The sequence below is a fragment of the Bacteroidetes bacterium GWF2_43_63 genome, assembly GCA_001769275.1.
Taxonomy (GTDB): domain Bacteria; phylum Bacteroidota; class Bacteroidia; order Bacteroidales; family DTU049; genus GWF2-43-63.
This window is the reverse complement of the sequence record MEOQ01000029.1, coordinates 1-57,671: the sequence shown is the minus strand read 5'-3', so window position 1 is coordinate 57,671 and position 57,671 is coordinate 1. Positions and strand designations below refer to the sequence as shown.

Here is a 57,671-nt window from a genome sequence, read left to right as displayed (position 1 = left end):
TATTGTTTTGTGATCTCAGCAATGTCGTTTCCTGTTGTACTTTCAATTTCGGCAATGGTCTTGCTGACAATTTTTTCAGGATTTTCAATGCTGTTCTGCTCCATCGATTTTTCCTGCGAATCAATGGCAGCCGCCTCTTTCTTCTGTGCCTGCGCCAAAATTTCGCGTTGTTTCGCAAAATCACTTTCACCATAAGCTTCGCTTCGGAGTTGTCGTGCCTCAATCATCAGCATGCGTGCATTGTCAGTGTCCTGGGTGCGATTGACATTGCTTTCAGTGAATGCTATATTGTTGCTTTCGAATTCGCTGTTATTCCAAATCCCGTAAATATCCGAAGCCATCAGATAGTGGCGCTTTGCGGATTCCTTAAAATCATCGGCCTGTTTCTGAAGTTTGTTTTTGACAACCGCGTCGGTGCTAGCATCAGCGAGTCGTTGCACACTGTCGGCTTTTTGCATTTCTACATCGGACAGCTGCTCATGAAAGTCGATCATCGATTTTTCGGAATACTCCGGAATCTTCTCCGGGAGCTGCTTTCCGACAAGTTTCAAATTGTTCTCCGCATTGTTTTCATATGCATCTGCTTCATTATTGTAGGCCTGCATAGTCTTTGTCAATACTGCAATTTCATTTTTTATCTGATTCGAATCGGCTGGATTCGTAGCCAGCTTTTTCTTCAGCGAAGCAATGCGAACCATGAAAGTCTGCGCACCCGATTCATAGAACGATGACTGTATCAGATCCTGCTCTTCGTCGCTGACAGCAACCTTTTCAGTCAGATTGTTATTATCCTGGACATTCTGATTGTTGTTGTCCTGAACAACCTGATTATTATTATCGGCTATGTTCTGATTATTGTCTGTAATATTTTGAGTAGTGTCAGCCGGAATGTTTTGCTGATCGTATGCATTGAAATCAGGCAACATTTCAACATTTTTCACATCTGGTTTTAGCACTGTGCTGTTCCACTTTTCCGACATGGTTTTCAGCTCGCTGTCAGGAATCTGTAAATAGGAAGACCTTACTTCACCCAGCAGCTGATGATGTCTTTCGAGATATCCGATTGAATCATTCAGTGCGATAATCATCTCATTCAGCTCTGACAGCCGTTCTTTAAGGGCGTCTGCTTTTTCTTTGTTGACTGCAATGTCCGTTTCAATCTGCGTGCGCTTTTTCGGATTATCCGTATTTTCAAGCTTTTCGTTCAGAATCTGAATCTTTTTCTCGATATCGTTCAACTCCGGTTGCAAAGCATTTCTGTCTTTCTCGATCTTGCTAATTTCCGATTTGATCTCAGTTGTATTGATTGCAAGTATTTGTTCCGAATCATCAGTCGCAGGTTGCATAGCATCAATAATGGCTTTACTTCTGGCCTGCAGCGTTTTCAATTCATTTGTATCAGCGGTTGATTTCTCCGAAAGATCCTGCATGAGTTTATCAAAATCGCTGCCCGCCTGCATCAACGGAGCATTGTGTTTATCAAGCTCATCGTGATAATCACTCAGTACATTCATTTGCAGATTCAGCTCAGTCAGGTCTGCTTCAAGCTCCGATTTTTTTACTACCTGACTTTGCGAAAGATTAGGCAGGTCGCGGAGTTTGACCCATTCGGACAACTTGAAATCATAATCACTTTTCTTTTTGGCAAAGGCAAGACTGATGGCATCCGATTCACGATTGTTATGCTCAATCAGCTTCTCAACAGAATCCGCTGCTGCCGTTATTTCCTGCGATATTTGAATAGCGACTTTCTCTGATTGATTATCAGAATTCTGAGCATTGACTGTATCCACTACAATGTTGTTTGCATTCTGATTGTTGTTAGCAATAATCTGGTTGTTATTCGTCACATCCTGATTGTTATTGTTCAAAACTGCATTGTTGTCTGCAATAATCTGAATATTGTCCGTTGAATCCTGATTGTTCGTATCTGCAATAATAATGTTGTTGTTATTCTGATTGTTGTCAACATTATTCTGATTATTGTTGTTAACCAGATTTTGATTGATGGTATCAGAAGCGATTTGATTGTTGTTGTCGGCAACTACCTGGTTATTATTCGAAGCTTTTTGAAGCGAGTCGACGTAAGCTATTGCGTCTGCAACAAGATCATCGCGCTTATCTGATTTTGATTTCAATTCAACCAGCTCAGTCTGTTGTTGGCGGGCGTCATTCTTAAGTTGCTGCGCCTTTTCGCGATTGTCGGCGGCTTCTTTCAAAAGATTATTTGCTTCTGAAAGATATTCGTCTTTCATTTCCTGATCAGTTGCAAGTGCAGCTTCATTTTTATACTGGCTCGCTTCCTTATCCAGCTTTAGGGCCTGGCTTTCAAGATTAGCCGCTTCGGAAAGATCGTCGGCTATATTTTTTTCGAGCGCTGATACATACTCACTGTCGCCGCGAATTTTCTTGTCGAGCTGAACCAGATTGACTTTGAATGTATCGATTCCATCAATCAGTTCTTTAAGTAAAACCACCGAATTGTCAATTTGCCTCGAAAGAGCCAGTTTCTGAACATTCCCGGCCTTATCCTGAATCTGGTCAAAGTTCTTTGCCTGCTCATCAGCTGCTGAAACATACTGGTTATACATCTGTTTCGCCAGATCAGATTCATCGGTAAGGAGCAACGACTTTTTCGAAAGATCGTTGGCCTGCGCCATTAAATCCTTTCTCTTTTTCGCATCCGTTTCGCCTACTGCTTTTTCGTGTAAATCCAGACTTTGCTTATTGAGTGCTGCAGCCAGATCTTTTTTCTGTTCCGAAATTTTCAGCGATGCATCGCGCATGTTGCGAAAATTATCGAGCTGGTCTTCGGCTGAAGCAACGTGGTTAAATGCAATATCAACAATCTGATCACCTGTAGGATTTGCAGGAATATTGTATTTTGCATTATTACCCGAAGCAATTATTTTGGTAGTGTCAATTGCGATTTCTTCATTGCTGTTTACATCCAGACTGGCCTTTTCGCGCAGCTTCGCAATGGTTTCAAGATATTCCGGACTGTTTATATCGATATTGCCTCCTGCAATTAGCTCCGGATTGTAGTTGTCGTAAACAGGAATTTTGCGGTCGATGCGAACAAGAAATACCAGAATGCGCCCATCGCTGCTGTTTCTCAACGACGAAAACCAGGCGTAGCGCTGGCTTGGATCTGTAATAAAAAGAATGTCGTCAAAGGGTGTATTGATGGCAAAATCGACATTTACAGGTACAGACCATTCTTTGTTGATCGTGTCAAACTCCGTTCTGAAAATATCATAGCCGCCCATTGAATTGTGGCCTTTCGAACTGAAATAAAGTGTTCGGCCATCGGGCAACAGATAGGGATAATTTTCGTCGTAAGGCGTATTAACTGCATCGCTGAGTTTTTCCGGCGTTGAGAATTTCCCGTCAGGGAGTTTGTACACTCTGTAAATATCGCGCCCGGTCGCATTCTTTTTGCCATAGCTGCTGTAGTAAACAACATTATGCGTATCGCTGATGAAAATAAGCTCCGGATCCGATGATTGGCGGTCGGGTTTGGTTTTCAGAAAATCCGGCTTGGGACCAATGCGGCCTCCAAATTTTGAAATATCGTACGAGCGAAAAAAGCTTTCGGTACCAACCTCGTATTTTTTCATCACCGACAAATCACTTAGATTCTGAAGCAGAGAAATGCCGTTGCTGCACATCTGATTGCGAATCAGCGCCTCTTTCGCATAAGGGCTTTTGGCCGGGACTTTCCCCTTGAAAGCTTCGAATGCCCGCAAAGCCTCACCAAACCTATAAGCCTGATGATAGGCTACGCCCAGATGAAAATAAATCATATACGCATCTTCACCGGAAAGCTCGCCCACAGAAGGTTCCATGTATTTCATCGGAGCTTCGGGATCGCGGCGGTCGGTATACAGCAGACATACACCGAAGCGGTATGAATAATACGCGTCTTTGCGATGAATACTCAGCAACTGCGAATAAAGCGGAAATGCCTCTCCATACTTCTGCTGAGAAAACAACAGATCTGCTTCTGTTTTTACCTGCTGGTCATCGCCGACGGGTTGAGCCACAGCCACAACGACTGAGATCATGAATAAGCATGAAATCAGACAACGGAAAAATATTTTTTTTGCAGTGGGCAATGCTTTTTATTAATCGCGCGTGATTGAATTCTTTTTACGGATTCCGGACAGTTTTGTTTCTTTACAAAGATAAGAGATGTATTTGAATGCTGATTTTCACATTTGCGGCTTATCCCTCGAAGGGTTTGGAACCCTTCGAGGGATTTGGCAAAATTGCGTACCTTCGTAATAGCAATGAAAATCACAATCGACAATAAATCCGGATTTTGCTCGGGCGTTACTTCGGCCATTCAGGCTGCTGAGAAAGAACTCAGGCAGAGCAAAAGACTATATTGTCTTGGCGATCTGGTGCACAATAGTTCCGAAATGGATCGTTTGCGCAACCTTGGTCTGGAAGTAATTACTTATGACCAATTTAAATCGCTAAAAAACGAGCGGGTTCTCATAAGAGCGCACGGAGAGCCACCCTCGACTTATGAAATTGCCCGTCAAAACAATCTGACGCTGCTCGATTATTCCTGTCCGGTTGTACTCAAGTTGCAGAAAAGAATCATTACCGGATTTGATCAAATGTCGGCTCAGAATGGTCAGGTTGTGATTTACGGCAAACACGGGCATGCTGAAGTCATTGGGCTCAATGGTCAGATCAGCGATAAAGCAATTATAATCAGCTCGCCGGACAATCTCACTGGCATTGATTTTACAAAGCCCATCGTATTATTTTCTCAAACGACCAAGGATGAAAACGGATTTTATCAGGTAGCTGAAGCAATCAAACAGACAATGATTAAATCCGGAATCGATCCGGACAAAAGTCTCACCATCAACAATACCATTTGCCGCCTTGTTTCGAAAAGGGTTCCGCAATTACGGAAATTTGCATCTGAACACGATATCGTGATTTTTGTCAGCGGGATTAAAAGCTCAAACGGTCAGTTTCTGTTCAGCATTTGCCAGGAGGTAAATCACCGTTGTTACATGATTTCCGATGTTACGCAACTTAAAAAGGAATGGTTTCGGGCCACCGACAGTGTTGGAATTTGTGGCGCGACTTCAACTCCAATGTGGCTAATGGAAGAAGTTTCGAAAAATATTGAAAAAATGAACATTTTATAATCTTGTTAATCAGGCAATTAAATTTCGCTAAAACGCAAGCAACATACCCCAAAACACTTCAATAAATGCGCTGTAAGCCAATTGGCATATTTAAGCAGGGTTTAAGCCAGTTTCAGAATAAATGTTTACCTTTGCGCTGAAAAGAGGTATGATTATCCCCAAACAGACGAAAAAATCATATCTTTCTAATCTGTTCATGGCCGAACATTAAAAGGCCAAAAAAAAAGTATTTCAAATGAACACTTCCCCAACTCACACTCCAGAAATAAAAGCACACTCCTTTCACATCCCTGTCATGGGAATTGGTTTCACCATTGATGCAGCAACCCGTGTTGCGCCTTATGGCATTGACACAGTTGCTTCGCTGCTTGATGACGGATTGATGGAAAGACTACGCAAGAAATTATGCGCTGTTCACAGTCAGCCCTACGAAGAAATCAGCCGTACGGATGATGATTGCAGGGCAAAAAGAACTACAGCATATCTCAATCTTTTAAAATTTATTGTTGAAAAACGTTTTGATCAGCTGATTAACAGCCCGGTTTCTGTTGAAAAATATTTCAGCTTACTTCCACCAGATTCAGAACTGGACAAACGTTTCAAAGCTTTCCGGCAGACAAATCCTTCGCAGGATGCAACACGTCAGTGGTTGAAAGACAATCTCACCCTTGGAAGCATTGATGTAAACATCATGACCAAGCTTGATAAAATCAATTACAAAAACGGAGAACGGCTGCCCTCAGATCGAAACGATGCACATTCAGCTTTGCGCGGATTTGCCAACAGTGATCTGGAATCATCAATCGTATTTTCGGCTGGAATGAATCCTTCGCTTTATGGATATATTCAGCAATTCAGTGACTTTTTTCCCGATGAAAAAGGACATATCCGCAAGAAAGTAACCATCAAGGTCAGCGACTATCGCTCGGCAATTATTCAGGGAAAATTTCTGGCAAAAAAAGGAATCTGGGTGTCGGAATACCGCATGGAATCAGGATTGAACTGCGGCGGACATGCTTTTGCAACTGATGGATTTCTGATGGGGCCCATCCTTGAAGAGTTTAAGAATAATCGTGGAGAGCTGTATCAAACTGTTTTTTCAATTCTTCAGGAAGCGCTTGCTTCGAAAAATCTTCCGGTTCCTGAAAGCCTGCCCATGCGTATTACCGCACAGGGTGGCGTTGGTACATCTGAAGAACATGATTTTTTACTCGAATACTACCAGCTTGATTCCATCGGCTGGGGTACTCCCTTTCTGCTCGTACCCGAAGTGACCAATGTCGATGATTTCACTTTGCAGAAAATGATGGAAGCTAAAGAAAAAGATCTTTACCTGAGCACCGTCTCCCCTTTAGGTGTTCTTTTCAATAATCTGAGAGGTAACAGCAAGGAAATTGAACAAGAGGAACGCATTAAAAGCGGTAAGCCCGGAAGTCCATGCCATAAGAAAAATCTGGCTCTCAATGTTGACAAAACCGGCAATAATATTTGCGCCGGATCAAATACTTATCAGGCTGCAAAAATCAAGGAACTCGACGATAAGAATCTGTCTCCTGAAGAATATGCAGTTGAATACAGGAAGATTGTCGAAAAAGCATGTATTTGCGTAGGATTGGGGACTTCGGCTTTGCTTGTAAATGACCTTGACACAAAGCTCGAAGGCGATGGCGTTTCTGTTTGCCCCGGTCCGAATCTGGCCTATTTCTCAAAGGAAATGACATTGCAGGAAATGACCGATCATATTTATGGTCGCACCAATGTTATTACAAGGACAGACCGGCCTCACATGTTCATCAATGAACTGCGCATGTATCTCGACACACTCCAGCAAAAATTCGAGTCGTTAAAGAATCAAAATAATCAGATTCAGCCAAAATCAATTCAGTCGTTCTCTCAGAATATGATTGATGGGATTGAGTATTACTCAGGTCTTCTCAAAAATATGAAAGGCCGTTTCAATATCCTGATCTCTCAGTTTGAAATTGAACTCGAAAATACCAAACAGACAATTCTTGCATTATTAAAAGAATTGGAGAAATTGAGAGTGGTACTGGTTGTGATCTGATTTTCAGATCTTACATCTTTCATTTATTTCGACTCATTGTAGTCGCCCTTCAACTTACAATTGTTTCGAACATGAAATTTTCTTATGTTTGTACATGCGATTTTCGAATGCGATAAAGTCATATTTTTATTTTACGCTGATCGTGATTGCAATTCACGCCTGCGACAGGACCCCTGTTGCTGATTTTTCAAAAATTAATATTCGCAGATATTACTCTGGCACTTTTGATAGCAGAAAACTTTTTTTAAAATTTGAGGAAGTCGATAAGCAAACAGCGTCAGGCACTGCATTTGCGGATGAAAACACATTAAGCGTAACTCCCGGTAAAATTGAAATTTCAAATAACTCGATTCATGTTCGTTTGCCCCAATTTGAGATCTCTCAAAATGGAAAATGGATTATTGAATCGGATAAACTGGTTTTTATAAACAACTCAAATAAAAAAGAAAAGAGCACCTTCTTTTTGCAACCCGAATATACAATTCCAGCCTTTGGCAACAGATATGTTGAAGCCGTTTTCGACACCATTCAGCGCAGCGAGGTCACATACGGCAAAGCATCGGGCTTTTATCAGTCGAAGCCGATTTCTAAAATGAATTACGAATCCTATCCTGATATTATTTCGGAGGTTTTGAATGAACTCGGCAATAATTTGTTTACCGACGACCTTTCATTAAAAATGGACATCTATCAGCCAAAAGGCGACACGGTTTCATCAAGACCGCTGCTGATGCTGATTCATGGTGGTGCATTTATTGTTGGCGACAAGCGCGATAAACTACAGCAAAAACTCGCAATTCATTATGCAAAGCTTGGATACGTAGTGGCGAGCATCAATTACAGACTCGGATATTTGTTTATTCCCGGCGCATATTCAAATCTCGAACGATGCATCTACAGAGCTATTCAGGATACCCGTGCCGCATTCCGGTGGCTTGTAAAAAACAATAAAAAATACAGGATCGACACAAATCACATCTTTGTTGCCGGAAACAGTGCGGGCGGATTCATTGCGATGAAAACAGCATTCATGGCTGATTCTGAATCATTTGAAAGTGTTGATGGAAACCTGCTGATGCTGCAGGACGACCTGGGATGTCTCGATTGCTCTGGAAACAATTACAAGGACAAATTCCGCCTGAAAGGAGTAATAAATATGTGGGGAGCCCTTACTGATATAGAAATGATTGATGAATTTGAAAAGACTCCCATGCTGCTTATTCACGGTGATTCAGATAATATCGTTCCATACGGATATGATTATCCTTTCAAAAATGTCGGTGAAGAATACTCCTCTTTTTTCTCTAAAAAAGTCTATGGTTCAGGACCCATATTTGAGAAAACTTCATCTATTGGATTCCCTGTCACCCTGCTTAAAATCTCAGGTGGAAATCATGAACCTCAGATTGATGAAAATAATAAATATACTTCCGATTTAAAATTAATTCATCATGCCATCGATAGTTTCCTGAATGCGCAGATTTTAAGAGATACTTTCAATTTGGAAAAAACTACAAATAATGAATATTCAATCACGCCAAGCACCGGAATTGAAAAAGTGTTTTGGAGTATCGAGGGAGGCTGCATCACGGCTACTCCACAGCTAAATGAAGTAAGAGTTGTCAGGTTTTCAAACTCCAGTAATTGTGTGCTGAAAGCAGCTGTTTTAAACAAAAATGGAATTGTTTTTTCAACTAAAATAATTATTGAATAACGTCACGTACAGGATTGTTTGAATCCAATTTTTTTTCGGGGAACCTCTGGCTGTGTAAGCAATTGCTTCAATGCAGAAAAGATCAGTTGTATGTCGTCGCTGCTTCGCAAAACCTGAGTTTCGAGCTGCTCAAGTTTAAGAAGGATATCTTTGTTAGTCATTATCATTTCACGCATGCGTGTAAAAACGCGAATAATCCTGATATTTACGTCGATTGCTCTCTTACTATTTAGGATACAAGCCAACATGGTGACCCCCTGCTCTGTAAAACAGCACGGAGCATAGCGTAGACCCATGTTGTCGGAATTGGAGGTCGCAAATTGCGACCTCCAATTTTTAAATTCCCTTTTATTCATTTCAAACATAAAGTCCTTTGGAAAGCGTTCAATATTTCGTTTAACCGCCTCCTTTAATCTTTTTGTCTCTACATCGTACATTTCAGCCAGGTCACGGTCGATCATCACTTTTTTGCCCCGGATAAGAAATATTTTATTCAGGATAATTTCGTCCGGGAATACTGAGATGGTTTCTGTCTTCATGGCGTTTTTATTGCAAAATAACTACCTGTTTACATAATTATTCGGTTATTAAGTATTTACTGTCGGATATAAATATTTGTAATCATTTGTTGTCGCTTTTCAATTCAACTAAAATACGCAAATCGCTCTAAATTGGAGGACGCAATTTGCGACCTCCAATTTTCAATAAGTGCTCCTATTATCTATTATTCACGTAGTTACACGACAAAATTGAAATCGATATTATTCCCCAAAAAGGTTGTATTTTTGTTTTTCATGAAAAATATTTTTACAATAATATTGCTTATTGTCTGGACATCACTTACTGTCGATGCTCAGGAAAATATATCCGCTGCCGACTCTCTGAACGTACTGGCTGTCGAATTTAGGCAATCAGACATGCAAACGAGTTTAAGCATTGCGGAAGCTGCATATAAAGTTTCAGAAAAGCAATCGGATACGCTGACAATGGCCGAAAGTCTCATCAACATTGGCTTAGCTCAGTACTACCTTAGTCAATACGACATTGCTATTGCTTCTTTCAAAAAAAGTTACCGGTTTTATAAATTGCTCAATAATGCAGCCGGAATGTCAGCCGCAGCCAATAATACCGGAATGGTATATTATCAGTTGAGCAATTTTAAGCAAGCTGAAAAGTATTACACCGTCAGTCTGAATATTGATCGATCGCTAAAAGATACTTCAGGAATGGCCTATGGATTAAACAACCTCGGTCAGATTTTTCAGATTAACGGTGATTATCCAAAAGCCATTGAATACTACAGACTTTCAGGCGATTTCGAACGCACCACCGGCAATGCATTTGGCGAAGCGCAAACCTGGATCAATATCGGCAGTGCCTATTCCGAAGCCGGCAATAAGCTTAAAGGCAATGAGTTTTATCAAAAAGCGCTCGGATATTTCACCCTGGTCAACGACAGTCAGCACCTATCAATGGTTCTTTCAAATCTGGGCGACAATTACCGGATTAGCAGCGATTTTGCACAGGCCCGAAAATTTATTGTGAAAGCCATTGACTTAAGCAAACAGAACAAAAATGATATTGAACTTATAAATGCACAAATATTTTACTCCAAACTCCTGAGCGATGAGAATAAACCGGATAGCGCGGAGTTTTATCTTTTTGAAGCCCTGAACCGATGTGTGGAAACCGATAATAATTTGTTGGCCTGCGACGCGCTCATGCAACAAGGTTTTATTCTTTCAAAAAACAAAAAATATGAAGAAGCGAATCAGTACTTGCTGAATGCATACGAATTTGCGGCGGATATGAATTATTTGTCGGGACTTAGAACAATTTTGCAACAACTGAGTGAAAACTATTCGGCCCTTGGGGAATTTGAAGAAGCGCTGAAATATCAGAAAATGGCTGCATCAGTCGGACTTCCAGCTCAAATATCCAGCAAAGCGATTAATGAAAACAGTGCAACGGAATTGAAACAATCAGCTGGAAAAACACTTTTCACAGGACTGCTGCTGGGATTTTTTATGATTTTGATACTTACTATTGTGTACTTATACACAAGAATGAAATATTATAAGAAGCTTGCTGAATCACATTCTACGGCGGGCGAAGAACGGAAGTAGAACACCTTCCAGTCCGGCATTCAAATCAGCCTCAACATAATCGACTCCGTACTGAGGCGATTTTGTGCGAATTTCACTCATGAGTTTTGCGAAATTCTTCTGATACATTTCTCTGACTTCGGCCGGCCTGATTTTAATCACAGAGCGGTTTTCCAGATCAATAAATTTATGCGGCATATTCCCGAATTCAAAATCTTCTTCGAACTTTTTATCGAGCGTGTGAAAAACAATCACTTCGTTGCCATTATGCCGGAGATGTTGCAGTGCATCAAGCAAGGCATCGGGATCGTGCGCAGCATCGAACAGATCGCTGAAAATGATGACCATGGAGCGACGATGAATTCGTTCGGCAATCTCATGCAATGCCGGTACCAGCTGCGTTTCGGGAGCCGGTTCCTTTTTAATTTTCTCAAGATGCTTTTCCAGAATACTCATCAGATACTGATGATGAATAAACGTGGATTTCGCAGCAGTGTGTGTTTCGAGCTCCTTGTTGATCAATGACAATCCAACAGCATCGCGCTGCTGACGGAAAATGATCATGAAAACAGCTGCCAGAAATACCGAAAAATGATATTTGCTTTGCAGTTCCTGCGGTTTGCTGCTGTCGCCGGGAAAGAGCATCGATGCAGAGCCGTCAATGATAATACGACAGCGCAGGTTGGTCTCTTCTTCGAAACGTTTGATAAAAAGTTTTTCGCTTCTGGCAAAAAGTTTCCAGTCGATAAAGCGCGTGCTCTCTCCCGAATTGTATTGCCGATGTTCGGAAAATTCAACCGAAAAACCATGAAAGGGGCTCTTGTGAAGCCCCGTTATAAATCCTTCTACTACCTGACGTGCGCGCAATCCGAGATACCCGAACTGCTGCAGCCTGTTGTCATTCCAATCTATCAAAGCAGCTTCTGTAGTTTTTCTTCAAATGTTCTTTTCGATGCAGCGCCAACATGTTTGTCAACAAGCTGTCCGCCTTTGAAAAATAAAACAGTGGGAATATTCCGGATGCCGAATTGCGAAGTGATTTGCGGATTTTCATCCACATTCACTTTGCCGACTTTTGCTTTGCCGGCATAATCATTTCCAAGCTCTTCGATGATAGGCCCAATCATGCGACATGGACCGCACCACTCTGCCCAAAAATCAACAATAACAGGAACGTCGCTCTGCAGGACGTCTTTTTCAAAATCAGCATCGGTGAATTGATGTGCCATAAATACTATATTTTAAAGTTAGAACAATTACAAAATTACGCAATTTAACCGTAAATCCAAACCAGTTTTAGTTTGCTATTCCTGATATTCATCAGTATTTACTTCTTCCGGGATTTCTGCAACAACCACTTCGGTCATCTTTTTTCGGAATGGAATCTCAGAACTCAGAATAATGCTTCTTACATCATACCCATTCACAAACTCAAGATCGGCAATCAATGAAATTCCTGCAATATCTGTTTTCAAATACGGATTGCTGAGCTTGACCACCTCTTTATTTTCGGGGTCCATCAGGAGAAATCTGATGGCTATATTTCCGGCATGGGCGTTCAAAATTTCATCGATTCTCCGCGTACTTTCTGCTGATATTTCAGCCATTGGAACGTGAAATAAAACAGCTGCAATTTTCTGATCGAAATAGCCAGCCAGCTTTGATATACTTTGCAGTCGTAATTCACGCGAATCCGGGTCACGGCCGAACCTTCCGGCATCGACCTTGGCATGCACAAAAACTTTCTGTCCGTTTTCGAGCACCGATTTATATTTGATATAATCATCCTTAAATGCACGCAGTGTAATTTCGCCGGAATAATCAAACAGCGTGAAAGCCGAATACATATTTTCGTTTTTATCTCGCTTTTCCTGCAGATCTTTTACAACACCAGAAAACAGAAGGTCAGTTCCAACTTTCATCACATCGAGCCCGTCAGAAATTTCCTGAATTTGATGTGTGCTAAAATGTGTTACTTCATCAACGAATTCATCCAGCGGGTGTCCACTGATATAAAAGCCCGCTACATCAAGTTCTTTTGCAAGTTTGTCATCGAGATTCCAACGTAAACATTCAGGCATTTCCATAGCCGGGAAGGTAGCTTCTTCCATTTCTCCAAACAACGAAGCCTGCTGTGAATTAAGTTTTTCCTGCATCTGCGAGGCATGCTTTGTCATTTTTTCGAGAAAAACAACACCATCCTGGTCTGTATGGAAAAACTGAGCGCGGTGCGTATTCATATTGTCGAAACTTCCAGCCATAGCCAATGATTCAAGCGCACGCTTGTTTACATTACGAAAATTATTGCGCTTGAAAAAATCATTAATTTCAGTATAGTTTCCGTTGGTATTCCTTTCGTCGATGATGGATTGTGCGGCCGATTCACCCACGTTTTTCAATGCAGCCAATCCGAAACGAATCTGATTTTCCTTGTTTACAGAGAATTTCAGCAAGCTTTCGTTCACATCGGGACCGAGCACTGCAATTCCCATGCGGCGACATTCGTTGATGTAGAATGTGACTTTTTTCAGATCGTTCAGGTTATGTCCGAGCACCGCAGCCATATATTCGGGAGGATAATTGGCTTTCAGCCATGCGGTCTGATAGGCCAGTACAGTGTAGGCAGCCGAGTGGGATTTATTAAAGCCATACTCACCAAACTTCGCCATGGTGTCGTAAATGTCGTTGGCAAGCGCCTTTTCAATACCATTGGCTTTGGCTCCTTCAATAAATTCGCTGCGAAGCTTGTCAATAAGGTCCATCTTCTTTTTACCCATGGCTTTGCGAAGTTCATCAGCTTTGCCTTTGGTGAAGTTGGCCAATCGCTGCGAAAGGAGCATGATTTGCTCCTGATAGATCATAATGCCATAAGTGTCCTGCAGCACAGTTTCAGCCAGGCTGTGCGGATATTCAACCTTTTCAGCTCCATGTTTACGGGCAATAAAATTCGGTATAAATCCCATCGGCCCCGGGCGGAACAAAGCATTCATGGCAATCAAATCCTCAATGTGCGTTGGTTTGAGCTTTTTAAGCCATGATCGCATACCTTCTGATTCAAACTGAAAGGTGCCAATCGTCTCTCCCTTCTGATAGAGCTTGTATGTTTTCTCTTCTTCAAGTGAAATATTATCAATGTCTATCTTTTTTTTATGCCTTGCCTCTATAAGTTCCAGTGCGTCTTTGATGATTGAGAGTGTTTTCAGTCCAAGGAAGTCCATCTTCAGCAATCCGGCCTTCTCGACCAGTGAACCATCATACTGAACCAATGGCAGGATTGAATCCTTGGCACGAGCCATCGGAACATAATTCGAAAGATCCTCTCTGCCGATGATAACACCGCATGCATGCACGCCGGTGCTGCGCACATTTCCATCCAGCGTGCGGGCAATGTCAACTACTTTTTTAACATCCTGATTTGAATTATACAGATCCTCAAAATCCTTGTTTCGCATCGCATCGTCAAGCGTGACTTTGGGGCCATCAGGGATGAGTTTTGCTATTCGGTTCGACAAAGAAAGTTCAACACCCATAACACGGGCAACATCGCGAATCGAAGATTTAGCGCCGAGTTTGCCGAATGTGATGATCTGACTCACCTTGTCGGCACCATATTGATTAATCACATAATCAATCACCGAATCGCGCCCGTAATCATCAAAGTCGACATCAATATCGGGCATTGATATTCGGTCGGGATTGAGAAAACGTTCAAACAGTAAATTGTATTTTATGGGGTCAATATTCGTAATTCCAAGACCATATGCAACGATAGAACCTGCAGCACTTCCACGGCCTGGACCGACCAAAACGCCCATTTCGCGCGCTTTTCGGATATAGTCCTGCACAATAAGAAAATATCCTGCGAAGCCCATTTTTTCAATGGTAGCCAATTCGAAATCAAGCCGGTCTTTTATTTCGTCGTTGAAATCAGCGTATCTGCCTTTCACTCCTTCCAGCGCCAGATGCGCCATGTACTCAAAATCGCTGCTGAATTCCTTCGGCGTTGGGTAAGCTGGCAGCATCACATCATGCTCGATACTAAACTCTTCAACTTTGTCAGAAATTTCAACCGTATTCGCCAATGCCTCCGGATGATCGCCGAAAAGCGCGAGCATCTCGTCATAAGATTTCAGATATTCATTTCCGGTATAATACAAATCATCATTATCATCCTTGTTGGTATTGATGCGGATAAGAATTTTGTGTGCCTCGAAATCTTCTTTATTTACATAATGAACATCGTTTGTGGCGATTAATTTTACACCCGATTTTTGTGAAAGCCGCACCAGAACTTCATTCACCTGCTTCTGTTCCGGCAGACCATGATCCATCATTTCAAGATAATAATCGTCACCGAAAAGACTTTTGTACCATTCTATCGATTTCAATGCTTCTTCCTCGCTGCGATTCATGATCAGCTGCGGAATTTCGCCGCCCAGACAGGCAGAGCATGCAATCAGCCCTTCGTGATATTTCGAAAGTAAATCCTTGTCGATCCGGGGTGTATAGAAAAACCCTTTCAGGTTGGCCTGAGAAATAAGTTTCACCAGATTGCGGTAACCCTGCATGTTTTTAGCGAGCAAAATAAGGTGATGGCCGCTGCGGTCTTCCTTTGCAGTCGTCTGATCCATGCTGTTGCGGGCCACATAGGTCTCGCATCCGATAATGGGTTTTATGCCTGCTTTCTTTGCTTCGGTGACAAACTCCAAAATCCCAAACATTTGTCCGTGATCGGTCACGGCAACAGAATTCATATTCAATGCTGCAGCTCGCTTCAACAGTTTTTTTATGTTGGCTGCTCCATCGAGAACTGAATAAATGGTATGCAAGTGTAAATGAACAAACTGAGACATGAATTCCTTTCCTTTGCTTTTAAAAATTTCGTTTCGATAAAAATATATATTTTTACTCCTTCAAAAAGTGTTGTTGATAACTTTTCTTCTATGCGCATCAAATCAAAATTTCAAAGAATTATTTCTTACAGTTTCGTGTTAATAATTGCCTTGCTGGCATCATGCACTTCGGACAACTCAGCAAAATTGCTGAAAAACGCAGGATCTGTCCTGACTTCGGTGCAACGTCCGCCCGATACTACATTGAATATTCCGTGGGTTGATAGCGACCGTAAAGTATATCTGATTCCGGCCAATACTTTTTTCAGCCGCGGCAATATTCTGTTGCTTCATGGCTGGAATCTCAACCCACTCGGATGGTGCGAACAGACTACACTCTGCAATAAACTGCGCGATGCTGGTTTCAATATCATCATACCAGACATGGGTAAAAGCATGTATGCATCACAAACTTTCGATGAGACGCTGCCAACCATGGCCGAACAACCGCTCCGCTCCTGGCTTACAGACACAGTAATAGTGTATTTACGCGACTCATTCAAATTGTTTACAAATGAAGCGAACAATTTTATTGTTGGTCTGTCAACCGGTGCGCGCGGTGCTTTTGCATTAGGCATTGATATGCCGGAGGTGTTTGATGGTGCTGTTGTCCTTTCAGGCGATTATGATCAGACCATGATGACCGATGACAATCTTATGACTTATTTCTATGGCAGCTACGAAGAGTATCCGGAGCGCTGGGAAGGTGATGATAATCTTTTACGCAATGCTGATAAATGGACCCTGCCCATCTATATCGGGCATGCACAGCAAGACCGCGTTGTTACCTGGAATCAGTCCGATACGTTGAATAAAACATTACTGAAGATAGGTAAAGTTGAGCCGGTGTCGCATTTCCCAAAAGGCTATGGTCATGATTATACTTACTGGGAAAGCGAATCTGACAATATTATAGCTTTCATCCGCAAAATTTGCGACCGGGAAATGACGAGCGAAAAATAGAGTGTTACTCGCTGTCTCCTTCGATACTTTTCTACGCTTCGCTTCGAAAAACTCAGGATGACAGCGGGGTTAATGCTGCTTTCACGCAGAGCCCCGCCGCTGTCATGCTGAGCGGAGTCGAAGCACGAACAGCGGGGCTAAGGCTGCTGTCACACTGAGTAACGAAGAGAAGTCATGATATAATTGATTGCTCCGTTGTATCGAAGTGCGACAGCAGCCTTCGATTGATTTTGCGAAGTAATTTGAAGTTCAATAGAAGAAGTCCATCGCGTCAGTGAGGTTTCATCACTGGTTTTATATATTCATTTTCCCAATTCGTATAAAGTTTTAACACACTGTCCCTCAATAAATGAAATATTTCTACATTGCACTCAAAAAAGAATATGAAAAGGGGGCTTTTATTTTTCTTTTGTGTCTGGTCGCTTACCGGCTTTGCTCAACACATTTCGATGCAAAAAGCACAATTAGTTGCTATTGAATTTCTTCAACAGAACAATCTTACATGCTCAGTGCAATCAGTCACTCCGCGTACAAATTTTTCCGGAGACACACTTTATTATGTCGTCAATGCAGCGCCTCATCATTATATAATTGTTGCTGCCAATGAACATGTGTCGCCGGTGATTGCGTGGTCATCAACTTCTCAGTTCGATGTATCAATGCCGTTTGCACAAATTCTCGACAAAGACATTTCAAACAGAATTGCAAAAGCAACTTTGCTGAATAGTTCGCAAAAAACAGATATTCACAATCAATGGGAATTGCTGAGTAATCAAATCCTACAATCGCCCAAACTCCAGTACTGGCCTGACTCGGGAACAACTACTACCGGCGGTTGGGTTGAAACTCACTGGACACAGAGTGCGCCATACAATCAAATGTGTCCGATGGATCCTGTCTCCGGAAGCCGCAGCTATGCCGGATGTCCGGCCATTGCCATGGGGCAAATCGTCAACTATCTGAAAACAACGCAGAACACACGCTTTGATGATGGAGACGATTATCATCACAACTATGCAGGCCGCAATTATTACATCGACGATGATGCTGACTCGCTTGGATTTCCAACATTTCCGGTACTAAACGATTGGCTTGATTCGGTGGACATATTGTTTCAATCGGGTCTCGACGCAACTTCATCAACAGCAGCGGCTATCGTTTTCGCCTGCGGCACAGCTTGTACACAGGTGTACACATCAGCGGGCTCCGGCACTTTCAGTGTAAGTCAGGCATACGCAGCTTTTCAGCGTTTCGGTTTTGTGAGTTGTGAACTGCACACAAACACCGATTCAGTCATGTATGAAACACTCATCAGCAATATGAAAAACGGCTGGCCGGCTCACCTGGCGGTGGTCGACGCTGCCTGGAGTACCGGACACAACGTGGTCGTTGACGGTTACCGCGCCGATGGCTATTTTCATATCAATTTCGGGTGGGGTGGCTCAACCGATGGCTGGTGGCTCGTTCCCGATCCGTCGTTCCCCTACTCCATGGGCGTGCTTGAAGGAATCGTACTCAACATTATTCCTGTCAGCACCGATATAGCGGGACACGAAAACAGTTCAGAGATTGTTTTTTATCCAAATCCGGCAAACGACATCATCTATCTCAACATCGCTTCGGGAGCCAATCTTCAGTACTCCATTTTTTCATCAACCGGACAGTTGATGCAATCGGGATTCACAAGTGGAGACATTTGTATCGGTAGTCTTGATGCTGGAATTTATTTTCTGCAACTGAAAACGGCAGATGGAATGCGGGTTGCGAAGCTGGTGATGGAATAACAGTTTTCTCAATAATGTAGAGAGACGCACAAAATATGTTACAATAAATCAGAAAAAAATGAAAAGTATTTGTTTTGCGTTTATTCTGTTTTCTATTATTGGATCTGCCCAGAACAATAACCTCAACCTGCAGTTCAATGGCGGTACATCGGGTTTTCAGCTGATTGATAAGGGAGGACCGCTGATTGACATTTACAATGCCATTGTTCAGGAGCAGGAAAACGGCTTCTTTTACAATGCTGCTTTCGGATATTCGCATAATTTCGGACGATTCTCGGTCGGCGCAACCCTTTCGATGAACCGGCTTCAGGAAAAATCATCCAACAGGTGTGATTCAATGTACATAAATACAGATTATGAATATGTTGGTCTCACCGTAAATGATGATTACCGCTACCGGTTTCTGAATGCTTCTGCACAGGTGCAGTACAGTGTCATCAGCCACGATAAATTCAGCTTCGGACCTTCCATTCAGTTTGGGATATCGCATATTTTTACAACGCGCCATTTGTGTGATTTTGACTTTCAGGCAGTATACGAAGACCACCATTCAGATCAGGTGATTGACATCGGTGACCGCCCCTTCATAATGACAGCCGGCGCCGGATTATTTGCGCAATACAAACTTGCTGACAGCTGGAGTCTGCGTGCAGACCTGAATTACACAACTTTTCTGCAACACCTTGTTAAACTAAGTTTCCCTGAGAAGAGCTGGTACCGCTATTATTCGGCGAGTGGTGGAGTTGGGGTTGTGTATTCATTCTGAATCAACGAGAAAAATCCAGTTGCTTCTGGTCACACGTCAACAGAAAACAACTTGCCTCGTTCCACGTGGCTGCAAGAAGGAGACGCGCGCCCACAGTTGAATAAATTTATAGCAGTCAGTTGTGAGGATAATCCAACTGACTACTGACTATTGGCTACTGACTACTGGTTCATCTCGCAACAACAAGCTTCTTTCGTGTTACGTTGCTATCCGTATTCAAAACAACAACATATTGTCCGGGAGCCAGCAGAGCGGTTTCGAAAATCGTGCTTGCTTCACCTGAAACTTTCCATCGGCGAAGTTTTCTGCCGTTCATGTCAGTGATTTGTATTACTCCTTTTTCGCCGTTGATGATATTCCACGAAATGACACATTCTCCGTCAGCCGGATTGGGACTTATCTGCAGAATATTCAAGTTTGCTTCATCTATGGAAACAATATCGGGAAACTTGACTTCAAAAGTCATTGTTGTGTCACATCCAGTTGACGATGAAATTGTAACAGTGTAAATACCAGGGGTGAGTGAAACGCCGTCCTGCACGGTCGGACCATGGCTCCACGAATACGTGAATGCATTTGTATATCCCGGAACGCCAGTCACTGTCAAATCAATCATTCCATCGTTGCATGTTGAACAGCTGGCATCAGCCAAAATTGCCGAAGCATGAAATGTTCTGATGTCAGGAATTTCAATGAATTCCGTTGTGGAACAGTCATCATTCATATCGATTGCGGTGAATGTATAATCACCCGCCACAAGATTATTCAATGAAAGCAATACCGGGCCATGGCCCCAGTAATAATCATACATGCCCGATCCACCTGTCAGCAATATCTGACAACTGCCGATTCCTAGCGAACATGAATCAGATTCGATCAAAGCAGCAATTTCAAGTCCGCTTGAAACAGAAAAAACAGTATCACTCACTATTCTTGAACAGCCGCTTGAAACGCGGGTTACAGTGCAGTAATAAACTCCGGCGCTGATTCCGTTCAGATCCTGTGTTGTGGCTCCGTTGCTCCATAAATAGCTGTATGTACTGGTGACGTATGGATTAACTGAAAGATCAATACTGCCAGTGCCATCGCCACAACTTTCATTAATTACAGAGATACTGGTTGCAAAATCAAATTCATTTCCGATTGTGACAGCATAGTCATCCGAGCAGCTACCATCGGTAACTGTCACTGAATACGTTCCTGCTGAAAGTCCATTCAGGTCTTCTGTAATTGCACCATTGCTCCACCAATAGGAATAGGGACCTGCACCATCAACACTCAGGTCAATGGCTCCGTCATTTCCGCCGCAGAGCTCATCGCTGGCAATTCCGGAAATATTAAAAGTCGCGAGATTGTCAACATAAACAGTACTGTCGAGCCGGCAACCAAATTCATCCACAATTGAAGCTTCGTACCAGCCAGTTGTAAGAGAAGGTGCATATCCGTTTGCATTGGGCACATCATTGATGAGATAGGTGAAAAAAGAAGCGCCCAAACCGTCCCAGTAAACATAACCCTGGCTCTGCCAGCAATTATCGTTCTCAGTCCAGACATAGTAGAATTCGAGGTTTTCATTAAAATCCTGATCAACCACATATGTGTTTGTATCACTGCAACCAGCAGCATCGGAAATTATCACTGAATAAGATCCGTCATCTACTGAAAAAATATCCTGACTTGTTGAGCCATTGTTCCAGAGAAAAGTTAATGGCTGCAATCCCCCGGTTACAGAAAGGTCAATTGAACCTGTAGTTGAAATGCATATTGTGTTTTCAACAACGGCACTTGCTAAAATGCCAGATCCGGTTAAGTTTACAATTGAAAAAGAACTATTCATGCTGCACCCGTTATTGTCAGTGACAGTAACGACATAGGTTCCGTGGGAAAGTAAAATAATGTCCTGTGTTGTATCTCCATTTGACCAATCATAGGAATAAGGCGCAAACCCACCTGTAACCTCAATGTCGATAAAACCATCCGAATGCCCGCAGAATTCGTCCTGTGTGTTTGAATATGACAAAACCATTCCTCCAGCATTGTTGATGATTTGCACATTCATTAACTGCGAACATGAAGTTGCATCTGTCACTGTAAGCGAATAGTTTCCGGCACTCAGCCCGGCTATATCATCCGTAATGGCGCCTGTATTCCACAGGATACTGTATGGCGCTGCTCCACCCTGAATGGTAACATACACGGCTCCATCACTCTGGCCGCAGCTTTCATTGAACAACGAATCTTGCACAATGCTGATTCCGCTTGTGATATTAACAACCGTATCAAACAAAATGATTTCACATCCAAAGTAATCGGTTACCGTTAATGAGTAATTCCCGGCATGAAGACTTGATAGATCCTCGACTGTGGAGCCATTGTTCCATTCGAAATTATAAGGAGTTGCACCACCTGAAGTACTAACCATAATGCTGCCTGAACTATTTCCACAATATTCATCAGCAGAAATACTTGCAGAAACGAGCGTTCCTGGCTGATTTCCGACAGTCCATGTTCCGGTTGTCATACAGCCAAACGCATCGGTTATTGTAACTGAATAATTTCCGGCATTCACATTGCTCAGATTCTGCAGGTGGCTTCCATTGCTCCAGTTGAACATATACGGAGCTATTCCTCCCGAAAAAGAAATATCAATTCTACCATTACTTGCATTACAAATAGTCTGAGTAATGATTGCATTGGTTAGCGCAAGGTCAGAACCTTGATTCAGTACGATGAAATTCTGATTATCGGAACAACCCGACGCATCGGTGACATACACCTGATAATTTCCTTCGCTGATGGCCGAAATATCCTGTGTTGATGCGCTGTTGCTCCACAGGTAGGTATATGGAATTGTTCCACCACTCACTGAAATATCGATGGCCCCGGTCTGATCATTACAATGTTCATCAGTAATTGCAGATGCCGTAATTCCGAAGGATCCGTTATCGTCATAAACAACGGCCTGTGAAACCGCACTGCATCCAGAAGCATCTATTACTGTAACAGAATACAAACCAGCGGTGAGATTGTTCAGGTCTTCTGTGTGAATTCCGTTGCTCCAATTAAAAGTATAAGGAGTTGTTCCACCTACTACAGTCAGATTAATGCGACCATTATTATGATTGCAGATTTCATTTGTCACTGCAATGCCTGTAATGCCAAGTGTTCCGGGATTATCAGCCACAGTGAACGGTTGACTTACCAACATACAGCCGGTATTATCTGTCACCGTACATGTGTATTGACCCGCTGTTAGACCACTCAAATCCTCACTTGATTGTGCATTGCTCCATAAAAATGAGTATGGAGAAACGCCGCCATTCACTGAAAGATTAACTGCTCCGGTATTACTGTTGCAGGTCTCGTCAGTAATAACCGCACTCAGAGCCATATTGCCGGACGTTGAATCCACTATTGCATTTCCGCTCACCGAACAACCGTTAATGTCCGTTACAGTGAATGAATAGGTGCCACCTGAAAGACCGCTTAAATCCTGCGTTGCAGCAGCATTGCTCCAGATGTAGATAAAAGGAGAAACTCCGCCGCTAACAGTTATGTCAATCGCACCATTGGACTGGTTGCAGGTCTCATCAGTAACTACAGAGGTTGCTGTCATGCCTGCCGAAAAATTATTAACAGCAATGGGACCTGTATGAATTTTACAACCAGCGTTGTCCGTTACCGTGCATGAATAGTTCCCTGCGGCCAAAGCTGATAAATCCTCAGTAGTTGAAGAATTACTCCACAAAAATGTATAAGGAACGGTGCCTCCGGAAACAGTGAGATCAACCGCACCTGAAGCGTTGGTACAAATCTCGTTGGTAACTTGCCATACTGCTGTCATACTGTTTGCAATGTTGCTGACCGTCTCCTGATATAACAATTCGCAACCGTTAACATCATGAACGGTGACAGAATAAGTACCTGCCGAAATACCGCTCAAATCCTGCGATGTAGCATTATTACTCCATAAATATGCGTATGGTGTTGTACCACCACTAATGGAAATATTGATAGCTCCATTTGTATTTCCGCAGGTTTCATCTGTGATTACAACACTCTGCAGTGCAATTGTTCCCTGAATATTGTCGACTGATTCAGAATATACAAAAGCGCATCCGATGCTGTCTGTAGCAGTGATCGTGTAGTTTGATGCATGAAGCAAGTAAATATCCTGCGATGTGGAACCATTGGACCAGAGATAGGTCATGGGGCCTGTACCGCCACTTACATTTACATTGATTGAACCGTTTCCATTTCCGCATACTTCGTGAACTATAGTCTGGGTGCTTACTTCAATTGTTCCGGGAGCGTCAAAAACATGGATGGAATTTGAAACTAAAGTACATCCGCTCGAATTTGTGATTGTGCAGATGTACGTGCCTGCCTGAAGCCCGCTTAGGTCCTCAGTTGTAGCATTGGTGTTCCATAGATATGTCAATCCGGTACCAGAGACCGTTAGATTTATAGCGCCCTGCGAATTTCCGCATTGTTCATTTGTAACAGTAGTGTTTGTGATTGCTAGCGGTCCCGCAAGATTAATGATATTATAAACCCGCTGCATGGAACAACCTCCTGCATCGGTGATTGTACATGAATAAGTACCAGCTGAAAGACCAGTTATATCCTGCATTGCAGAACTGTTGGACCATGTATAGGTGCTGGTTCCAAAGCCGCCCGTAACAGTTTGATTTATGGCTCCATTCACTGCTCCGCAGGATTCATGAGTCAGCGCAGCAGTGACCTGAAGTGTGCCGACATCATTCAAAACATTATATGTTTTCACTACCTGACACAGGTTTGCATCAGTAATTGTCAGGGAATAATTACCAGCCGAAATGCCAGATAGGTCTTCTGTCAATGTACCATTGCTCCAAACAAAAGAGTAAGGCAGTGCGCCGCCTGAAACCGAAATATCAACAGAACCGTTACTGCTGCCGCAGGTTTCGTTCTGAATAGTATTTACTGATGCTGCCAGTGAACCAGTGTTGTTGCCAACATTTACTGCAATAGAAGCCACACATTGATTGGCATCGGTAACTGTAATTGAATAATTTCCCTGTGTCAGACCAGAAAGATCTTCAGTCGAAGCCCCGTTTGACCATTGAACAAGATAGGGCTGTACCGCATCGTTAATCGAAACATCAATGCTGCCAACCGACTGACCACACTGATCGTCGATTACGGAATTCTCTGTTACAGTTAGATAACAGTAAGCTGCGCAGTTCGAAACATCGTTAGGAATAAACCATGAATTGGTGGCTGAGCATCCATAGGCGTCTGTTACAGTGACTGAATAGGTTCCAGTATGCAATGCAGAGATAGATGATCCGTTAGAACCATTGTTCCACAAATAGCCATAAGAGCCGCTTCCACCCGATGCACTTATATTAATTAAACCATTGCCCAACGAACACATTTCACTTTGCTGATTAATCAGTGTAATCTGTACAGGTGGCATTGTGGTAACCTGAAAAAGGCGAATAATCTGGCAACCGATTGCATCGGTAATTGTCACAGAATAACTACCGGCAGCAAGATTTACAACGTCTTCCGAAGTGGCTCCGTTACTCCAGTTGTAACTATAGGTTGGAATACCCCCAAACACAGAAATATTAATAGAACCGTTATTTCCACCGGTGCAAAGAACCGGTGAAACAACCGATGTAAGCGACAATGAACTGGTATTACTTACTGCAAAAAATGCCGAGTCATGGCAGTTGTGCGTATCAGTAACAGTTACAGAATATGCTCCGGCAGTCACTGCACTGAGGTCTTCGGTTATAGCACCTGTGTTCCATAAATAGGTATATGGCGAAAAGTCACCATTGGCAGAAATGTTGATTGAACCGTTGGCAGCACCACAAGTGGCATTGGTTATAAAACTGCTGATTCCTATAGAGTCTGGTTGAGAAAGAATAACAATTGTATCGGGCAAATCACTAACAAAACTGATGGTCCAATTGAAAATATAACCATTATCAAGTCCCATCTGATCAGTTACAAAAACAGTCCAGGTGCCGTTTAGCGGGGTTCCAATAAGATTACTCAGGCTTTGTTCAGGTGTATAACTGCCGGCAGGCAAATAATTGTCAGTATAATTATGTCCCTGAGCATCGGTGTAATTTCTTGTAAAATTATTGCTTTCAGACACCATGGTTCCATACATTGGGGAAACGTTGAAACAATAATCATAACCTATACCTGGATCCGTCAGATAACTGCTTGCTGATCCATCAATTGGCCCGGTTGCGATTGGTTCTCCTAAATCACAAGAGCCACCACCACCACTGCTTAATTGTACAGATTGTCCTCCGGGAGCCTGCATGGTGATTAATAAATCTCCAAGATAACTGTGCTCCATGTTCAGACAGATATTTTGCAACATGCTCAGCGATGTAAGTGTAGCGCCGGTATTAAAACCGGTAATATTAAGAGTGGATGAATAGGTGACTCCCGATCCGTCCGGAAGAAAAGTAGTGCCTGCATTGAATAATCCGCCTATCACCAAAGCTTCAGCTTTGCAGCCGTAGGAGTCATATACGTAGACCTTATACTGACCGGCCTCAAGCCCTGTTACTGGATTTGCAGTATATTGATTTATCTGTCCAAAAGGGTTTGTGAGATGATAGGTGTATGGCGGAAATCCACCACTGGAATTGATGAGAATCTCGCCTGAATGGTCGCCATAACAATCCAAATTCGTACCAGCCAATGAATAAATAATCGGTTGGGCATCGTCGATGAACAGATACGCAGTGTCCCAATCAGAACACACTTCAGGCTTATAGATGATGAGAATGGATTCCTGCCCTTCGGGAATTCCGTCGGAGATGGCATGAATGAAAACCGATGCCTGTGTTTGACCGGCAGGAATAGTGAGACTTGACGCGATGGGCGAATAATCAACCCCGTTTGTTGCCGTACCTGCAATCTGAAAATTAATGGTTTTATCCGTTGCAGAAACCTGATCGAGCGAAAAGGAAAAACTGGCTTCAATACAGCCTTCCAGCGCTATTGAGTCAGCATTTATGGTTTCAGTGTTTACTTCGACAACACCCTGCACCAGACTATTTTCCTGCAGCAATACAGCTGAATTGTACTTTCGGTCACCTGCATCGGCAATCACCAGCTTTAGGTGATAGGTTGAACAAGGCGTCAGACCATCCCGGCGTGCGGTAAGCATGGTAGTGAATGCATCAAACGAAACATCTGTTCCGCCGGCATTATCCACATAATACTGCGTGTTTGTGATGGCGTTGATATTATTGATAGCAACAGCCGTTGAAGTATTAGGAATAAGTGCAATATTTTCTTCGCCAGTGATGCCCGGGCCTGAAATGAAGAAAGCAAAAACATCGTTATAGCTGGAGCTTACGGGTGGTGCATATTCCGGATATTCTTCCGAAGCAAAAATGTAATTGAACTGTATGAAGTCGGACTGCACATTAAAATCAAATTCAAGCGTAATCGCGTCATAGGTTGTAGCTCCCGCCAGGGCTGTCATTTGAGTTGTTCCAGCAGTACCAAGTTCATTGGATGTGTTTCCCACGGTATTCGGCCCCGGCGCGGTTGTTACATTTCCTGTGGATAAAAGCACCCCCGATGTCATTCCAACCTGCGATCCGCCATTACTGAAACTGCCATGCGCCGACGCAGCGCCGGTCAGTGAGGCATTACTTACAACGAGATTGCTGCCTGCAAGTAATTCAGCCAATTGCTGCGCAGTTGGAGTAGTGTTTACAACAATCTGCCCTTGAAGAGCATAAATAGTGAAGCTTACCGATAAAAACAGGAAGAATTTCTTCATTTTGAAGGAATTTGTGTACAAGTGAATTTGACCCGACAATTTACGCAGAGTTATGATAAGTCAGACCGCTAAAGAAAATATTAACATTATATTTAATTTCGTTATCGGAAACAATAATGATAAAACAAAAAAAACAGCACCGATGAAGATGCTGTTTCGGAAATATTAAAATTGCTTATGCAGCTTTGAAAGCGCTGATGCGTGATGTGGCAAACTGATACATGCCGAAGAAAACAAGGGTGAAGCCAAGTGTTCCGGCCAGTTCATAACGGAAGAATGGAATGGCCATGGCAAAACATTCAGTAAGACCGGTCACGTTCATTGGATACCAGATTCCTTCAGCCCAAACACCCAGATTGGATACAATAAAGAATAACACTGATGAGGCAATGGATGCCAGCATTACATTGTGGAATTTCATGTGATTGCGAAGCCAGAGGCCAACAACTGCGATCAATGCAAACGATCCATAAACAAAAGCCATGAGAAATGGGCTGTAGAAGCCGAGAATAGCATCACTGGCGAAAAGAATGGCCAGCGGCAAAACCACAGCCAGGCCTTTGCGGCTAATAAATGTACCTCCGAAAAGAGCTATAGCTGCAACCGGTGATATATTCGGCAGTTCGATAAAAATACGCAGAAACGCGAACAGAGCCATAATGGCTATTACCAGAAAAATACGGGAGAGAGTCTTATTGTCTTTCATGAACCATTGATTTTGTGCAAAAGTAAAATTTTTTTCATGTAGTCGCGAAAAAATATCTCCTGGTCATTGGTGCAAATTTCAACAAAAGCGCTCCAAATAATGACTTTGGGTTGTTCAAAGAAAACTGCGCCTGATTTTCACGCTGATGTTTTTGGAGGCAATGGCGTCGATAAACTGATTGTACATCTGATTGACCTGAGCCGGAACAAACTTCACAACCTTTTTCTCTCCGCTTTCTGTATTATAATAAAACTTAACGGCCTCAAGCGCAGAAACAAAGCGGATTACGGGTTTGCTTCCGGCATAAATCTGCTCAAAGGAGATTTTTTCCTCATAACTTCCGGAGCGAATATACATGAAGTTTTCATCGGCATAAACCTTTCGCATCTTGCTGACAGAACGAAATGTGAGGTAACCGAACAATGCAAAGAAGAGCCCCATAATCAGAAAAACCAGATAGAATGAGGTAATGCACATATATACCATTAATCCGAACAACGCAATCCACATGAGCAGAAATGCAAACACAGGGATTTTCTGCCCTACAGCAGATATCCGTGTTTTATGGTCCAGATATATCCGCTTTAATTCCCTGACATCACTCATAATATTTTGGATTAAATGACACTGTATCAGCCGACAGCTCCCGCCAAACGAAAAAGCACACCAGTACTTGTTGTAATACGCAACACAACGAGATTGATTTTAATTTTCTGTCCGTCGTAAGTATCAATCCTGTAATTCACCGATGCATAGGCAGGGCTTTTTGTGTCACTGTCGAATTTGCCCAGCTTCATAAATGAACATTTTTTAATATCGCTGAGTTTCACACACATGAAAGTCTTATTATCAACAGTACTGTAGCCACAAAACAATTCACTGATAAATTTAGTGGTGTCATTTTTATTGGTTCCAATTAGCTGAACCTGTTTATATGAACCATCGAGTAAGGTAAGAATGCCTTTGACATCATGAGATTCGACGCGCGCTGCAAACTTTTTCAACAGCTTAGTCGGCTTCTTACCTGTTGTTTCAGCATGTGCAGCCATCGAAATACTGCATAGCAGCAATGCTGCAAATAAAACCTGAAATACTTTTTTCATATCGGAATTTTTTTCAAAGTAAAGAAATTTTTTGAACATTGCGGCACATGACATAAATCAGCGAAGCGAAAAATCTGTTTTCCAATCGGCAGGATTAAAATTTTTATCTTTGCTTCATGAAACACGACACGGCTGAAATTCGCAAACAGTTTCCAATCCTGTCACGCAGCGTTAACGGAAAACCACTGGTCTATTTCGACAATGCAGCCACCAATCAACGACACAAGTCTGTGATTGATGCTGAATCTGTTTATTATTCTGAACTCAACAGCAATGTCCACCGCGGAGTTCATTATCTGTCAACCCAGTCCACCATTGCTTTTGAAGAAGCCAGACAAGAAGTTGCAGCATTCATTAATGCATCATCGGTCTCTGAAATTATTTTTACAAAAGGAACAACAGAGAGCATAAATCTGGTGGCTTCTTCATTTACTACGCTGTTCAATTCCGGCGACAATATTATTGTTTCCACACTCGAGCATCACTCCAACATCGTTCCCTGGCAGCTTGCCTGCAAACTACACGGGCTTGAGCTTCGCGTAGCAAAACTTACTGAAGCCGAAACCCTCGACATTGAACATTTGAAATCGCTTGCTGATGATCGCACTAAACTCATCAGCATTGCTCATATCAGCAATGTGCTTGGAATTATCAATCCAATCCGTGAAATAATTGAATTTGCCCATTCTGTAAATATTCCGGTCCTTGTCGATGCAGCTCAGTCTGTAGCTCATACTCCAATAGACGTGCAAACACTGGATTGTGATTTTCTTGCTTTCTCAGCTCACAAAATGTATGGCCCGATGGGTGTTGGCGTTTTGTACGGAAAAGAAAAATGGCTGGACAAAATGCCTCCATATCAGGGCGGCGGCGAGATGATCAAAAATGTAAGTTTTGAAAACACAACTTTCAACGAACTTCCATATAAATTCGAAGCCGGAACTCCAAATGTAGCTGGGGTTCTTGGGTTGCAAGCTGCCATTCGCTTTCTGCGTTCTTATGACATTCAAGAAGCCGGCGATTATGAGCATTTGCTGACTGAACATGCATTGAAAAAATTCAGGGCCATGGACGGAATCCGTGTTTTTGCGCCCGATGCTCCGCGATCAGCTGTAATTTCTTTTCTGATAAACGGCGTTCATCCCTATGATTCAGGCACCCTGCTTGATAAAATGGGGATAGCACTTCGCACAGGCACTCATTGTGCTGAACCACTCATGAAATATTTCGGTATTACCGGAACCATGCGAATTTCGTTCGCAATTTACAATACCATTGAAGAAATAGACTATTTCTTCGAATCGCTCACCAAAGTAAAATCAATTTTTGAATGAAGACCATTGCTGAAAAAGCGGCCGAATTATCCGGCAGCTTTTCGAATTTTGAAGACTGGCTCGATAAGTACAATTATATCATTGATATCGGAAAATCGTTGCCCGCGCTCGACGAAACAAAAAAGAATCCATCCAACCTGATTTCCGGCTGTCAGTCGCAGGTGTGGATCACGGCATCGTACAAAGATGGCGCTGTTTTTTTTGAAGGTGACAGCGACGCGCTTATTACAAAAGGCATTGCAGCTATCCTCATCAGCGTTTTGTCAAACTCAACTCCCGATGACATTATTAAATGTGACATGCATTTTATTGACGAAATCGGATTGCGCGAACATCTGTCACCAACCCGCGCCAATGGACTCAACGGGATGATCAAACAAATGAAACTTTACGCGCTGGCATTTAAAACCAAATACGAAAAACAAGCATAACATGGATACAACTAGCCCAATGGTGCAGGAAATAATTTCGCGGATCAAAACGGTTTTTGACCCGGAAATACCAGTGAATATCTGGGATATGGGGATGATTTATGACATCACGGTCGACGCTGAAATGAACGCAAAAATCCTGATGACAGTCACGGCACCCAATTGCCCTGTAGCTGATACGTTGCCCATTGAGGTGAAAACAGCAGTGGAATACATGTCGCAACTTAAAAGCGTTTGGGTTGAACTCACTTTCGATCCACCTTGGGATCCCGATAGGCTGAGCGATGAAGCCAAGCTGGAATTGGGCTTATTGTAATTCAACACTATTGTCCCGACTAAGACTTATAATACCGGCCCTGGGCCTCCTTATACTTGCTTTCTGGCTTCTCTTCCAGAAAATAAGTACTCAACCTGTTCATTCCAACACTGCTCACGTTTTTATGCTGACGACGCTTAAAGCATGGGACAGTAAAGGCTTAAGTGAATATCATGCGGCACCCGTTCAAACCTGGCCGGAGGCAAAAAAATTCAATCACTATTACCAACGACTCGAAGATAAAGAAGGCAACAACTATTATGTTTCGCACCCACCCTTCGCATTCATTGCCAATTATGGCCTCATACAACTTTTCGGTTTATCTGTAAATCAGGCAACTTTACAATGGTTTCTGATATTTATTTTTCTGGCTGGAGCCCTCCTTCTCGCCTGGATCATCAAACAATCATCGCAGCAGACAGAGCAGAGATATGTTCAACTGTCAATGCTGGCGGCCATGGTGTTTTATCTGCTGAATCCGGTAAATCTTTTTGCTCACAGCCAGCATAATTTCAGTGAAATCTGGGGACAGTTTTTTCTAATCACCACGCTCGCTGCCTGGACTCTGTATTTGCAATCAGACAGGGTGTTTATTGTTCGGCTGCTGCTATTTCTATCTGTTGCTTTGCTGGCTGCAACCGACTGGATGGGACTCACTTTCGTAGCGGCATTGTTCATTATATATTTCCGCCAGTTCAAAAAGGCGCATATTCGCTACGGGGTAATTTTAGTGGCTGCATCAGCGCTTGTTACATATGGAGCCGTTGCCTTTCAATATCTATCTATTGGAGGATTTGATGCATTATACAGAGCCCTTGGAATTCGCTATCTCGAACGAAGTGGTTTCTTCGGAAGCCATTATACCGACATGGGTTACGATGTACTGAATCCTGAAACTTGGCTACTGGTGCTCAAGCAGATTCACAATATTCTTTCAGGTCCTGGGTATATTGTTGTTGCTCTGGCTGTAATGTGCTTCGTTTTCGCAAGAAAAAAATGTGGCCCGATTGATTTATCTGTTCAAAAAATCGCGTTATGGACCGCATTGCTGTTTTTCGTGGCAGTGCTGAGTGCCAGTTCCATTCATTACATTTACACAGCCCGCTTCACGCCTTTCATTGCACTGGCAGGCGCTGCATTGTTTGCCAAATCAATTGAGGTTTTCAAAAAACCTGGAATTGTTATCGGTGTATTTATTTTTCTGATGCATCTGGCTGCTTTCTGGTCAACCGGAATTTATCACAAATCTATCCCTGAGCCAGCTATAAAACAAGCGCAACTCAATGCAACTGCATTATTCATTAAGGAAAACAAGATTGACGCAATTCCGTTAACCAACGATTTTGTTGAGAGCGATATAATTTACCTGAGTTATAAATCAGAGCGCAATCTGGTGTGGATAAAATAGCATGCGGCTTGCGGCTGCGGCATAGAGGTGCAACAATACAGCCCCGTCTCAGAGCTAATTGCTGACATCTGAAAGCTGCTTATCCTCGACCTTAACCTCATCCTTGACCTTATCCTCGACCTCTGATCATCTCTCCTCAAAAATCAAATATCTGAACTCGTATATCTTAAATCAAAAAAGCTCCCGTTTCCGGAAGCTTTTACACTGAGTCATGAATGGTGCCCTATCGGGCTATGGGATATTATAATGTTACCGTTGCTGCGAGAATTAAACTGGCGATGAGGCAGAAATACAAGACCCAGATCATTTTTTCTTTTATTGCATTCATGGCTGAAAGATTTGAAAGGCGACCTGCATTTTTTGTGCCATTTTTGACTGTTCGGAAAATTTTATATTTTTGTCCTGATTCACAGCCTAATCTCTGATTCATGATATCAGGAAAAAAAATAATTGTAGTCTTTCCGGCTTACAATGCCGAAAAAACAATAGAACTCACCTATTCGGAGATCCCTTTCGACATTGTGGATGACGTAATCCTTGTGGATGACTGCAGTCATGACCGCACCGCGGAAGTAGCTGCCAGACTTGGAATTAAACATATTATCCGCCATGAGGTAAACAAAGGATATGGCGGGAACCAGAAAACATGCTACGACAAAGCCTTGGAGTTGGGTGCCGATATTGTCATCATGTTGCACCCTGATTATCAATACACGCCGCGACTGGCTGCGCCGATGGCTCATATTATTGCCGGCGGTCTGTATCCTGTTGTATTCGGTTCGCGCATCCTGGGTCGTGGTGCCCGGAAAGGCGGAATGCCATTGTACAAATATCTTTTCAATCGTTTTCTAACGTTGGCCGAAAACATCATCATTGGTCAGAAATTATCGGAATATCATACAGGCTATCGCTCTTTTTCGGCCGACGTACTCCGGAAAATTAATTACCACGCCAATTCCGATGATTTTGTATTCGACAATCAAATGATTGCTCAAATATTTATGGCTGGTTTCGAAATTGCCGAAGTCACCTGCCCTACAAAATATTTCGACGATGCTTCATCAATCAACTTCCGTCGCTCGATGAAATATGGATTTGGCGTGCTCGGAACGGCATTCAAATACCGCTTTCACAAATGGGGCCTGTGCAAAAGCCGGCTGTTTAAAACTCCAGCCAACCTCTCTGCGTCGCAGAAGGCGACCTGAGTGCGTTGGTGCAGATATCCTGAAATGCAAAACCTAAGCAAGTGATATATTGCATGAGTCAGGCTTTTCGCCATTGTTGGTCCACCCTGCCCAATGTCGTATCTTTGCAGTCTGATTAAATACTTCTGATATGGCCTACAATCTTTTGAAAGGGAAAAAAGGAATTATTTTCGGAGCACTGAACGATCAGTCCATTGCCTGGAAAGTGGCTGAAAAAGCACATGCCGAAGGCGCACAAATTGTACTCTCAAATACCGCGGTTGCCATGCGCCTGGGCGATGTGGAAACACTGGCTGCAAAATGCGACAGCATTGTGATTCCGGCCGATGCCACCAACACAGACGATCTCGAAAATCTGATTGCAAAATCCATGGATTTTTTCGACGGAAAATTCGATTTTATACTGCATTCAATCGGCATGTCGCCCAATGTGCGCAAAGGAATTCCATACGATAATATCAACTACGAAAACTATCTGAAAACCATTGATATTTCGGCGTTATCGTTTCACAAAGTGATTCAGATGTGCCGAAAAATGGATGCCATCAACGACTGGGGCTCAATTGTAGCGCTGTCGTATGTGGCTGCGCAACGAACGCTTTTCGGCTACAACGATATGGCCGACGCCAAAGCGCTGCTGGAGTCCATTGCGCGCAGCTTCGGATATATTTACGGCCGCGAGAAAAAAATCCGCATCAATACCGTTTCGCAATCACCAACGCCAACCACGGCCGGTAGCGGCGTTTTCGGCTTTCAGTCGCTGCTCGATTTCACCGAACGCATGTCGCCCCTTGGCAATGCTTCGGCCGACGACTGCGCCGATTTCTGCATCACGCTGTTTTCAGATCTGACCAAAAAAGTCACCATGCAAAACCTCTTTCACGACGGTGGATTCAGCAGTATGGGAATGAGCGAAAGCGCCATGAATCAGTATGATAAAAGTTTCAAGGATTGTGATGAGTTGAAAAAGAAGGATTAATATCTTGTTATTGTAACATTTATTGCTCCTGTATCGCCTTGAGGGCATCTCTAAAAACCCGTTTTTGTCATATTGAGCGGAGTCGAAATATCGATGCAATCAACTAATTATCAGCTTCGTAAAGACATTGAAAGACTTGTTGATTGCATACAAAACGAGGTTTTTAGAATTGCCTTTTAATGAATGTTGAAAAGTCGTGTGCTCATTAAACGTAGTGTTATACCAAATTGAAATTATAGTTAGTCCAAAGACGCACTAGAATTTCAAATTTGATTTATGCCGTTGAAAAAAAATGAATAACTTGATTTTCAACACGGCAATAATGCCGTTAACACATGCAATGATTTGTAGAAGCTAAGTTCAGGGTTGGCCTAATATATAAATCAACACGGTATTATCAACAGAATAAGGCATGTAAGCTATGTTATTTTGTAATAAATTTTAATATCTTTGGCCACAATAATTTGAAATATGAAACAAAAAGGTGTATTTCTACTGCTATTCATGGCAATTCTTTATACAAGCCCAGCCCAAATCATGTTCCAACGACATTACGGAGGAGCAGGTGATGATGGTGGAAATGCTGTGATTCAAACCTCTGATGGCGGATATCTTGTGGCCGGACTTACCGATAGCTGGGGTGCAGGCAGCAAGGATATTTACCTGATAAAAACCAATGAGTACGGTGATACTACCTGGACAAAGCATTACGGTGGATATAACTGGGATTCACCGGTAGCGGTGCTGGAGGGAACAGACAACTTTTACTATCTGTCAGGTAACACATCCAGCCAAGGCAGTGGTGCTTCCGATGTGTTTCTAATGAAAGTTAGTTTAAACGGCGACTCTGTTTGGCTTAAAACATATGGGGGAACAGAAGATGATAGTGGATATGATTTGATTAAATGTAATGATGGAGGATTTATAATTGCCGGCGCATCTTGTTCTTTTGCCATTGGGTTCAATTCAATGTATGCAATACGCACAAATGAAAATGGAGACACTTTGTGGACTAAAACATATGAAAAAGAATATTTTAACGATGCTTATTCTGTTATTCAAACACCTGATAATGGGTTTTTATTTGCAGGCTATACTTCAACTGGTGGATCAAGCACCTTTGATTGCTATGTTGTTAGAACCAATTCAACAGGCGATACACTCTGGACCAAAACTTATGGAGGAATATCGCGCGATGATCTGGCCTGTATCTGTAAATCAACAGATGGAAATTATTTTTTGTCCGGGACCACCGCAAGTTTTGGAGCGGGTGGTTACGATATATATCTGATCAAAATTGATACAAACGGTGGTGAAATTTGGGAAAAAACGTACGGAGGCACTGCAAATGATTACGGGTATTATTGTACTGCTTCTTCATTCGGCGCTGTCATTGTTGGTGGAACATCTAGTTTCGGGCTCGGAGGCTCGGATGTGTATATGGTTGCTGTTGACCAGAACGGCGATACCTTATGGACACATGTTTACGGGGGGGCAGATGACGACTGGGTGAATTGTATACAAAAAACAACTGACGGAGGGTTTATTATGTCAGGCTATTATAATTTCAACATCTCCAGCGATGTATATTTGATTAAGACCCGGGCAGATGGTTTTGCAGGAATAGAAAACAATGAGGTGCCGGGAATCGTAATTAACGTGTATCCGAATCCCTGCACCGAAATTTTAACTATTAGCTCTCAATTTCTTTTCAAAGGAGATGTCATTGTTGAGTTAGTAAACTTTCAAGGTCAAAAATTATTGACTGAAAGGATTGTTCAAACAAGCAATAATCTGGTTTCTTTAAATGTGTCAGCTTTGCCTTCAGGTATATACTATCTGAGCCTTTTTTCAGGAGATTCTCAAATAAGTAAGAAAGTAATTATTAACTAAAACCAATCAAATGAAACTCTTTCGTTTTCGAAGTATTAGTGCATTGCTTATAAAAAAAGTATCTAAACACTTGTTGCTTTTTCAATACAAAAACATCAAGACTCATTTTTATGCTCATTTGTTCTCTTGGACTTTCAGCAAACAAATGCTATAAAAAATGTTATTTAGAAAACAGAATAACTGTTGTTAACAAACTCGATAAAGCGATTTATGTGGTTCCGTGTTATCATTTTTCCGATACAACATTGAATTTTACTTCAAAGGATGTAATTATTGCAAACAGAAACAGTTTTTTGTCGATGCAAAAGCAGAAAACAGGATTCCGAATATGTCTTTATGTACTGAAAGTGAATGGGAAAGGGTAGTTTCGTCAGATACAATGTATTTATTTGTGTTTGAAAGCAATATAGTCGAAACCATTCCCTGGGATAGCATCAGTAAAAATCATTTGGTGCTAAACCGTATTAAACTGAGTTATTCATATCTGATTTCAAATGATTGCCGGATTGTCATAAATTGATGTATCTGGTTCAATCTGATTAAATTTCTACGTATTGGTTTCAACTATTCTTCGTATTTTCGTACCTTACTAAAAAAGAATGGTTATGCGCAGAAAACTGGTGGCTGGCAACTGGAAAATGAATCAGGATGCAGCCGGAATTAAATCTTTTGCTTCGGAACTGAAAAATAATCTGACTGATTTCGATGGCCGGGCTGATATTCTCATTTGTCCTCCATTTGTTTATTTGCCATTATTGCAGGAATTATTTTCAGGAACGCCAGTAGCCATTGGCGCACAGAATGTAGCCAGCGAAGAAAAAGGTGCTTTCACCGGCGAAGTTTCTGCAGCTATGTTGAAGGATCTGGCACTGCCTTACTGCATTATTGGACATTCCGAGCGCCGCCAGTATTATCACGAAAGTGATGAATTGCTGGTGAAAAAAATTCAGTTGTTGTTTGCAAACGGCATCAAACCTGTGTTTTGCTGCGGTGAAATGTTGCCCGAACGCGAAGCCGCAAATCATTTCAATATCGTTCAAAGCCAGCTGGAGGGCGCCCTGTGGAACCTTTCAGATGAAATTATTAAAACAATTACCATTGCCTATGAACCCGTATGGGCCATTGGTACCGGCGTTACAGCTTCACCGGCGCAGGCGCAGGAAATGCACGCATTTATCAGACAGCTTATCGAAAAGCGCTTCGGAAGCGGCATTGCTGACAATATACGCATTCTGTACGGCGGCAGTGTTACGCCCGACAACGCCGAAGAACTGTTTTCCATGCAGGATATCGACGGTGGTCTGGTGGGCGGCGCATCGCTCAAAGCCGAATCAGTTACAAAACTCATCAACAGCTGCAAATAAATGAATGCTTCGGAATTTATTCAAATTACCCTGACAGGACTTCCGCAGGACGATAGCACCCGCGAGCTGGTTATGTCGGGAATGCTTGAAATTGGCTTTGACAGCTTCTGGGAAGACGGAGCCCTGTTGCATGCCTATATAGCAGCTGATAGCTATAAGACAGAAACATTACAATTGTTGATTGAAAAAATGTTGCCCAACAGTCCTGTACGGATTATTCAGTCAGAACTTGAAAATAAAAACTGGAATGAAGAATGGGAAAAGAACTTCCCTTCAACAGAAATTGAAGGACAGATATATGTTTCGGCTCCGTTTCATCCCCAACGACCTGAAATTCCTTATCAGATACGGATTATACCGAAAATGTCGTTTGGTACTGCACAGCATGCCACTACCTATTCCATGCTTCGGCTGATGATTGAAATGGATTTCGAAAATAAAACTGTAATTGATGCCGGTACTGGCACGGGAATATTGGCCATTTTTGCTGAACTAAAAAATGCCGCATCGGTTTTTGCATACGACAATGATGACTGGTCGGTCGAAAATTCCATCGAAAACATCGAACGAAACAATTGTCGACGCATTGAAATATCAAAGGGCGAAAAAGAAATTCTGTCCGGAAGAACCTGCGATATTTTGCTTGCCAATATTCATAAAAATGTAATTCTGGGAAATCTGCCATTTTACAACAATGCGTTGAAAGCCGGAGGCAACCTGCTTCTGAGTGGCTTCTACAGCGAAGATCTGCCCGATATTTCGGATGCCTGCGAAGCGTTGGGTATGGAAATTGAGAAGTTCATTGTAAAAGAAAACTGGGTTGCTGCACGTTTTACTAAGGTTAAATAAATTACTATGAGGTTTGCTTTTTCATTGTTTATACTGTTGCTGTCACAAACTATTTTTGCTCAGCTGAAGCAGTTTTCCGACGATCCTAACAAGTTTCTGATGGAAATGACCAGCATGTACACCATTCTTGAAAACAAGGATGACCGGAAAGCCGGTGAACTTTTCATGCTCGAAAAATTCACTCCCTTCTGGAATGGCGGAGTACTTGTCGAACCTCAGAAAAAGACGGTAATAACGAACTGCAACCTGATGCTGAAGAAAAAAATGAAGGCCTATCCGCACTTCATGAATTATATGATCAGCCTCATGAATATGTCGGAAGCTGGCAAACTCCCGGCGGTGTTCGATCCCTGGCATCTAACCCTCGATAAGCTGATGGGCAAATCGACCAGCAACTCATTTCTGGATTTTCTGTCAGCTTCGGATTCTCTGTTTTTGCAAAACTATCTGTATGTTTCCAATTCCACCAAATGGGTAGCCAGCAATTCCACATACGACTTCACATTTGAGGATGAACCCGTGGTTTTCTTCCCTTCGCTAATTCTCACCTGCTACGCCAACAACGACAGTTCTGTTATTTATGACACCCGAGGGAAATACTATCCTTTACAAAAAAAGTGGGTTGGCGAAAAAGGTCGAATTGACTGGCTCAGAGCTGGGTTGAAACCATCTGAAGTATATTCCACTTTTGGCCATTATGAAATTGAACTGAAAAGCCGTGATTATGCGATTGACACCGTGCTTTTTTACAATAAAGAATTTTTCGGAGCCACTTCTATCCCAGGAAGAATTGAAGAAAAAGTTCTGGCCAACCGCAGCGGCGAAAACGCCTTGTATCCACAGTTTACCTCATATGACAAGCGCCTTGCCATTAAAGAAATATACAGAGATGTTGACTTCGAGGGCGGTTTTTCGATGCACGGCCCAAAACTATTAGGCTCCGGAGATGAAATTTATGATGCAATATTGTCATTTAAAAAAGATGGAACCGTATTTCTGCAATCGCGATCAAAAAGCTTCAGTATCCGTCGCGACCGCGTAAACAGCGACCGGGCTTCAGTTTCCATTTATTTCGAAGGCGATTCTATTTATCATCCGGGTTTAATCATGAGATATATTGACAAAAAACTTGATCCGGATGATTTAGCAAAAGGGGATAGTACCTGGGTTTCAATAAGAGAAATTTCATTCATTCGCGATAAGGAAGGATTGCGCCAAACCCCTTTCTTTAATACCTACCACAAAGTTGACATGCATTTTGAAGCTTTGTACTGGAAATTGGACGATCCGATTATTGATTTCAGAATGATTAAAGGTCCCGGATCTTCTAGCGAAGCGTTGTTTGAATCAGCCAATTACTATTCAGAGGGTCGTTTCGAAAAACTCAAGGGGATCAATGACCTGCACCCGTTTCAGTCACTGAAAAACTATTCCAACCTTATTGGTTCAAGAATGTTTCCGGTGGCCGATTACGCAGGATACCGCCGGATTCAGGTTGAAGGAATACGCGGTGAAATCATTGACTACGCGATCAAAGGATTTGTGATTTATGATCCCAATACCGATAAAGTTTTTGTAAAGGATAAAGTTTTCGATTACCTGAATGCGAAAGTTGGAAAAGCCGATTACGACGTAATTCAGTTTCATTCCGTTATTGAAGCTGAATCAAATGCAACTTTCAGTTTGCTCAACTGGGATCTGCGGATTAAAGGGGTCTCTCGTGTTTTTCTGAGCGATTCTCAGGCAGTGTATATTTATCCGACCGATCAGGAAATAGTCGTGAAGAAAAATCGTGATTTCACTTTTGCAGGTAGGGTTCATGCTGGTTTATTTGATTACTACGGAAAAAACTTTTCTTTCGAGTATGATAAATTCATGCTCAACCTGCCCATCATTGACTCAATGACATTCAAGGTGAAAAGCCGTAAACCGGATGAGTATGGAGAGTATCCGCTTATCCGCGTCAAGAGCGTTATTGAAGACCTCAGTGGAGATATCCTGATTGATCATCCCAACAATAAATCCGGCAGAAAGTCAATGCCCGAATATCCCATTTTCAATTCGAAAAAATTCTCATTTGTTTACTGGGATAAAAACTCCGATTACCCGGGGTCATATCCACGAGAAAACTTTTTTTACCGTATTGATCCTTTCACACTCGACAGTCTCGATGACTTTTCTACTGATGGTCTTGAATTCAGCGGCTATCTGTCGTCAGCGGGCATTTTCCCTGATATTGTGCAGCCATTGAAAGTGATGAAAGACTACTCACTCGGGTTTCTTCACAATACCGGACCTGCAGGATATCCAGCTTATGGCGGCAAGGGAACTTTTACCAATATCATCGATCTTTCAAACAAAGGATTGTTTGGAAATGGTACACTTTCTTATCTGTCATCAGAAAGTAAATCTGATAATTTCCTGTTTTTTCCGGATTATATGACTGCAAAAGTCAAGGATTACACGGTGAAGGAACAAACCGGAACCAACAGTGTTCCGCCAGTCGAGGCTCACAATGTTCAGCAGGAATGGCGGCCCTATGAAGATCGGCTTGCAGTGACAACCACAGATCAGCCAGCCAGGATGTATGCAGAAGAAACAGAACTGACCGGGACACTGAATATTACACCAGGCGGGCTAACCGGCACCGGAAAGCTTGATTTTCGTAATGCAACTATGACTTCCAGACTATTCAAATTCCAGAACAGAACTTTCGATACTGACTCCTGCGATTTCTTTCTCAAAACAGCTGATTATGATGAGTTGGCCTTTGAAACAAAAAACTACAAAGGCCATGTGGATTTTGATGAGAAAAAAGGTGAATTCAAATCCAACGGAGGCACCTCGCTCGTTAATTTTCCTGTGAATGAATACATCTGTTACATGGATCAGTTCGACTGGTATATGGAGAAAGATGAAATTGAACTGCAGAACAATGCTGTGAATGTACCCGGGCTCGAAAAAATGGATTTAAAACAACTCGCCGATGTTGATCTGGCAGGTTCTGAGTTTATTTCTACACATCCTGCTCAGGATTCGCTGAGCTTTCGATCTTCACGGGCAAAATACAGTTTGCGGGAAAAAGTAATTTATGCCAGTGACGTAATGTTTATAAAAGTAGCTGATGCAACCATTTTCCCGGGAGACGGCAATGTTACTATTCTGAAAAAGGCAGAAATGGTTCCACTTGAAAATGCTCAGATTCTTGCAAACAATACTACAAAATACCACACCATCAGTAGTGCCAAGGTTTTTGTTTATGGCAAAAATTCCTACCTTGGTGAAGGCTACTACGACTATGTCGACGAAATGGAGGGAATGCAAAGAATCTTCCTCGACAAAGTTTCTGTTGATTCGACCATTCAAACGTATGCCCACGGCTATATATCCGATTCGCTTGAATTTACGCTCAGCCCTTACTTCGATTTTTATGGAGATGTGAATCTGACAGCTTCTGCTGAATTTCTCACTTTCGATGGTGGTGTCAGAATCAAACACCAATGCGATACCCTTGGTTTGCAATGGGCAAAGTTTACTACAGAAATTAATCCGATGGAAATTTATATTCCAATCGGAGAAACGATGACAAATACTCAGGGAGACCGCATTTATCTTGGATTGTACCTGAACCGCGACTCAGTTGGTGTTTACCCGGCATTTTTGACGCGCAAATTCATTGGTGGTGACCCCGAACTTGCAACTTCAAGTGGCTATTTGACTTACGATCATGATAGCTATGAATACAGAGTATCATCCAAAGAAAAATTGGCTCAGCCGGTATTGCCAGGCAAATACATGAGTTTGTCTGTGTTTAAATGCATGTCGAGAAACGAAGGGAAATTATCCTTTGGGGACAATTTCGGAAGAATGAAAATGAGTAATTTCGGTATCATCGATCATTCAAATCGCGACAGTAGCACGATGATCTATTCTGTTTCGGAGCTCGATTTCTTTCTCGCTCCTGCAGCTCTGGAGATGTTCGAACTGGCATTTGCTGCAAATCCCGAACTGGAGCCAACCAATGTCAGAAGCGAATTATACAATAAATATCTTGGCGAAGTTCTTTCGGCCGAAGAAGCTGAAAAAGCCGAATCCGAGTTGATTTTGTACGGCTATTTCAAAAAGCTTCCTGAAAAACTTGAACACACCATTTCGTTTTCAGACCTCACACTGAAATACAATCATAAAACCAAAAGCTATATCTCTCAGGGCAAAATTGGTATTGCCACTGTGGGAAAAACACAAGTCAATAAATATGTTGATGGTAAAATGGAATTGTCGCAGAAACGCAGCGGTGACCGTTTGACATTCTATCTCGATATTGGCTCTGAATGGTATTTCTTTGACTATTACAACGGGCTTATGTCAGTTTTCTCATCCAAAAAAGAATGGAACGAGATTATTATAAACGCAAAGCCCGAGGAACGTGAATTGAAAGCAAAAGAAGGCGAAAAAGCTTACCGGTACTACATTTCAACCACCTCGAGAAAAGAGAAATTTCTGAAAAAAATTAACGAGGGTAGTGAAGATACTGAAGAAGGTGAAGAATAAATAAAAACCAAAACAAACAAAATGAAAATTGAAAAGAACAAAGTTGTTTCATTGTTGTACCAACTATCAGAAAACGACGAAAACGGAAATGTGATTGAAGCTGTTAATGAGGAACGTCCATTTACATTCCTTTACGGACACGGGCAGCTAATTCCAGGCTTTGAGAATAATGTGGCTAACCTTTCGGCTGGCGACTCATTCGGTTTCCAGGTCCTTCCGGAAGATGGCTACGGCACTTACGAACAGGAGAATATTGCGGATTTACCGATCGATATTTTTATGCGCGACGGTAAAATTGATATGGAAATGTTGAAAGTCGGTAACATGATTCCGCTGCAGGATGACAAAGGCCACATTTTTCATGGCATGGTTAAAAACATTGGAGTTGAGAAGGTGAATATTGATTTCAATCACCCACTGGCTGGAAAAACACTCTATTTCAGCGGCAAAGTTCTTGATCTGCGTGAAGCTACCGAAGAAGAGCTTGCACATGGTCATGTTCATGGCGCTAATGGCCATCAGCACTAGGCTGAGATACAGAAGATACAACGTTTTTTATGCAAATCGGGCAGTGATTTTTTCCATTGCCCGATTTTTTTTGTCTCGATGTATTCCTCCGGAGTGCCAATTTCGCAAGCAACACAAAGTGAAATCAAATCGGAGAGAACTGAAACAATATCCTGCAATATCTGATTTGACCGGTACGGCGCCTCCATGAAAATGTGAGTATAATTGCTTTTTTGCGCCTGCACCTGTAATTCACGAAGCTTTGATTTGCGAAATTCAGTCTTGACAGGCAGGTAGCCATGGAAAACGAACTGCTGACCATTCAACCCGGATGCTACCAAAGCCTGCATAATCGATGAAGGACCGTGCAACGGTACCACTTTTATTTTCAACTCGTGAGCCAGTCTTACTACTTCGTGCCCGGGATCGGCCACACAAGGCATCCCCGCTTCCGACATCAGGCCACAAACGGGCACATCTGTGAGCATTTTTTTTACATCCGCCATCGTTTCAGGCATTGCCCGCGTGTGCTCGTTGAATTCTACAATTTCTACTTCCTGCAGTGGATGCGGGTATCCACACTTTTTTAGCATTTTTCGCGCAGTCGATGCATTTTCTGCAACAAAATGCTTTAAAGAATAAATGATGCGGATCTGCTCTGGCGAATAAATTCCTCCTTCGGGAGAAAAGCCAAGATCAACAGGAATCAGGTACAACAACTTTAATTGGTCCATGGCAAATGGTCAAGATCGGCATTACCGCCGGAAATTATTATACAAACTTTTTTGTTTCTGAAAATATCGGGATTTGCTTTTACAACAGCCAGGGGCACCGCAGACGAAGGCTCTGCCATGATTTTGGCCCTCTCCCAAAGCATACGCATAGCGCTGATAATCTCGCTTTCATCCGCCAGCAAAATATCGTTTACATGCTGCAAAATCAACGGAAAAGTTAGTTTTCCGAGCGAAGTGAGTAACCCATCTGCAATGGTTTTCGGATCAACCGAAGGGACGAATTTTTTCGTCACGAACGATTCCCGTGCGTCGGCAGCCCCGGCTGGCTCGGCACCTATCACTTTTACTGAATTACCAAAATAAGCTGCAGCCAGCGCAGTTCCGCTCAGCAAACCACCTCCTCCGACCGGAGTCAGTATAAAATCGGGTTTGTACTCATCCAGAATTTCCATGGCACAGGTGGCCTGTCCAATAATAATTTCCCGATTATCGTAAGGATGAATTTCTACAGCACCGGTATCGACAATAATCTTCGTGAGTGTTGTCTCCCGGGCCGCGAGCATAGGTTGGCAAAAAGTTACCTGCGCCTTGTATTCTTTTGTCGCATTTATTTTTGACAACAGGGAATTTTCAGGCATAACAACATGTGCTGCAATTCCAGCGTGCAGAGCCACCCGACTGAGTGCCTGAGCATGATTACCCGAAGAATGGGTGGCCACACTTCCTGAAAAACCCTTTTCGATCAAAGAAAAAACTGCATTGGCAGCACCACGCGATTTGAATGCGCCGGCTACCTGAAAGTTTTCACATTTGAAAACAATCTCACATCCATGAAACCGGTCAATAGCTGAGCAAGAGAGAAGTGGAGTCCGATGAATATACCCCTTGATTCTGTAAGCAGCTTCTGTTAAAGCAGTTTTTTCGCAAAAATCGGGGATTGTCATTTCTCATATTTCTCAATCAGCACATCCAGCGCCTTGTCAATAATATCAAAGGTCTTGTGAAATCCATCGGTATCGCCATAATAAGGATCCGGGACTTCGCAATTCATGCCTGGATATTGAACATTGAGCAATAAATCGACTTTCTTCAGATCGTCTTCGCTTTTTGCCATGCGTTTGATATCGTCCAGAATGAATTTATCCATTGCCAAAATCAGATCGAAATTTTTGAAATTATCCGGATGAAAAAGTTTCGCGCGATGATCGCTGATATCAATTCCATTTTCAGTCATGACGGTCAAAGCCCTTGTATCGGCAGAGTCGCCAATATGATGTGGTTCAAAACCACAAGAATCAACCTCTGAGCTACTGCCAATATCGGCAAGTTTTTTACGGAGTATTCCTACAGCAATAGGAGTGCGGCAAATGTTGCCCAGACAAACCATTAAATATTTCATAGAGTAATAATTTTATTGCAAATATAATGAATTTTCAAAAACTATCCAAATCAGCATGGGATTAAGCTTTGAACATCAATTCACAAAGTAATGTGCACATTTTTTTTCATTTTGAATTGATAATTCCGTTATCTTTGAACCTAAAAAGATGCATTCTGTCGAAGACCTTAACAAATTCTCATCACAAGTGCGCCGCGACATCGTTCGCATGGTTCATGCTGTTCAATCGGGCCATCCCGGCGGCTCACTCGGCTGCACCGATTTTCTTGTTGCATTATACAACAACGTTTTAAATTACAATCCTGCCTCCTTTTCAATGGACGGAAAAAACGAAGATGTGTTTTTTCTTTCAAACGGCCATATTAGCCCGGCCTGGTATAGTGTACTTGCCCGCTCTGGCTATTTCCCGGTAAAAGAACTTGCAACTTTCCGTAAACTCGGAAGCCGCTTGCAGGGCCACCCCACTCCGGCCGAACATCTGCCGGGCGTTCGCATCGCCTCTGGCTCACTGGGTCAGGGTCTCTCGGCTGCTATCGGTTGCGCACTCGGAAAAAAACTTAGCGGCGAAAAAACTTTTGTTTACACACTGCATGGCGACGGTGAACTCCAGGAAGGTCAAATCTGGGAAGCAGCCATGTATGCCGCAGCAAAAAAAGTTGATAATATTATTGCCACCATCGACTACAACGGAAAACAAATTGACGGCCCGGTCGATGATGTGCTTGCATTGGGCGATCTGGCAGCAAAATGGACTGCATTCGGCTGGACTGTTCTTGAGATGGACGGCCACAATATGAACGAAATCCTTCTGACGCTTGAAAAAGCTAAGAATGCTTGTGGAAAAGAAAAACCCGTTGTAATCCTTATGAAAACAATAATGGGTAAAGGTGTTTCGTTTATGGAAGGCAGTCACAAATGGCATGGTTCGCCACCCAGCGACGATCAGAAAAACACTGCGCTATCGGAATTGACCGAAACACTTGGTGATTACTAGATGAGGATATTTTTAATCATATCAATTTTTTCACTATTGCCGTTCTTCGCTGCGGCTCAGGTTGGTTCGCAAGAAAAAGAAAAGGTGATAACAACACGCATTCTGTTTCTGTTCGATGCCAGCCAGTCCATGTATGGTCGCTGGCAGAGCGATATGAAGATTACCATTGCCCGGAAAATAATGTCGGACCTGCTCGACAGTCTGCGCGACGTGCCCAATCTGGAGCTGGCTCTTCGTTGCTATGGTCACACAAAGGACTATCCTCCGCAGGACTGCGATGACACCCGGCTTGAAGTTCCGTTCGGCCCGGATAATGTTGAGAAAATTAAATATAAGCTGAAGACCATAAACCCGCGCGGGACAACGCCCATAGCCATGTCGCTCGAACGCGCCGGCGGAGACTTTCCATCCTGTTCAAGCTGCCGCAATATCATTATTCTTATAACCGACGGACTCGAAGAGTGTAATGGTGACCCATGTGCGGTGTCGCTCGCGCTGCAGAAAAAAGGGATTTTCCTGAAACCATTTATTATTGGAATCGGGAAAAGTTTCAAAGAACAATTTGACTGCGTAGGCACATATTTCGATGCAACAACTGAAAAACAATTCAGCACTGCACTTAATATTGTTATCTCTCAGGCCCTAAACTCAACTTCCTGTCAGGTGAATCTGCTTGATGTTAAAGGAAATCCAACCGAGACCAATGTCAACATGACATTTTATGACAAGTTAAGCGGACTTCCCAAATACAATTTCATTCATTCGCTCAACAACAAAGGATTTCCTGACACGCTGGTGATTGATCCTCTGCTGAACTACCGAATTCAGGTGCATACCATCCCGCCGGTGTTTATTGATTCACTCGAGCTAACACCCGGCAAACACACGGTTGTTGGAGTGTCGGCTCCGCAGGGATTTCTCGAAGTCAGAACAGAAGGGAGTTCCACACAAAGCCGCAATCCCATTCTTTGTGTCGTTCGCGAATCAGGGAAAATGAATACGTTGAACACCCAATTTATGTACACCCGCGAAAAATATATTTGCGATGTATATGACCTTGAAATAATGACATTACCTCGTACTTATGTTGAAAATGTAAGAATTGATCAGAGTACGACAACATTTGTAGAGGTTCCGAGTGCAGGCACATCCATCTTTCAGTTCCCCGCAAGCGGATATGGCAGCTTGTATCTGAAGAAAGACAATTCGCTGGAATGGGTGTATAATTTTCGTGGCACAGGAGAACAGGAAGTTATTATGTTGCAACCCGGAGAATATTTAGCTGTCTTTCGTTCAAAATTCCAGACACGCTCCATGCTGACAATAGAAAAGAATTTTACAGTAAAATCGGCAACTATGACCAAGGTCAATTTGTCGATGTTTTAATTGAAAACCAGATGAAACAAATTGAAGTAAGACAAAAGAAAGATACACGTTCAGGATTTGGCGATGCCCTTGCTGAACTTGGAAAAAGAAACAACAAAGTAGTGGCACTCTGTGCCGACCTGACCGGATCGCTCAAAATGAATGCATTTGCAGCTGATTTTCCTGATCGTTTTTTTCAGGTTGGTATTGCTGAAGCAAATATGATTGGCATTGCATCGGGGCTGGCTATCTCGGGTTATATTCCATACACAGGCACCTTTGCCAATTTTTCAACGGGCCGTGTTTATGACCAGATTCGCCAGTGTGTTGCATACAGCAATAAAAACGTAAAAATCTGCGCCTCTCATGCCGGAATCACCTTGGGTGAAGACGGAGCCACGCACCAGATTATGGAAGACATTGCGCTGATGCGTGCTCTGCCGAATATGACCGTAATAAATACCTGCGATTATTCGCAGACTTACCGCGCCACACAGGCCATTGCTGATTTTGACGGCCCGGTTTATCTGCGCTTCGGTCGCCCGGTAGTGCCGGATTTCTCGCCCATCGATCAGCCATTTGAAATAGGAAAAGGCATTCTGTTCAATGAAGGAAAAGATGTTACTCTGATTGCCACTGGTCATCTCGTTTGGGAAGCACTCGAAGCCTGCCGCTTGCTTGAAGAAAAAGGAATATCGGCCGAAGTGATTAACATTCACACAATAAAACCCCTTGACAACGACTTGCTGCTGAAGAGCATTTCAAAAACAAGGTGTCTGGTAACTGCAGAGGAACACGTTGTTGCTGGTGGCCTTGGCGAAGCGGTGGCAGCACTGCTCGCTCAAAATTCGCCTGCTCCGCAGGAATTCGTAGCCATGTGCGACAGTTTTGGGGAAAGTGGTACACCCGAAGAACTGATGGTTAAGTATGGCCTCAAAGCGGATAATATTGTTGATGCAGCCATTAAGGTATTGAAAAGAAAAACTTCGCTCTAATTAGCAATATGAACAAAATCACCGACGCAGAAATATTGAATCTGCTGAAAGCCGAAAAAACGCGGCAGCGTGGTTTTGAGTTATTGCTAAATAAATACAAGGAACAGGCCTATTGGCTCATTCGCCGTATCGTTATCGACCACGACGACGCCAATGATGTCATTCAGAACACTTTCATCAAAGTCTGGCAAAACATTGATAAATTCCGCGAAGACTCAAAAATTTACACCTGGATTTATCGCATTGCAACCAACGAAGCACTGTCGTTTCTGAAAAGCAAAAAAAGCCATCTTTTTGTTTCAATGGATGAATTGCGTGAAGACTTTGGCGACCGTATTGAATCTGATATTTACTTTAAAGGTTCCGACATTCAGCGCAAATTACAGAAAGCCGTTGCCACACTGCCTGCCAGGCAGAAACTGGTTTTCCTTATGCGCTATTTTGAAGCGATGCCCTATCAGGATATTGCCAATGTTGTGGGTGTTAGCATTGGCACGCTGAAAGCTTCATATCACATTGCCGTGAAAAAAATAGAAGAAATTTTAAAAACTGATTAAACGCTGCAGCAATAATGCAGTCAAAGAAACGAACTATGAAATTTCGGACACATCATAAGCAAAAGGAGAATTATGTGAAATTCGAAGGTCTGGGGAGTTCAGGAAAGGGTAATCCTTTTACTACACCTCCCGGATATTTCGACTCCATGTCCTCCGACATCATGAAGACAGTTGGCACTGTGTCCATACTGGCTTTGCTGCGCACAAAACCACTTCAGGTTGCTGTCGGCGTGGTGACTACGATTGCGGTGGCCACTGCCATTTATTTCTTTGCTTCGGACAAATCAGATAAAAAGGATAATAATGCAACCCCACATAGCTCCTATGTTATGCCGGAAGTCATCATGGATGAAACTGCCGAACAGCCCATTTCGATCATTTCAGAATCTGAACAAGAAGAGCGCAACGTTGTTGTTATTGATCCTGATGCAAATTCGAAAGACATTTTGAGATGGTTGAATCAGCTTCCTGTTGATAACCGAATGAAAAATTATCTGTCTGATGAATATGTTATACAGATTGCCGGTTACAAGCATTCATCAAATGAGAGTGATCTTTTTTCTGATCCGATTACAAATGACATTTCTTTGGATGGTGGAGAACATGACTATCTGATTCCGGTTAACAATGATGGAAGCAATTCAGGTGCTGAAACCCGAACACTCTCAGCATTCGACATGCTGCCGCGCGACACATGTTCGGAGCAATCAATGACTCTCATGGCCTATGTGCCAGGAAATAATTCCTACAAATGGAATACCGGTGCCACCACGCCAGAAATCTCAATAGATAAATCAGGTGTTTATAGAGTAATAATTGCCCTGGAGAATGGAAAATTGTTGTCCAAATCGGTGTCAGTTAAAATCATTCCCAAGCCAACACTCAACAACGATTACCTAATTACAGCCTGCACTGGCTCTATTATTCGTTTGTCTGTCGCACAGAAAAACAGCGGATATCAATACTACTGGCCTCAATACAAATTATCAACTCAGCAGCTGACTGTTAGTAAGCCCGGCCTCTATTACGCTCAAGTATCAGGTTGCCAAACGTATGTTGATAGTTTCTTTGTGGTTTTCACTCATTGTGAATTGGGCATTCCCAACATGATTACACCAAATGGTGATGGTATCAGCGAAACTTTCTCAATTACAAATCTGAGCAAATATCCGAATACCGAACTCAGTATTTATGATAAGGGCAACAAGCTTGTCTATAAATCGGAAAACTACCAAAACGACTGGGATGCGTCATCAACAAGTGATGGAACATATTTCTATATTCTTCGGTTTACAGACGGTTCTACCCAGGAAGGTCTGATCACTGTGAAACATTAACGAGAACCTGTTTTTTATACCCATATACCCTTTACTTCAGGTTATTTCAGAGCCAGACAATGTCTGGCTCTGTTTTTTTATAACCCTTATAGAGGATGTCGCAAAACGACAGTATTGTTACGACATTCCACCGTTCTGGCTAACTTTTAAGTTGTCGATTGACTTTGATGCCGGAACATGGAACCGTCGTAACAATAGCAAAAACAACGGTTCCATGTCCTTCAGCTCCTGCGTCGCTTTCGGACGGTGGAATGTTGTTTTTGTGGCTGAAGACTATTTGAGACATCAACAAAATCTAAGTCCTCCGCCCAATCTTAAACAGTGTCCTGAAAATTATTTTCAGATCCGTTGAGCAACCCATTTCATTAATGTATTTAAGGTTGAGACTGAGTTTGGCAGGCATCACCGTTTCAATATAGAATTTTTCCGGATCTGGTTGTTGTGCCAGCAGGTCGCTTTCGTTGATGTATTCGAGTGATGCATAGTCGGTCAGACCAGGGCGCACTGAAAAAACCTTTTTCTGTTCTTCGTTATATAATGCAACATATTTGGGAACTTCGGGCCTGGGACCAACAAAACTCATTTGACCGAAAAGAATATTCAGCATCTGCGGAAGCTCATCCAGCTTTGTTTTGCGTAGAAATTTTCCGAAACCCGTCACGCGGCTATCCGCCGAACCAACGGTGAGCAAGCCTTTGGCATCGCTTCCGCTGAACATGGTGCGGAATTTTAAAAGCTGAAAGGTTTTTTGATTCCTCCCTACCCTAATCTGTCTGAAGAATGCGCCTCCACGCGATCCAAATACAATAATCAGTGCAAGGAACACTCCGGGAATCAACAGAGCCAGAATAGCTGTAAATGAAAACAACAGGTCGAAAAGCCGCTTACCTATCATGGACATATTTTATTAATTGAATCGATAACCGCACTCGCGACTGTGTGTACCTGCTCATTGGTCAGATCGTAATAGACCGGAAGAGAAATTTCGCGGCTGAAATTATCATAGGCCACCGGGTAGTCTTTTATTTCGTATCCAATACTTTTATAGTAGGTCATCATTGGCAATGGCTTGAAATGCACATTCACTGACACTTCCCTGCGAAATATTTCCTGAATCAGATCGTCGCGCTGCTGTTCAGTAATGCCTTTAATCCGGAGTAAAAAAACGTGATAGGATGTTTCGGCTATACTCGTCTTGTACACAGGAAGCTGAACCCTGGGGTGTTTTTGAAGCAACTGCGAATACAATGTATAAATCATTTTGCGGCGGGCCAGCATATCGCTGTCATATCGCTTCAGCTCAACAATCCCAATAGCAGCCTGCATATCGGTCATGTTGCATTTAAAACCAGGCTCAATAATATCATATTTCCAGTTTCCCGGTTGCAGTTTTGCCTGAGCATCTTTATTCTGCCCATGGAGGGATTTAAGCATCAGGTCCTGCTTGATAATATTGTTTTCAAATGGGTTTTTGAAATTCATACAAATGGCTCCGCCTTCGGCTGTTGTCAGATTTTTCACCGCATGGAATGAAAACACGGTGACATCTGTAAGAACGCCTGTTTTCTGCGATTTATAAAGGGCGCCAATACTGTGAGCCGCATCTGATAAAACAAGAATACGTCCCAGCTTCTTCTGATTTTCATTTTCAGGCGAAAACAGTTTTCTGATATCAGGATCAGCCACCAATTCGTTTATAGCGTCGTAGTCACATGGAAATCCACCAAGATCGACAGGAATAATGGCTTTTGTAGCTGCAGTAATGTTTTTTCGGATTTCATCAACCGTAATGTTGAAATCATCAGGGCTGCTGTCTGCAAAAACAGGCGTTGCGCCGCAATGAATGACAATATTTGCAGTGGCTGCATACGTATAGGCTGGCACAATTACTTCATCGCCGGGACCAACGCCGAACCAGCGTAAAACAAGTTCCAGCCCGGCAGAGGCACTGTTGACACAAAGCACTTCGGAACATTTCGTATAGTCCTTAAGCAATGTTTCAAATTCTCTTGTCTTAGGTCCGGTTGTGATCCATCCGGAATTAAGAACTTCATTGACAGCGTCAATAATCTGCTGATCAATACGCGGTGGAGAAAATGGGATCATAATTGAGCATTTAACTACAAAGTTAGCAAAAAACATGTCCAAAAAAAACCGACACCAAAAGAGCTTGATGTCGGAATTCTTATCTAAAATCAAAAAAGATTCTACTTGTCTTTTACTTCTTCGAAGTCTACATCAGTCACTTCATCATTTCCAGACTTCGGTTCCTGTTGAGCTCCGGAATCTGCACCAGCTTGAGGATCTTGCGGTCCTGTGTTTTTATACATTTCTTCACTGGCGGCTTGCCATGCAGTATTCAGCTTGGCAGTAGCAGCATCCAATGCCTCAATATTCTGAGATTTATGAGCATCTTTAAGCTCGGCAAGCGCCGATTCAATAACCTCTTTTTTCTCAGCCGGAATTTTATCTCCATATTCCTTCAGCTGTTTTTCGGTATTGAAAACCATGCTGTCGGCCTGATTGATTTTATCAATGCGCTCGCGTTCTTTTTTATCAGCGTCAGCGTTGGCTTCAGCTTCGGCTTTCATTTTTTTAATTTCGTCATCGGTCAGACCACTGCTGGCTTCAATACGAATCTGCTGTGTTTTGCCGGTAGCTTTATCTTTGGCTGAAACATTCAGAATTCCATTGGCATCGATGTCGAAGGTTACTTCAATTTGCGGGATTCCACGCGGTGCGGGAGGTAATCCATCGAGGTGGAAACGTCCGATACTCTTATTTTGATTGGCCATCGGACGCTCGCCCTGAATGATGTGAATTTCAACCGAAGTCTGATTGTCAGCAGCGGTGGAAAAAGTCTCAGCTTTTTTAGACGGAATTGTTGTATTGGACTCAATCAGTTTGGTCATTACACCACCTAAAGTTTCAATTCCCAAAGAAAGCGGAGTAACATCAAGCAAGAGAACATCTTTAACTTCTCCGGTAAGCACAGCGCCCTGGATACCAGCACCTACTGCCACAACCTCATCCGGGTTCACACCTTTTGAAGGTTTCTTTCCGAAAAATTCTTCAACTACCTGCTGAATAACCGGAATACGCGTGGATCCACCAACAAGAATTACTTCGTCGATGTCGGTATTTTTCATATTTGCATCGGCCAGTGCTTTGCGACATGGTTCGATGGTAGCTTTTACCAGGTCATCGATCAGTTGCTCGAATTTTGCGCGGGTAAGTGTTTTTACAAGGTGTTTTGGAACACCATCCACAGGCATAATATATGGGAGATTGATTTCAGTCTGAGGACTCGAGGAGAGTTCGATCTTTGCTCTTTCAGCAGCTTCTTTCAGACGCTGAAGCGCCATCGGATCCTGGCGAAGGTCAAGACCTTCATCTTTTTTGAACTCTGCAGCCAGCCACTCAATAATGCGATGATCAAAGTCGTCACCACCAAGATGAGTGTCGCCGTTGGTTGATTTTACTTCAAAAACGCCTTCGCCCAATTCAAGTATTGAAATATCGAATGTGCCACCACCAAGGTCGTAGACAGCGATTTTGATATCTCTGTTTTTCTTGTCTAACCCATAGGCCAGAGCAGCAGCGGTCGGTTCGTTAATGATACGACGCACCGTAAGTCCGGCAATTTCTCCGGCTTCTTTTGTTGCCTGGCGCTGTGAATCGTTGAAGTATGCCGGAACAGTGATAACAGCTTCGGTTACTTCAGTACCCAAATAATCTTCAGCCGTTTTTTTCATCTTCTGCAGAATCATGGCTGAGATTTCCTGCGGCGTGTATTGGCGATCATCAATCAAAACGCGGGGAGTATTATTCGGCCCACGCTCAACTTTATAAGGTACGCGCGAAATTTCCTTGCTTACGCGGTCATAGGTTTCACCCATGAATCGTTTTATTGAATATACTGTGCGTGTCGGATTTGTGATGGCCTGACGTTTAGCCGGGTCACCTACTTTTCGCTCGCCATTGTCGGTAAATGCCACCATACTTGGTGTTGTGCGCTTTCCTTCGCTGTTGGCGATTACAATCGGCTCACTGCCTTCCATTACTGCCACACATGAATTTGTGGTTCCTAAGTCAATTCCTATTATTTTTCCCATTTTTCAATTTTTAACGATCGCGGCATGTCAACTTTGATACCAAATGAGTTCCTGTCACTAATTCGTGTAAAACGGTCACGTTTTAGATCTGAAAGTTATTAAAATGCGCCAAAATGACATAAAAAAAGCTGCCAAAAGGCAGCTTTGCAGTAAGCAATATCCTTATTTGGCAGGAGCTGTAGCTTCTTTGAATGTAACCCCTTTTGGGGCTTCAAATGCTCCTTCAGGAGCGCTGGCACCTTCTTCAAGCTTAGTCATTTCGGTAGTGATGGTCATTCCCATGGCTGTTGTCTCGGATTTGATAGCAATGCCTTTCCAAACCCATGTCTTAGATTTGGTTCCTTCGAATTCCATTTTATAAACATCACACATTTTGCCCTGAATTTCCTGACCGGCTTCTTTGGTCATGTGATATTTATCCATCATTTCAGTTGAAACGTCGTTATAATTCAGATTGTCTGACTTAACAGCCTTCACTTTGGTGCCTTGTTTGGTGGTGCCATCCCAGCTGTAAACATACTCTCCGTCGTTCAGCATAAAACTGGTCGTTGTAACGCCCATCATTTCCATCGCACTTTCGGTGTATGATTTCTTCCCGAAATTATCCCAGTACATGGTCATAGTCGTGGGCATTCCCATGGTGACCATTTTGTATTCAATCATTCCTTTTTCGACACCATAAATCTGGTCAGGATTGCCTGCTACTTGTTCTTCTGTTTTAGTGCTGTCGGTAGAATCATTGGTTTTGCTTTCTTTCCCCCCGCAGGAGAACAGGACGAAAGCAATGAAAGCCATTGCCATAACAGATGCGAAATGTTTCATATAGGTTTTAGGTTTGGTTTTTTAGTAAGCAACAAGCTCAAGATACATGGTTAATGATCCCAAATCGCTTTCCATCCACAGTTCCTTGTCGCGCAATTTCAGAATATTGTAATCGATTTCCCATGTATTAAAAGTGTCGTCTGTGCAGTTCAGGTACAGTGTTTTGAAATCATCCGAGAATTCCCAGGCAGCTGTATACGAATAAGCCGTGTCTTCGTAAAACATGGCCGTTTTGTCTTTTTTAAATTCAACCCAGCTGCTTTGATAATTGTGCATCTGGTCCTGACCGTTTAAGGTGAATTTCTCATATTTCCATTTGTTCACAAGACGGCTTTCCGGTGTGCGCAAACTGATGATTGGACCTTCCTCGTAATAGCAACCTGTGAGCGCTAAAATAATTACAAACAAAGGGAGTAATAGTTTCTTCATATTTCTGAATTTTTTGCAAAAGTAATAGAAAATAATGTCAATTCTGTAAGGTAAAAGACAATCTGTCAACAATCAACAGTTAATCCATCGTATGCCAAAAAAATATTGTCTGGCAATATCCGCTGAACATCCTGATGCAACCCCAGGAAATGGCTAATATGGGTCAGGTAAACCGACTTTGCATCCAGTTTTGCGGCATGCTCCAGCGCTTCATCGAGCGAAAAATGAGTTGCGTGTTTTTTCTTCCGGAGGGCATTCAAAACAAGGATGTCAGCCCCTTTCATGATATTCATGGAAGCATCGGAAATACAACTGGCATCGGTCACATAGACCATATTTCCCAGTCTGAATCCAAGAATCGGAGTCTCCCCATGGATAACAGGAATTGGAATAATTACCTGGCCGTTAATCTCAAAAGGAGAATTATCGACCACTGTCAGATTGATTTTTGGAGCACCCAGATAGTCGCCGGGATTGAAGATATACGGAAACTCTGTTTTGATTGATTCAATGGTGGCCGCATCGGCATAAATGTCAATCGTTTTTCCACGGATGTAATTGAATGCTCTGATGTCGTCGAGCCCGGCAATGTGATCGCGGTGTCCATGGGTAATCAGTACAGCATCAAAATCGCGAATGTTGTTGTTCAGCAACTGCTGCCGGAAATCTGGCCCGCAGTCAATGATGAGCCTTAATCCGTTGTATTCAACATAAGCAGCCGTGCGCAATCTTTTGTCGCGAGGGTTTTCCGAACAACACACTTCGCACTCGCACGTGAGCACGGGGACGCCAGTAGAAGTGCCGGTTCCGAGAAAAGTGATTTTGTTGGGCATTGCATAGCAAAGATAAAAAAATAATCCCTGTCACGAATTCAAATCCGCGCCAGTTCTTGGTAAAAAAAACCCGGCGCGGATTTGCAATCATGAGTGTTCGAAACACTGAAAACGATTAAATCATTTTTTGGATTTTTAATTTCAGACAGTTATCAACAAAATATGTTAATAA

General features: G+C 42.7%; 43 protein-coding genes (1 of these 43 running past the window's edge). 24 read left to right on the top strand and 19 right to left on the bottom strand.

Annotated elements, in window-relative coordinates:
- A protein-coding gene (locus A2W93_04165; GenBank protein ID OFY54377.1) for a hypothetical protein crosses the window boundary here: on the bottom strand, positions 1 to 4,067 show its 5' portion. The gene continues 1,207 nt to the left of window position 1, outside the view; the window shows 4,067 of its 5,274 coding nt (coding positions 1-4,067); it begins with the start codon at positions 4,065 to 4,067; its stop codon lies beyond the left edge, outside the window.
- A 225-nt stretch (positions 4,068 to 4,292) separates the two neighbouring features.
- Between A2W93_04165 and A2W93_04160 the strand changes: the two genes are divergently transcribed.
- The 3 genes from A2W93_04160 (at position 4,293) to A2W93_04150 (ending at position 8,953) form a co-directional block, all read left to right on the top strand.
- Positions 4,293 to 5,174 carry a 4-hydroxy-3-methylbut-2-enyl diphosphate reductase gene (locus tag A2W93_04160; GenBank protein OFY54376.1) on the top strand — a complete coding sequence of 294 codons (882 nt, stop codon included), beginning with the start codon at positions 4,293 to 4,295 and terminating at the stop codon, positions 5,172 to 5,174.
- A gap of 235 nt (positions 5,175 to 5,409) precedes the next feature.
- Positions 5,410 to 7,239, top strand: coding sequence for a hypothetical protein (locus A2W93_04155; GenBank protein OFY54375.1), 1,830 nt, complete (start codon positions 5,410 to 5,412; stop codon positions 7,237 to 7,239).
- Between the two features lie 94 nt (positions 7,240 to 7,333).
- The gene (locus A2W93_04150; GenBank protein ID OFY54374.1) at positions 7,334 to 8,953 is read left to right on the top strand and encodes a hypothetical protein; all 1,620 of its coding nucleotides are present in this window, start codon (positions 7,334 to 7,336) and stop codon (positions 8,951 to 8,953) included.
- Between the two features lie 2 nt (positions 8,954 to 8,955).
- On the opposite strand, the gene A2W93_04145 is transcribed toward A2W93_04150, so the two are convergent.
- Positions 8,956 to 9,492, bottom strand: coding sequence for a DNA-binding protein (locus A2W93_04145; protein ID OFY54373.1), 537 nt, complete (start codon positions 9,490 to 9,492; stop codon positions 8,956 to 8,958).
- A 255-nt stretch (positions 9,493 to 9,747) separates the two neighbouring features.
- Between A2W93_04145 and A2W93_04140 the strand changes: the two genes are divergently transcribed.
- On the top strand, positions 9,748 to 11,079 hold the full coding sequence (locus A2W93_04140) for a hypothetical protein (GenBank protein ID OFY54372.1): 1,332 nt from the start codon (positions 9,748 to 9,750) through the stop codon (positions 11,077 to 11,079).
- Here the strand turns inward: A2W93_04140 and A2W93_04135 are convergent.
- The 3 genes from A2W93_04135 to A2W93_04125 all read right to left on the bottom strand — a co-directional run bounded on the left by A2W93_04135 (position 11,047) and on the right by A2W93_04125 (position 15,887).
- Entirely contained in the window at positions 11,047 to 11,973 is a 927-nt protein-coding gene (locus A2W93_04135; protein ID OFY54371.1) for a hypothetical protein, read from the bottom strand. The genes A2W93_04140 and A2W93_04135 overlap by 33 nt on opposite strands.
- The gene (locus A2W93_04130; GenBank protein ID OFY54370.1) at positions 11,970 to 12,287 is read right to left on the bottom strand and encodes a thioredoxin; all 318 of its coding nucleotides are present in this window, start codon (positions 12,285 to 12,287) and stop codon (positions 11,970 to 11,972) included. Before A2W93_04130 ends, A2W93_04135 begins: the two co-directional genes overlap by 4 nt.
- Positions 12,288 to 12,362: 75 nt before the next feature.
- Entirely contained in the window at positions 12,363 to 15,887 is a 3,525-nt protein-coding gene (locus tag A2W93_04125; protein ID OFY54369.1) for a DNA polymerase III subunit alpha, read from the bottom strand.
- Between the two features lie 6 nt (positions 15,888 to 15,893).
- Here A2W93_04125 and A2W93_04120 point away from each other — a divergent pair, with 6 nt between their 5' ends.
- From A2W93_04120 to A2W93_04110, 3 genes are all read left to right on the top strand, one after another.
- Complete coding sequence (locus A2W93_04120) at positions 15,894 to 16,913, top strand: hypothetical protein (GenBank protein ID OFY54368.1); 1,020 nt, start codon at positions 15,894 to 15,896, stop codon at positions 16,911 to 16,913.
- 449 nt (positions 16,914 to 17,362) lie between these two features.
- Positions 17,363 to 18,697, top strand: coding sequence for a hypothetical protein (locus A2W93_04115; GenBank protein OFY54367.1), 1,335 nt, complete (start codon positions 17,363 to 17,365; stop codon positions 18,695 to 18,697).
- 58 nt (positions 18,698 to 18,755) lie between these two features.
- Positions 18,756 to 19,463, top strand: a complete 708-nt coding sequence (locus A2W93_04110) for a hypothetical protein (protein ID OFY54366.1) — start codon at positions 18,756 to 18,758, stop codon at positions 19,461 to 19,463.
- A 169-nt stretch (positions 19,464 to 19,632) separates the two neighbouring features.
- Here A2W93_04110 and A2W93_04105 read toward each other — a convergent pair whose 3' ends face one another.
- The 4 genes from A2W93_04105 to A2W93_04090 form a co-directional block, all read right to left on the bottom strand.
- Positions 19,633 to 27,273, bottom strand: a complete 7,641-nt coding sequence (locus A2W93_04105; GenBank protein OFY54365.1) for a hypothetical protein — start codon at positions 27,271 to 27,273, stop codon at positions 19,633 to 19,635.
- Positions 27,274 to 27,448: 175 nt separating this feature from the next.
- Positions 27,449 to 27,979, bottom strand: coding sequence for a hypothetical protein (locus A2W93_04100; protein OFY54364.1), 531 nt, complete (start codon positions 27,977 to 27,979; stop codon positions 27,449 to 27,451).
- Between the two features lie 114 nt (positions 27,980 to 28,093).
- Entirely contained in the window at positions 28,094 to 28,489 is a 396-nt protein-coding gene (locus tag A2W93_04095) for a hypothetical protein (GenBank protein OFY54363.1), read from the bottom strand.
- Positions 28,490 to 28,611: 122 nt separating this feature from the next.
- Positions 28,612 to 29,136, bottom strand: a complete 525-nt coding sequence (locus A2W93_04090) for a hypothetical protein (GenBank protein ID OFY54362.1) — start codon at positions 29,134 to 29,136, stop codon at positions 28,612 to 28,614.
- A 62-nt stretch (positions 29,137 to 29,198) separates the two neighbouring features.
- On the opposite strand from A2W93_04090, the gene A2W93_04085 reads away from it, so the two are divergent.
- From A2W93_04085 to A2W93_04070, 4 genes are all read left to right on the top strand, one after another.
- Positions 29,199 to 30,416, top strand: coding sequence for a cysteine sulfinate desulfinase (locus A2W93_04085; GenBank protein ID OFY54361.1), 1,218 nt, complete (start codon positions 29,199 to 29,201; stop codon positions 30,414 to 30,416).
- Positions 30,413 to 30,847: a Fe-S metabolism protein SufE gene (locus A2W93_04080; protein ID OFY54360.1), complete on the top strand. Its 435-nt coding sequence runs from the start codon at positions 30,413 to 30,415 to the stop codon at positions 30,845 to 30,847. Before A2W93_04085 ends, A2W93_04080 begins: the two co-directional genes overlap by 4 nt.
- Position 30,848: 1 nt before the next feature.
- Entirely contained in the window at positions 30,849 to 31,163 is a 315-nt protein-coding gene (locus A2W93_04075) for a FeS assembly SUF system protein (protein ID OFY54359.1), read from the top strand.
- A 124-nt stretch (positions 31,164 to 31,287) separates the two neighbouring features.
- Complete coding sequence (locus A2W93_04070; protein OFY54358.1) at positions 31,288 to 32,571, top strand: hypothetical protein; 1,284 nt, start codon at positions 31,288 to 31,290, stop codon at positions 32,569 to 32,571.
- Between the two features lie 241 nt (positions 32,572 to 32,812).
- Here A2W93_04070 and A2W93_04065 read toward each other — a convergent pair whose 3' ends face one another.
- Positions 32,813 to 33,001 carry a hypothetical protein gene (locus tag A2W93_04065; GenBank protein OFY54357.1) on the bottom strand — a complete coding sequence of 63 codons (189 nt, stop codon included), beginning with the start codon at positions 32,999 to 33,001 and terminating at the stop codon, positions 32,813 to 32,815.
- Between A2W93_04065 and A2W93_04060 the strand changes: the two genes are divergently transcribed.
- From A2W93_04060 to A2W93_04025, 8 genes are all read left to right on the top strand, one after another.
- Positions 33,000 to 33,776, top strand: coding sequence for a glycosyl transferase family 2 (locus tag A2W93_04060; GenBank protein OFY54356.1), 777 nt, complete (start codon positions 33,000 to 33,002; stop codon positions 33,774 to 33,776). The two genes, A2W93_04065 and A2W93_04060, sit on opposite strands and share 2 nt — an antisense overlap.
- A 130-nt stretch (positions 33,777 to 33,906) precedes the next feature.
- Positions 33,907 to 34,755 (top strand): enoyl-ACP reductase, encoded by an 849-nt coding sequence (locus A2W93_04055; protein ID OFY54355.1) that lies wholly within the window; start codon positions 33,907 to 33,909, stop codon positions 34,753 to 34,755.
- 471 nt (positions 34,756 to 35,226) lie between these two features.
- Positions 35,227 to 36,648 carry a hypothetical protein gene (locus A2W93_04050; protein ID OFY54354.1) on the top strand — a complete coding sequence of 474 codons (1,422 nt, stop codon included), beginning with the start codon at positions 35,227 to 35,229 and terminating at the stop codon, positions 36,646 to 36,648.
- Between the two features lie 110 nt (positions 36,649 to 36,758).
- Positions 36,759 to 37,013 (top strand): hypothetical protein, encoded by a 255-nt coding sequence (locus tag A2W93_04045; protein OFY54353.1) that lies wholly within the window; start codon positions 36,759 to 36,761, stop codon positions 37,011 to 37,013.
- Positions 37,014 to 37,253: 240 nt separating this feature from the next.
- The gene (locus tag A2W93_04040) at positions 37,254 to 38,012 is read left to right on the top strand and encodes a triose-phosphate isomerase (GenBank protein OFY54398.1); all 759 of its coding nucleotides are present in this window, start codon (positions 37,254 to 37,256) and stop codon (positions 38,010 to 38,012) included.
- The gene (locus A2W93_04035) at positions 38,013 to 38,861 is read left to right on the top strand and encodes a hypothetical protein (protein ID OFY54352.1); all 849 of its coding nucleotides are present in this window, start codon (positions 38,013 to 38,015) and stop codon (positions 38,859 to 38,861) included.
- A 6-nt stretch (positions 38,862 to 38,867) separates the two neighbouring features.
- Entirely contained in the window at positions 38,868 to 43,412 is a 4,545-nt protein-coding gene (locus A2W93_04030) for a hypothetical protein (GenBank protein ID OFY54351.1), read from the top strand.
- A gap of 21 nt (positions 43,413 to 43,433) precedes the next feature.
- Entirely contained in the window at positions 43,434 to 43,940 is a 507-nt protein-coding gene (locus tag A2W93_04025) for a hypothetical protein (protein ID OFY54350.1), read from the top strand.
- Here the strand turns inward: A2W93_04025 and A2W93_04020 are convergent.
- The 3 genes from A2W93_04020 to A2W93_04010 are packed head-to-tail and all read right to left on the bottom strand — an operon-like array spanning position 43,937 to position 46,052.
- Complete coding sequence (locus tag A2W93_04020; GenBank protein OFY54349.1) at positions 43,937 to 44,653, bottom strand: hypothetical protein; 717 nt, start codon at positions 44,651 to 44,653, stop codon at positions 43,937 to 43,939. The genes A2W93_04025 and A2W93_04020 overlap by 4 nt on opposite strands.
- Positions 44,641 to 45,597: a serine dehydratase gene (locus A2W93_04015; protein ID OFY54348.1), complete on the bottom strand. Its 957-nt coding sequence runs from the start codon at positions 45,595 to 45,597 to the stop codon at positions 44,641 to 44,643. The genes A2W93_04020 and A2W93_04015 overlap by 13 nt, the downstream gene beginning before the upstream one ends.
- Positions 45,594 to 46,052 (bottom strand): hypothetical protein, encoded by a 459-nt coding sequence (locus A2W93_04010; GenBank protein OFY54347.1) that lies wholly within the window; start codon positions 46,050 to 46,052, stop codon positions 45,594 to 45,596. Before A2W93_04010 ends, A2W93_04015 begins: the two co-directional genes overlap by 4 nt.
- 148 nt (positions 46,053 to 46,200) lie before the next feature.
- On the opposite strand from A2W93_04010, the gene A2W93_04005 reads away from it, so the two are divergent.
- The 5 genes from A2W93_04005 to A2W93_03985 are packed head-to-tail and all read left to right on the top strand — an operon-like array spanning position 46,201 to position 51,300.
- On the top strand, positions 46,201 to 47,046 hold the full coding sequence (locus tag A2W93_04005; protein ID OFY54346.1) for a transketolase: 846 nt from the start codon (positions 46,201 to 46,203) through the stop codon (positions 47,044 to 47,046).
- Complete coding sequence (locus A2W93_04000) at positions 47,047 to 48,432, top strand: hypothetical protein (GenBank protein ID OFY54345.1); 1,386 nt, start codon at positions 47,047 to 47,049, stop codon at positions 48,430 to 48,432.
- An 11-nt stretch (positions 48,433 to 48,443) separates the two neighbouring features.
- The gene (locus A2W93_03995; protein OFY54344.1) at positions 48,444 to 49,406 is read left to right on the top strand and encodes a transketolase; all 963 of its coding nucleotides are present in this window, start codon (positions 48,444 to 48,446) and stop codon (positions 49,404 to 49,406) included.
- An 8-nt stretch (positions 49,407 to 49,414) separates the two neighbouring features.
- Complete coding sequence (locus A2W93_03990) at positions 49,415 to 49,963, top strand: RNA polymerase subunit sigma-70 (protein OFY54343.1); 549 nt, start codon at positions 49,415 to 49,417, stop codon at positions 49,961 to 49,963.
- A gap of 14 nt (positions 49,964 to 49,977) precedes the next feature.
- Positions 49,978 to 51,300: a hypothetical protein gene (locus tag A2W93_03985; GenBank protein OFY54342.1), complete on the top strand. Its 1,323-nt coding sequence runs from the start codon at positions 49,978 to 49,980 to the stop codon at positions 51,298 to 51,300.
- Positions 51,301 to 51,595: 295 nt separating this feature from the next.
- Here the strand turns inward: A2W93_03985 and A2W93_03980 are convergent, their stop codons facing one another.
- From A2W93_03980 to A2W93_03955, 6 genes are all read right to left on the bottom strand, one after another.
- A complete protein-coding gene (locus A2W93_03980; protein ID OFY54341.1) occupies positions 51,596 to 52,195 on the bottom strand; it encodes a glycosyl transferase in 600 nt (199 codons plus the stop codon).
- Positions 52,192 to 53,406 (bottom strand): capsular biosynthesis protein, encoded by a 1,215-nt coding sequence (locus tag A2W93_03975; protein OFY54340.1) that lies wholly within the window; start codon positions 53,404 to 53,406, stop codon positions 52,192 to 52,194. Before A2W93_03975 ends, A2W93_03980 begins: the two co-directional genes overlap by 4 nt.
- Positions 53,407 to 53,507: 101 nt before the next feature.
- On the bottom strand, positions 53,508 to 55,415 hold the full coding sequence (locus A2W93_03970) for a molecular chaperone DnaK (GenBank protein ID OFY54339.1): 1,908 nt from the start codon (positions 55,413 to 55,415) through the stop codon (positions 53,508 to 53,510).
- A gap of 162 nt (positions 55,416 to 55,577) precedes the next feature.
- Complete coding sequence (locus tag A2W93_03965) at positions 55,578 to 56,237, bottom strand: hypothetical protein (GenBank protein ID OFY54338.1); 660 nt, start codon at positions 56,235 to 56,237, stop codon at positions 55,578 to 55,580.
- A gap of 21 nt (positions 56,238 to 56,258) precedes the next feature.
- Positions 56,259 to 56,666 carry a hypothetical protein gene (locus A2W93_03960; GenBank protein OFY54337.1) on the bottom strand — a complete coding sequence of 136 codons (408 nt, stop codon included), beginning with the start codon at positions 56,664 to 56,666 and terminating at the stop codon, positions 56,259 to 56,261.
- Between the two features lie 65 nt (positions 56,667 to 56,731).
- The gene (locus tag A2W93_03955) at positions 56,732 to 57,499 is read right to left on the bottom strand and encodes an MBL fold metallo-hydrolase (protein OFY54336.1); all 768 of its coding nucleotides are present in this window, start codon (positions 57,497 to 57,499) and stop codon (positions 56,732 to 56,734) included.
- Positions 57,500 to 57,671 lie beyond the last annotated feature (172 nt).

What these genes read in the sequence shown, in the direction of transcription:
- A2W93_04145 (OFY54373.1), bottom strand. Translation starts at nt 9,492, where the DNA reads ATGAAGACAGAAACCATCTCAGTATTCCCGGACGAAATTATCCTGAAT.
- A2W93_04015 (OFY54348.1), bottom strand. Translation starts at nt 45,597, where the DNA reads ATGACAATCCCCGATTTTTGCGAAAAAACTGCTTTAACAGAAGCTGCT.
- A2W93_03975 (OFY54340.1), bottom strand. Translation starts at nt 53,406, where the DNA reads ATGATCCCATTTTCTCCACCGCGTATTGATCAGCAGATTATTGACGCT.
- A2W93_04010 (OFY54347.1), bottom strand. Translation starts at nt 46,052, where the DNA reads ATGAAATATTTAATGGTTTGTCTGGGCAACATTTGCCGCACTCCTATT.
- A2W93_04030 (OFY54351.1), top strand. Translation starts at nt 38,868, where the DNA reads ATGAGGTTTGCTTTTTCATTGTTTATACTGTTGCTGTCACAAACTATT.
- A2W93_04100 (OFY54364.1), bottom strand. Translation starts at nt 27,979, where the DNA reads ATGAAAGACAATAAGACTCTCTCCCGTATTTTTCTGGTAATAGCCATT.
- A2W93_03995 (OFY54344.1), top strand. Translation starts at nt 48,444, where the DNA reads ATGAAACAAATTGAAGTAAGACAAAAGAAAGATACACGTTCAGGATTT.
- A2W93_04105 (OFY54365.1), bottom strand. Translation starts at nt 27,273, where the DNA reads ATGAAGAAATTCTTCCTGTTTTTATCGGTAAGCTTCACTATTTATGCT.
- A2W93_04055 (OFY54355.1), top strand. Translation starts at nt 33,907, where the DNA reads ATGGCCTACAATCTTTTGAAAGGGAAAAAAGGAATTATTTTCGGAGCA.
- A2W93_04160 (OFY54376.1), top strand. Translation starts at nt 4,293, where the DNA reads ATGAAAATCACAATCGACAATAAATCCGGATTTTGCTCGGGCGTTACT.
- A2W93_03980 (OFY54341.1), bottom strand. Translation starts at nt 52,195, where the DNA reads ATGATAGGTAAGCGGCTTTTCGACCTGTTGTTTTCATTTACAGCTATT.
- A2W93_04040 (OFY54398.1), top strand. Translation starts at nt 37,254, where the DNA reads ATGCGCAGAAAACTGGTGGCTGGCAACTGGAAAATGAATCAGGATGCA.
- A2W93_04090 (OFY54362.1), bottom strand. Translation starts at nt 29,136, where the DNA reads ATGTCATGTGCCGCAATGTTCAAAAAATTTCTTTACTTTGAAAAAAAT.
- A2W93_04130 (OFY54370.1), bottom strand. Translation starts at nt 12,287, where the DNA reads ATGGCACATCAATTCACCGATGCTGATTTTGAAAAAGACGTCCTGCAG.
- A2W93_04080 (OFY54360.1), top strand. Translation starts at nt 30,413, where the DNA reads ATGAAGACCATTGCTGAAAAAGCGGCCGAATTATCCGGCAGCTTTTCG.
- A2W93_04110 (OFY54366.1), top strand. Translation starts at nt 18,756, where the DNA reads ATGAAAAGTATTTGTTTTGCGTTTATTCTGTTTTCTATTATTGGATCT.
- A2W93_04120 (OFY54368.1), top strand. Translation starts at nt 15,894, where the DNA reads ATGAACAAACTGAGACATGAATTCCTTTCCTTTGCTTTTAAAAATTTC.
- A2W93_03990 (OFY54343.1), top strand. Translation starts at nt 49,415, where the DNA reads ATGAACAAAATCACCGACGCAGAAATATTGAATCTGCTGAAAGCCGAA.
- A2W93_04020 (OFY54349.1), bottom strand. Translation starts at nt 44,653, where the DNA reads ATGGACCAATTAAAGTTGTTGTACCTGATTCCTGTTGATCTTGGCTTT.
- A2W93_04000 (OFY54345.1), top strand. Translation starts at nt 47,047, where the DNA reads ATGAGGATATTTTTAATCATATCAATTTTTTCACTATTGCCGTTCTTC.
- A2W93_04085 (OFY54361.1), top strand. Translation starts at nt 29,199, where the DNA reads ATGAAACACGACACGGCTGAAATTCGCAAACAGTTTCCAATCCTGTCA.
- A2W93_04155 (OFY54375.1), top strand. Translation starts at nt 5,410, where the DNA reads ATGAACACTTCCCCAACTCACACTCCAGAAATAAAAGCACACTCCTTT.
- A2W93_03965 (OFY54338.1), bottom strand. Translation starts at nt 56,237, where the DNA reads ATGAAACATTTCGCATCTGTTATGGCAATGGCTTTCATTGCTTTCGTC.
- A2W93_04025 (OFY54350.1), top strand. Translation starts at nt 43,434, where the DNA reads ATGAAAATTGAAAAGAACAAAGTTGTTTCATTGTTGTACCAACTATCA.
- A2W93_04065 (OFY54357.1), bottom strand. Translation starts at nt 33,001, where the DNA reads ATGAATCAGAGATTAGGCTGTGAATCAGGACAAAAATATAAAATTTTC.
- A2W93_04035 (OFY54352.1), top strand. Translation starts at nt 38,013, where the DNA reads ATGAATGCTTCGGAATTTATTCAAATTACCCTGACAGGACTTCCGCAG.
- A2W93_03970 (OFY54339.1), bottom strand. Translation starts at nt 55,415, where the DNA reads ATGGGAAAAATAATAGGAATTGACTTAGGAACCACAAATTCATGTGTG.
- A2W93_04115 (OFY54367.1), top strand. Translation starts at nt 17,363, where the DNA reads ATGCAAAAAGCACAATTAGTTGCTATTGAATTTCTTCAACAGAACAAT.
- A2W93_03955 (OFY54336.1), bottom strand. Translation starts at nt 57,499, where the DNA reads ATGCCCAACAAAATCACTTTTCTCGGAACCGGCACTTCTACTGGCGTC.
- A2W93_04050 (OFY54354.1), top strand. Translation starts at nt 35,227, where the DNA reads ATGAAACAAAAAGGTGTATTTCTACTGCTATTCATGGCAATTCTTTAT.
- A2W93_04150 (OFY54374.1), top strand. Translation starts at nt 7,334, where the DNA reads ATGCGATTTTCGAATGCGATAAAGTCATATTTTTATTTTACGCTGATC.
- A2W93_04070 (OFY54358.1), top strand. Translation starts at nt 31,288, where the DNA reads ATGCTGACGACGCTTAAAGCATGGGACAGTAAAGGCTTAAGTGAATAT.
- A2W93_04045 (OFY54353.1), top strand. Translation starts at nt 36,759, where the DNA reads ATGCTCATTTGTTCTCTTGGACTTTCAGCAAACAAATGCTATAAAAAA.
- A2W93_03960 (OFY54337.1), bottom strand. Translation starts at nt 56,666, where the DNA reads ATGAAGAAACTATTACTCCCTTTGTTTGTAATTATTTTAGCGCTCACA.
- A2W93_03985 (OFY54342.1), top strand. Translation starts at nt 49,978, where the DNA reads ATGCAGTCAAAGAAACGAACTATGAAATTTCGGACACATCATAAGCAA.
- A2W93_04075 (OFY54359.1), top strand. Translation starts at nt 30,849, where the DNA reads ATGGATACAACTAGCCCAATGGTGCAGGAAATAATTTCGCGGATCAAA.
- A2W93_04140 (OFY54372.1), top strand. Translation starts at nt 9,748, where the DNA reads ATGAAAAATATTTTTACAATAATATTGCTTATTGTCTGGACATCACTT.
- A2W93_04060 (OFY54356.1), top strand. Translation starts at nt 33,000, where the DNA reads ATGATATCAGGAAAAAAAATAATTGTAGTCTTTCCGGCTTACAATGCC.
- A2W93_04095 (OFY54363.1), bottom strand. Translation starts at nt 28,489, where the DNA reads ATGTGGATTGCGTTGTTCGGATTAATGGTATATATGTGCATTACCTCA.
- A2W93_04005 (OFY54346.1), top strand. Translation starts at nt 46,201, where the DNA reads ATGCATTCTGTCGAAGACCTTAACAAATTCTCATCACAAGTGCGCCGC.